Consider the following 56,365-nt stretch of genomic DNA (forward strand, 5'->3'; position numbering starts at 1 on the left):
CAGCCTCGCCCCATGAGCGCACCCGCCGTCGAGACCGCCGTCCCGGGCGTGACCAGCGAGGTGGGGCCGCTGCGCACGGTGCTCCTGCACCGGCCCGGTGCCGAGCTGCGGCGGCTGACCCCGCGCAACAACGACGAGCTGCTCTTCGACGGCGTGCCCTGGGTGCCGCGCGCGCAGGAGGAGCACGACCGCTTCGCCGCCGAGCTCACCACCCGCGGCGTCGAGGTGCTCCACCTCGACCGGCTGCTGACCGAGGTGCTCGAGGTCCCCGCCGCGCGGGACGAGCTGGTCGCCGCCGCCGTCGACGACCCGCGGCTGGGCGCCACCCTCACCCGCACGGCGGCCGCCCACCTCGCCGGCCTGGCACCCGACGACCTCGCCGCCACGCTGATCGCCGGGCTGGCCCACGACGAGCTGCCCGGCGCGCGCGGCCTGTCCTACGAGCTCATGGACCGGCACGAGTTCGTCGTCCGGCCGCTGCCCAACCTGCTGTTCACCCGCGACTCGTCGGTGTGGGTCGGCGACCAGGTGGCGGTCACGTCGCTGGCGATGCCGGCCCGGCACCGGGAGAGCACGATCACCGCCGCCGTCTACGCCCACCACCCGCGGTTCGCCGGCACCGAGCAGCTCTACGACGCCTCGCTGGAGCACCTGGAGGGCGGCGACGTCCTGCTGCTGGCGCCGGGGGTGGTGGCGGTGGGCGTCGGCGAGCGGACGACGCCGGGAGGAGCCGAGCGCCTGGCGCGGCGGGTGTTCGCCCGCGGACTCGCGCACACGGTGCTGGTCGTCCCGATCGCCCAGCAGCGGGCGACCATGCACCTGGACACCATCGCCACGATGGTCGACGTCGACGCGCTGGTCATGTACCCCGCGGTCGCCGACTCCCTGGTGGCCTGGACGGTGACGGCCGGGGAGGGCGGGGCCGGCCCGATGGCCGACGACGACACGACCGACCTCGTGGTGCGCGGCCCGGCGCCGTTCCTCGAGGCCGCGGCCACCGCCATGGCCATCGACCGGCTGCGGGTGATCGACACCGGCCTGGACCCGGTCACCGCCGAGCGCGAGCAGTGGGACGACGGCAACAACACCCTCGCGCTGGCCCCGCGGCTGACCGTCGCCTACGAGCGCAACACGGTCACCAACGCCGCGCTGGAGGCCGCCGGGATCGAGGTGGTCCGGATCGCCGGCTCCGAGCTCGGCAGCGGCCGCGGCGGACCGCGGTGCATGAGCTGCCCGGTCCGCCGCGACCCGCTCTGAGCCGACGCCGCCCGTCCGGGGGCACCCCTCTCCCCGCGGAGCTCGTGCTCTGCATGCACGTGGCAGGCAGAGCACGAGCTCCCCGAGGGGTGGGGTCGGGCCGTCCCGGGGGACGGGGGTGCCGAGCGGTTACAGCCCCTGGGCCAGCCGGTGGTAGGCCGCCGACCAGCGCAGCTCCTTGGCCAGCGACCGGCGGGTGGTGTCGGCGTCGATGAGCACCAGCTCGGTGGAGAACACCTCCGCCAGGTCGGTGAGCTCCTCGGCGCCCAGCGCCGTCGAGAGCACCGTGTGGTGCGGCCCGCCGGCGGTCAGCCAGCCCTCGGTCGCCGTCTCGAAGTCCGGGCGCGGCTCCCAGACCGCGCGCGCCACGGGCAGGTTCGGCAGCGGCTCGGCGGGCTCGACGACGTCGATCTCGTTGGCCACCCAGCGGAACCGGTCGCCCAGGTCGCACCAGCCCACGACGACGCCCTCGCCCGGGGCCGCGGTGAACACCAGCCGGGCGGGGTCCTCGCGGCCGCCGATCGACAGCGGGTGCACCTCCACCCGCGGCCTGTCCCCGGCGATGGTCGGGCAGACCTCGAGCATGTGCGCGCCGAGGATCGTCGGGGTGTCGGTGGCCAGGTCGTAGGTGTAGTCCTCCATGAAGGACGTGCCCCCGGGCAGCCCGGCGGCGGCGACCTTGAGGGTGTGCAGCAGCACCGCCGTCTTCCAGTCGCCCTCTCCGCCGAACCCGTAGCCGTCGGCCATCAGCCGCTGGACGGCGAGGCCGGGGAGCTGCCGCAGCCCGCCGAGGTCCTCGAAGTTCGTGGTGAAGGCCCCGAACCCGCCGTCCTCGAGGAAGGTGCGCAGCGCCGCCTCGATGCGGGCCTGGTACCGCACCGCCTCGTGCTGCGGACCGCCCGGCCCGGCGTCCTCGGCGAACTCGTAGAGGTCGCCGTACTCCTGGACCAGCGCGTCGACCGTCTTGTCCTCCACCGCGTCCACCACGGCGACCAGGTCGTTGACGCCCCAGGTGTTCACCGAGACGCCGAAGCGGATCTCCGCCTCGACCTTGTCCCCCTCGGTGACCGCGACGTTGCGCATGTTGTCGCCGAACCGGGCCACCCTGAGCGACCGCACCGCGTGCGCGGCGGCCGCGGCCCGGGCCCACGACCCGACCCGGGCCCGCACCCGCGGGTTGGCGACGTGCCCGGCGACCGTCGTCCGTGGCATGCGCAGCCGGGTGAGGACGTACCCGTACTCCCGGTCGCCGTGGGCGGCCTGGTTGAGGTTCATGAAGTCCATGTCGATCGTCGCCCACGGCAGGGCGGCGTCGGCCTGGGTGTGCAGGTGCAGCAGCGGCTTGCGAAGCGCGTCGAGCCCGCTGATCCACATCTTCGCCGGGGAGAAGGTGTGCATCCAGGTGATGACGCCGACGCAGGTCGGGTCCTCGTTGGCCTCACCCATCGCCCGCCGGATGGCGGCGGCGTCGGTGAGCACGGGCTTCCAGACCACCCGGATCGGGACCTCACCGGCCTCGTCGAGCGCGGCGGCAACCCGCTGGGACTGCTCGGCGACCTGCTGGAGGGTCTCCTCGCCGTACAGCCCCTGGCTGCCCGTCAGGAACCACAGCTCGTGCCCGGTGAACGGGTCTGCGACCACGGGGGCGTCCTTCCTCACTGTCCGTAGACGTTCTGGTAGCGGTTGTAGAGCGAGTCGATGTCGGACTGCGCGATCGGCAGCGGCTCGCCGAGCTGCCGCGAGAAGTGCACCGTGCGGGCGACGTCCTCGGTCATGACGGCCGCCTTGACCGCGGCCTTCGCGGAAGGACCGATGGTGAAGACGCCGTGGTTCTGCATGAGGACGGCGGGCGAGCGGGAGCCGCGCAGCGTGGCCACGATCCCCTGGCCGATCGAGTCGTCGCCGATCAGCGCGAACGGCCCGATCGGGATGGGCCCCCCGAACTCGTCGCCCATCGCGGTGAGCACGCAGGGGATCGCCTCGCCGCGCGCGGCCCACGCGGTGGCGTACGGGCTGTGCGTGTGCACCTGCCCGTTGACCTCGGGCATGTGCCGGTAGACGTAGGCGTGCGCGTCGGTGTCGCTGGAGGGCTTCTTCACCCCGTCGACGGCGTTGCCGTCGAGGTCGCAGACGGTGATGCCCTCCCAGGTCAGCTCGTCGTACTCGACCCCGCTGCCCTTGATGACGAAGAGGTCCTCGCCGGGCACCCGCTCCGAGACGTTCCCCGAGGTCCAGGTGACCAGCTCGTAGCGGGTCAGGTGGCCGTGCAGTCGGGCCACGTGCTCACGCTGCTCGCGGAACGTTCCCCGCTCGGTACGGACGGTCGTCGCCGTCGGTGGGTTCATGCCTGCTCCTCGATCAGGGCCGACGCCGTCGTCTCGACGTCGGGGGATTGCGGGTCGGCCGGCCGGTGGCCGATGCCCACGTGGTCCACGGCGGCCCGCTCGACCGGCAGTGCGGCGACGTAGCGCTGCATGAACGCGTCGAAACCGGCGACGTCGGCCGGCTCGGGCTCGACGGTCTCCAGCGCGGTGCCGGTGAAGACCACGGTGTCCAGGTAGTCGGCCAGGCTCTGCTCCGGCGCGCGCTCGGCGGCGAAGGCGGCGAGGACGGCCATCCCCCAGGCGCCGCCCTCGGCCGCGACGTCACCGACGGAGACCGGCGTGTCGATCGCCGCGGCCAGGAAGCGCTGGGCCACGCCCCTGGTCTTGAACAGGCCGCCGTGGGCGAACATCCCGTCGAGCCGCACGCCCTCGGTCTCCAGCAGCACGTCCATGCCGATGCGCAGGGTGGCCAGGGAGGCGAACAGGTGCGTGCGCATGAAGGTCGCGAGGTCGAACCTGCTGTCCGGGGACCGCAGGAACAGCGGCCGCCCCTCCTCGAAGTCGGTGATCGGCTCGCCGGAGAGGTAGTTGTACGCCAGCAGGCCACCGCAGTCGCTGGCACCACCGAGCGCGGCGGTGAACAGGGTCTCGAAGACGACCGACGGGTCGGCCGAGACACCCAGCGCCCGGGCGAACTCGGCGAACAGCCCGGCCCACGCGTCCAGTTCGCTGGCCCCGTTGTTGCAGTGGACCATGGCCACCGGGTCCCCGGCCGGCGTGGTGACCAGGTCGAGCTCGCGGTGCACCCGGCTCAGCTCGTGCTCCAGCACGACCATGGCGAAGATGCTCGTCCCGGCGGAGACGTTGCCGGTGCGCGGGGCGACCGAGTTGGTGGCGACCATCCCCGTCCCCGCATCCCCCTCGGGCGGGCAGAGCGGGATGCCGGGGCGCAGCCGCCCGGTGGGGTCGAGCAGCCGCGCGCCCGCCTCGGTCAGCGTCCCGGCCGGCTCGCCGGCGCGCGCGACCGTCGGCAGCAGGTCCGCCAGGGTCAGCTCCACCCCCGCCTCGGCCGCGAGCTGGTCGAACCGGGCCAGCATCGCGGCGTCGTAGCCGCCGGTGTCGCTGTCGATCGGGAACATGCCGCTGGCGTCGCCGACACCGAGCACCTTGTCGCCGGTGAGCCGCCAGTGCACGTACCCGGACAGGGTCGTCAGGTGGTCCAGCCGACCGACGTGTTCCTCGCCGTCCAGGATCGCCTGGTAGAGGTGGGCGACGCTCCAGCGGTGCGGGATGTTGTGGCCGAACTCCGCGCTCAGCCGCTCGGCCGACTCCCCCGTGTTCGTGTTGCGCCAGGTGCGGAACGGCGTCAGCAGCTCACCGTCGGCGTCGAACGCCAGGTAGCCGTGCATCATCGCCGACACGCCGAGCGCGCCCACCGTGGACAGCTCGACCCCGTGGCGTCGCTGCACGTCCGCCGCCAGGGCCGCGACGCTCTCCTGCACACCGGCCCAGACGGCGTCCAGCGAGTACGTCCACAGCCGGTCCACGAACTGGTTCTCCCAGTCGGAGGTGCCGACGGCGAGCGGAGCGGAGTCCGGACCGATCAGCACCGCCTTGATCCGGGTCGATCCGAGCTCGATCCCCAGGGCCGTGCGCCCTCCGGCGATCGCGGCGCCGACGTCCATCGTCATGTCCTGGATCCCTCTCTCCCACCGGTGACCGGCCCGGTCCCAGCGGTCCCGTGGACCGCGGGACGGGTCCCGCGGTCAGATGTCAACGCCACCACGACCAGCCGCCTCATGCCCGGTGCGGCGCCGGCCCGGTGCTCGACCGGACGAGCAGGGCCGGCGGGACGGGGTCGGGGTGCAGCTCCTCGCCCCGGAGACGGGCCAGCACCAGCTCGACCCCGCGCCGGCCCAGCTCGGCGAAGTCCTGCCGGACGGTGGTCAGGGGCGGGGTGAAGTAAGGCGCCTCCGGCAGGTCGTCGAAGCCCACGACGCTGACGTCGCGCGGCGCCTCCAGCCCCTCCTCGTGGAGTGCGGCCAGCAGGCCGAGCGCCATCTGGTCGTTGGCCAGGAAGACCGCGGTGATCTCCTCGCCGTCCCGGATGCGGGTGGCCAGCGCGCGGCCGGCCGCGTACCCCGACGACGGCGTCCAGTTGCCGCGCAGGTACGCGGGCACCGGCGCGCCGGCGGCGCGCAGCTCGGTCCGCCAGCCGGCGATGCGGTCCCGGGCCTCCTTCGAGTCGGCCGGGCCGGTGACGTGGTGGACGGTCCGGTGGCCGAGGTCGAGCAGGTGGCGGGTGGCCAGGCGCGCCCCCGCGACCTGGTCCACGCCGACCGCGGGCTCCTCCACGGCACCACCGCTCTGCACGGTGACCAGCGGCAACGGCACGTCCACCTGGTGCAGGGCCTCGGCCGCGTCGTCGTAGGTGGCCAGCGCGACCACCGCGTCGACCGACGCCCCGACGAACCGGTCCACCGCCTCGCGCATCGCCTCCGCGGTCGCCTCGTCCAGGACGGTCACCGACAGGGAGTACCCCGCGGTGCGCGCGGCCTGCTCCAGCCCGACCAGCGTCTGCGCCGGCCCGTACTGGTTGATGTTGACGACGACGAAGCCGATGGTGCGGGTGGACCCGGTCACCAGGGCCCGCGCCGCGGTGTTGGGCCGGTAGCCCAGCTCGCGGATCGCGCGCTCCACCCGCTCGCGGGTCTGCGGCGCGACGTTGCGGTGCCCGTTGATCACGCGGGAGACGGTCTGGTGCGAGACACCGGCGCGGGCGGCGACGTCCGACATGACCAACGCCCGGGTCGCCCCCTCGGGCTCCACGCTCACCCCTCTCGTCGACGGGGCGCCCCGCCCCGGGATGACGCCCCGTTCCGGCGCGGGCGGCCCCGCGGGTTCGCGCGGGGCCGCCCGGGAGGTCAGCGCGAGGCGCCGGCCCGCCGCTTGTTGTAGACGTCGAAGGCCACGGCCAGGAGCAGGACCAGGCCCTTGACCACCGACTGGATGGACTGGTCGACGCCCATGAGCTGCATGCCGTTGCTCATGACGGCCATGATCAGACCACCGACCATGGCGCCGACGACGGTGCCGACACCGCCGGTGACGGCGGCGCCACCGATGAACGCGGCGGCGATCGCGTCGAGCTCGAACATGTTGCCCGCGCTGGGCTGGGCGCCGTTGGACCGCGACGAGAAGACGACACCGGCGATCGCGGCCAGGAAGCCCATGTTGACGAAGATCCAGAAGTTGACCACCCGGACCTTGACGCCCGACAGCGTCGCGGCCGCGAGGTTCCCGCCGATGGCGTACACCTGGCGCCCGAAGACGGTGCGCTGGGTGATGATCCCGTAGACGATGACCAGGACGGCCAGGATGATCAGCACGATCGGCAGGCCGCGGGCGTGGGCCAGCTGCCAGGCGAACCACATCACGACGGCGCCGACCAGGACGATCCTCGCCACGAACAGCGGGAAGGACTCGACCGGCTGCTGGTACCGGATCCGGGCGACACGGGTGCGGAAGCTGCTGAAGGCGTAGCCCGCGACCGCGATCGCACCGATGAGCAGGGTGAACGCGTCGTAGCCGTTGCCGCCGATGAGCCCGTTGAGGAAGCCGCTCGCGATCCGGCCGTACTCACCCGGGAACGGCGACAGCGAGATGTTGTCGAGCACCTGCAGGGTGAGCCCGCGGAACAGGAGCATGCCGGCGAGGGTCACGATGAACGCCGGGATGCCGACGTAGGCCACCCAGAAGCCCTGCCACGCGCCGATGGCCAGACCCACCGCGATCGCGGCGAGCACGCCGACCCACCAGGGCATCCCCTGCCGGATCACCAGGACCGCGGAGACCGCTCCGGTCAGCGCCACCACCGACCCGACCGACAGGTCGATGTGGCCGGCGATGATCACGATGACCATGCCGATGGCCAGGATCAGGATGTAGCTGTACTGCAGGACGATGTTGGTGACGTTGCCCGGGGACAGCGACGTCCCGTCGGTGAGGATGGCGAACAGCGCCACGATCACCACGAAGGCGACGTAGATGCCGCTCTGCCGCAGGTTGCGGGTCACCAGCTCCTTGAGGTTGCTGGTGCCGGTGTGCAGGGCGGCGGACTGCGCCGGCTCCTGCGGGGCCTCGGGGCGCGGGGGCGCGGTCCTGGTCATGCCGCGAGCTCCTTCTCCTTGGTCATGAGCTCCATGAGGTTCTCCTGGGTGGCCTGCGCGACGGGCACCTCGCCGGTGATCCGGCCCGCGGACAGCGTGTAGATCCGGTCGCAGATCCCGAGCAGCTCGGGCAGCTCGGAGGAGATGACGAGCACCGCCTTACCGTCGGCGACCAGCCGGTTGATGATCGTGTAGATCTCGTACTTCGCACCCACGTCGATGCCGCGGGTGGGCTCGTCGAGGATGAGCACCTCGGGGTCGGTGTAGAGCCACTTGGACAGCACGACCTTCTGCTGGTTGCCGCCCGAGAGCTTGCCGACGACCGAGGTGACGCTGGGGGCCTTGACGTTCATGCTCTTGCGGTAGCCCTCGGCGACCTTGATCTCCTCGTTCGCGTTGACGAAGCCCCTGCTGGCGAGCTTGTCCAGGGCGGCGGCGGAGATGTTGCGCCGGATGTCCTCGATGAGGTTGAGGCCGTAGTGCTTGCGGTCCTCGGTCGCGTAGGCGATCCCGGCGTCGATCGCCTCGGCGACGTTGCGCGGCCGGATCTCCTTGCCGTGCACGAAGAGACGGCCGGAGATGTTCCGCCCGTAGGCGCGGCCGAAGATGCTCATGGCCAGCTCGGTGCGCCCGGCGCCCATGAGGCCGGCGATGCCGACGACCTCGCCGGCGCGGACGGTGAAGCTGGCCCCGTCGACGATCTTGCGGTCCTGCGTCGGGTGCCAGACGGTCCAGTCCTCGACGCGGAGGACCTCCTCGCCGGGGTGCGACTCGCGCTCGGGGTAGTAGCTCTCCAGGTCGCGGCCGACCATCCCGCGGATGATCCGCTCCTGGGTGACCTCGCCCGCGTGCAGGCTCAGCGTCTCGACGGTCCTGCCGTCGCGGATGACGGTGACGTTGTCGGCGATCGCGGTGATCTCGTTGAGCTTGTGCGAGATCATGATGCAGGTGATCCCGCGCTCCCGGAGCCGCCGGAGCAGGTCGAGCAGGTGCGCCGAGTCGTTGTCGTTCAGCGCGGCGGTCGGCTCGTCGAGGATCAGCAGCCGCACGTCCTTGGACAGCGCCTTGGCGATCTCCACCAGCTGCTGCTTGCCGACGCCGAGCTGGCCGACCGGGGTGACCGGGTTCTCCTTGAGGCCGACCTCGTCGAGCAGCCGCGCGGCCTGGGCGTTGGCCTTGTTCCAGTCGATGAGCCCGCTGCGGCCGCGGATCTCGTTGCCCAGGAAGATGTTCTCGGCGATGGACAGGTAGGGCACCAGGGCGAGCTCCTGGTGGATGATCACGATGCCGACGTGCTCGCTGTCGCGGATGCCGTTGAACGTGCTGACGGTCCCGTCGTAGACGATCTCGCCGTCGTAGCTGCCGGCCGGGTAGACCCCCGACAGCACCTTCATCAGCGTCGACTTCCCGGCGCCGTTCTCGCCGCAGATCGCGTGGATCTCGCCGCGGCGGACCTTCAGGTTCACGTCCGACAGCGCCTTCACGCCGGGAAACGTCTTGGTGATGGAGCGCATCTCCAGGATGTAGTCGTCCATGGGACCTCGTCGTCCTGTCGTCGGTGCCCCTGCCGTGCAACAGGGCGCGCCCGCGGGATGGTGGAGAGAGTGTGCCCCCGCCCGGTCGGGGTGGGCAGCTCAGATGGGACGTCGTCCCGGGGTGGTACCGGCCGGGCCCGGCAGCAGTGGCTGCCGAGCCCGGCCGGGACTCGGGGGGCGGAGGTCAGTCCGCCTGGCCGCTGGCGACCTCTTCCTGGGTCCAGTAGCCGGAGTCGATCAGCACGGACTGGATGTTGTCCGCGTAGACCGTCTCGACCGGGAGCAGGTACGACGGGACGACCTTGACGCCGTTGTCGTAGGTCTCCGTGTCGTTGGCCTCGGGCTCGTTGCCCTCGGCGAACGCGGAGGCGGCGGCGACGGCCTGCTCGGCCAGCAGGCGGGTGTCCTTGAAGATCGTGGAGCTCTGGACACCGTCGGCGATGAGCTTGACCGAGGCGATCTCCGCGTCCTGACCGGTGACGACCGGCATCGGGTTCGGGGAGTCGAGGTTCGGGCCGTAGCCGGCGTTCTGCAGCGCGGTGAGGATGCCGCGGGACAGACCGTCGTACGGCGACAGGACGCCGTCGACGCGCGAGCCGTCGTTGTAGGTGGAGGTCAGCAGGTCCTCCATCCGCCGCTGGGCGGTCTCCTGCTGCCAGCGCAGGATCGCGGCCTGCTCGATGTCGGTCTGACCCGACTTCACGACCAGCGTGCCGTCGTCGATCTTGGGCTGCAGGACCGACATGGCGCCGTTGAAGAAGAAGAAGGCGTTGTTGTCGTCCAGCGAGCCGGCGAACAGCTCGATGTTGAACGGGCCGGTCGCGCTGCCCGCCGAGCCGTCGGCGTTGAGCACGCCCAGGCCGGTCAGCAGGGCGTTGGCCTGGGCCACGCCCACCTGGAAGTTGTCGAACGTGACGTAGAAGTCGACGTTCTCGCTGTCACGGATGAGCCGGTCGTACGAGATGACCGGGATGTTGTTGGACGCCGCGTTCTCCAGCTGGCCCGCGAGCGCCGTGCCGTCGATCGCCGCGATGACGAGGATGTCGGCACCCTCGGTGATCATCTGGTCGATCTGCTGCGACTGCGTCGGGATGTCGTCGTTGGCGTACTGCAGGTCGACGGTGTAGCCCTCGCCCTCCAGCTGCTCCTTGACGTTGTTGCCGTCGGCGATCCAGCGCTCGGAGGTCTGGGTCGGCATCGAGACGCCGATCGTCAGCTCCTCCGCCTCGGCGCCACCACCGGCACCTCCGCTGCCACCGGCACCCTCGCCGCCACACGCCGCCAGCGTGAGCGCCAGGGTGGCGCTGACGGCGGCGAAGCCGAGCCTTCTGCTCACGTGATCTCCTCCTCGAGACTTCTGCGCGCTCGACCCGGCGCAGGCCCGCCCCTGGCGAGCGGGATCAGTGTGAGCGTTAACAACGGGGGGCCGTCAACCCCTCGCGGCCAATCCGGCGTCACGGTCTCGTAACGCCCCAGCCGTTTGGGTGCAATGCGTCCGTTCCGGGTCGCCGTGCGTCGCGAACGGCAGCACTGCCCGGTGACATCCGCCGTCCCACGGCCTCCGGGACAGCGCCGGACGGGCTGCGCCGGCGACGTCCCGCGAGCGGCGTCCGGGGACGCGGCCGAGCCCTCCCGCACCCCGGCGTCGGCCCCGGCGTGCGCCTGCCCCGCCCACCGGGGTGGACGGGGCAGGGGCGTCGGCAGCCGGGGTCCCGCCGGGGCGGGCGCGGCTCAGCGCAGGGTGATCTGCCGGGAGAGCAGGCCGGCGCGGGCCCGGCGCTCGTCGGCCGTCAGGGGGTCGGTCACGGCCAGCGCCTCCTCCAGCCGGGCCTGGAACTCGGTGGCCGGGCCGGTCCAGTCGGCGGCCGGGGTGCCGGCGGGCAGGTCCCACACGGGGACGACGAGACCGTGGGCACGGAAGGCCCCGGCGTAGCGGGTCTGCTCCCCGAGGGTGACCCGCTCGGCCGCCCGCAGCCGGGCCAGCGCGTCGAGCAGCCGCTCCTCGGGCTCCGGCCGCACCCAGCGCAGGTGCGCCCGCTCGCCCCCGGGGCGCACCCAGTAGGCGGCACCCAGGCCGGGCAGCAGCTCGGTGGGCAGCACCGCGGCGTTCGCCTGCTCGAGCCCGGCCTTCGCCGCCGCCGAGGGCTCGGTGCCCTCCAGCCAGAAGCCGAAGTCGGGGTGCACGGTGACCTCGAAGGGGGCGTCGAGGTCGAGCAGCTCCTGCAGCCGCGGCCCGGCCGAGCCCGCGCCGCCGATCGGTCCGGGGTCGACCGGCGCACCGGTGGGCGCCTCGAGGGCCGCGGCGAGCGCCGTCCCGAGGTCGCGGCTGACGTCGTCGGAGGAGGTCTGCAGCTGGACGCCGAGCAGGATCTCCCCGTTGGCCCGCACCAGCGCAGGGGCGCCGCCGGGCAGGACGCTGGCCAGGGTCACGTCCCGGCCGTCGGTCGTCCGCAGCGGCACCGTGGCCGCGGGCACCAGCTCCCGCAGGGCCACCCAGTGCGGCTCGCCGGGCAGCCCCTCGAAGGGACGGGTCACCGGCGGCGCGTAACCCGAGCCGTGGCAGTGCTTGTACCGGCGGCCCGAGCCGCACGGGCACGGCGCCTTGGGGTTGACGCCGCCATCGGCGGCAGGGGCAGCGGAGCGCTTGCGGGTCGCGGAACGAGCCATGGGGACGAGCCTACGGAGCTGCCTGCCGGGCCCTCCTAGGCTCCGGGGGTGACCAGCGCCGCCGCCCTGCTCGACCTCACCGACCCGGCCGTCGTGGCCGACCCCTACCCCGCGTTCGCGCGGGCGCGGGCCGCGGCCCCGGTGCAGTGGCACGAGGGGCTGGGCCTGTGGCTGGCGTTCACCCACGCCGAGGCCAACGCCGTCCTGCGGGACCGGCGGCTGGGCCGGCTCTGGCGGGACAGGGAGCCCGCGGCGCGGTTCGAGAGCTTCAACCTGATCCACCGCAACGCCATCCTGGAGATGGAGCCGCCCTCCCACACGCGGCTGCGCCGGCTGATCAGCACCGCGTTCGCGCGCGGGCACGTGGAGCGGCTGCGGCCCTGGGTCGAGGACCTCGCCGCCCGCCTGGTCGACGAGCTCGTCGAGCGCTCCGGCGGCACCGAGCCCGTCGACGTCCTCTCCGGCATGGCCGAGCAGCTGCCCGTCGACGTGATCGCCGAGCTGCTCGCCGTGCCCGAGGCCGACCGGCCGCTGCTGCGCCCGTGGTCGAACGCGATCGTCAAGATGTACGAGTACGGGCGGACGCCGGCCGTCGAGGAGGCCGCGGAGCGGGCGGCCGCCGAGTTCGTCGCCTACCTCCGGGAGCTGGCCGCCGACCGCCGGGCGCACCTCGGCGAGGACCTGGTCAGCCACCTCGTGAGCGTGCGGGACGCCGACGGCGACGCGTTGACCGAGGACGAGCTGGTCACCACCTGCATCCTGCTGCTCAACGCCGGCCACGAGGCGACGGTCAACGTGACCGGCAACGGGCTGCTGGCCCTGCTGCGCTCCCCCGACCAGCTCGCCCGGCTGCGGGCCGACCGGAGCCTGCTGCCGACCGCGATCGAGGAGCTCATGCGCTTCGACTCGCCGCTGCAGCTGTTCGAGCGCACCGCGACCGCGGACGTCGGGATCGGCGGGGTCACCGTCCCGGAGGGGCAGAAGATCGCCGCGCTGCTCGGGTCGGCCAACCGCGACCCGGCCGTGTTCCCCGACCCGGACACCCTGGACGTCGGTCGCACCGACAACCCGCAGATCTCCTTCGGCGCCGGCGTCCACTTCTGCATCGGCGCGCCCCTGGCCCGCGTCGAGCTGCAGGCCTCCTTCGGCGCCCTGCTGGCCCGCACGTCGCGACTGGAGCTGGGCGGGGAGCCGGTGCGCCGTCCGGAGTTCGTCATCCGCGGTCTGTCGGACCTGCCGGTCGTGCTGGGCTGACGGTCGGCCTCCGACCGCGGCCACGTGCCGTCCCCCGCCGCGCCGAGCCCGCCCGGTCCTCGTCACGGGAGCCTCCGGCCCCCACTCCCCGGACCGCCTCGCGGGGCGCCGCACCGGTACGAGGTGCGGTGGATCGTGAGCCAGCTCACTGGCACGATGCGGCCATGCGTGGGCTGATGCAGGACTTCCCTCTGACGATCGATGCGATCTTCCGGCACGTCGAGCAGCACTACGGCGACGGCACCATCGCCACCGCCGGGCCCGACGGGATCACGCGGACGACGTACGCGGAGTGGGCGCAGCGCACCCGGAAGCTCGGCGGGGTGCTCGACACCCTCGGCATCTCCGACGACGGGCGCGTGGCGACCTTCGGGTGGAACAGCCAGCGCCACCTGGAGCTCTACTTCGCCGCGCCGTCCACCGGCCGGGTGCTGCACACGCTCAACATCCGGCTGTTCCCCGAGCAGCTGACCTACATCGCCAACCACGCCGAGGACGAGGTCGTCTTCGTCGACCGGACCGTGCTGCCGCTGCTGTGGCCGCTGATCGACACCATGAAGACGGTCCGGCACGTCGTCGTCATGGACGACGGCGGGGACAACGAGATCCCCGACGACGCGCGGGTGCTCGACTACGAGACCCTGCTGGCCGAGGCATCCCCGGTGGACTTCGCCGTCACCGACGAGTACCGGGCCGCGTCGATGTGCTACACGAGCGGCACCACCGGCAACCCCAAGGGCGTCGTCTACACCCACCGCTCGACCTGGCTGCACACCATGGGCGTGATGGCGCCCAACGCCTTCGGCCTGGGCATCCAGGACGTCGCCATGCCGGTCGTGCCGATGTTCCACGCCAACGCCTGGGGCATCGCCCAGGCCGCCCCCGCCGCCGGGTCCTCCCTGGTCATGCCCGGCTCGATGATGCAGCCGCAGGCCCTGGCCGACCTGATCGTGGAGGAGGGCGTGACCTTCACCGCCGGCGTCCCCACCATCTGGCAGGGCGTGCTGCCGCACCTGGTCGGCCGCCCGCACAAGCTGCGCGAGATCGGCTGCGGCGGCTCGGCGGTGCCCAAGGCGCTCTCCGAGGCCTACCGCGAGCAGGTGGGCCTGGCGATCCTGCAGGCCTGGGGGATGACCGAGACCCACCCGGTGGCGTCGTCGGGGATCCTGCCCCGGCGCTACCTGGACGCCGACGAGGAGACCAAGGCCGCCCAGCGGGCGCGGGCCGGCATCCCGTTCCTCGGCGTGGAGGCCCGCATCGTCGACGCCGAGACGATGGAGCCCCAGCCCTGGGACGACAAGGCCACCGGCGAGCTGCAGGTGCGCGGCCCGTGGTGCGCGCAGGACTACTACAACCCCGACGCCGGCGTCGTGCTGTCCACGGACGACGGCTGGATGCGCACCGGGGACGTCGCGGCCATGGACGAGTACGGCTCGATCCGCATCGCCGACCGCACCAAGGACCTCATCAAGTCCGGCGGCGAGTGGATCAGCTCGGTCGACCTCGAGAACGTGATCATGAGCCACCCGAAGGTGAAGGAGGCCGCGGTCGTCGGCATCCCGCACCCGAAGTGGGACGAGCGCCCGCTGGCGTGCGTCGTGGTCAAGGAGGGCCAGACGATGACCGAGGAGGAGGTGCTCGAGCACCTGCGGCCGCAGGTCGCCAAGTGGTGGCTGCCCGACGCCGTCGCGTTCATCGACGAGGTGCCCAAGACCAGCGTCGGCAAGTTCTCGAAGAAGGACCTGCGCGCCCGGTTCCCCGAGTTCCCCGCCAAGAGCTGAGGCCAGTGGGGTGCCAGGGGCGAGGGATCCTCACCCCTGGCACCCCGCTCAGCGTCCCGCGGCTGTCAGCGCACGAACGGGGGCTGGCCGGTCTCGCTCACCATGGGCCGGCCGGCCGCCTCCCACTCCCCCATGCCGCCACCGACGTTCACCGCGTCGTAGCCGTTGTGGTTCAGCCAGGCGGCGACCCGCGCCGAGCGCCCCCCGCTGCGGCACACCACGTAGACCGGGTCGCCCTCCGGCACGTCGTCGAGCCGGGCCGGGACCTCACCCATCGCGATGTGCGTCGCGCCCTCGATGTGCCCGTGCACCCACTCGTCGTCCTCCCGGACGTCGAGCACGACGGCGTCCTCGGGGAGCTCACCGGCGGGAACGGTCGGGACCTGCTGCGGCATCACGGAGTCCATCGTGGCACGCAACCGCGCACCGCCCGGCTGCGAGGATGGACGGCGATGACTGCCGAGACCGCCGCGCCCGTCCGCGACCCCGCCTGGGCGCTGTCGCGCTCCGCGATCGGGCTGTGGGTCACCGAGGGGGTCCTCGGCACGCTGTTCTACGGGGCCGTGGTCGCCGCGTTCGTCCTCTTCGTCCCCCCGGGCGGCCCCGTGCCGGTGCTGCGCTGGGTCCTCCCTGCCCTGGTGGTCGTGTACGCGGTGGTGGCGATCGGCATCCGGCCCCGGTTCCGCTACCGGGTGCACCACTGGGAGGTCACCGACGAGGCGGTCTACACCCTCACCGGCTGGCTGACCCGCACCTGGACACTCGTGCCGATCTCGCGCATCCAGACCGTCGACGTGACCCGGGGCGTGCTCCAGCAGCTGTTCGGCCTGGCCACGGTCGCGGTGCTGACCGCCTCCAGCCAGGGCACGGTGCGGGTGCTGCACCTGGAGGCCGACGTCGCCGCGCGGGTGGCCGACGACCTCGCCCGCCGGGCCGAGCAGGTCCGCGACGAGGCGACGTGAGCGGACCCGAGGACACCGGGAGCGGACCCGACGGCACCGTGAGCGGGCCGGAGCGTTCGGAGGAGCCGCGGAGCCCGGCCGACGCCGCTCCGGGTGCCGAGGTCGTGCCACGGCGGACCTCCCCGCGCATCGTGCTCGTGCACACCGCCACGTTCCGGCAGGCCCGCCAGCTGGTCCCGCTGCTGATCCCGCTCGCCGCGGTGGTCGGCCTCGACGACGGGCTGACGACCATCGTGGTCCTGGCCGTCGCGATCACCGCGCTGTCGCTCGCCGCCGCCGCGCTCAGCTGGTGGCGGTTCGACTACGCCGACGGCCCGACGGCGGTGGTGGTCACCCGCGGCCTGCTGGCCCGCTCGGTGCGCACGGTGCCCAACGACCGCATCCGCGGCGTCGAGGTCGAGACGCCGCTGCTGCACCGGCTGTTCGGGCTGGTGCGGGTGCGCGTCGACGCCGCGGCCGGCTCCGTGGGCACCACGCAGGAGGAGCTGGTCATCGACGGCGTCCCGGCGGCCGAGGGCGACCGGCTGCGGACGCGGCTGCTGGCGCGCCGGGGGACCCCCGGCCCGGTGGCCGCACCGGACACCGCGCCGGCCGACGAGCCGGCCGAGGAGGTGTTCGCGCGCTTCGACGACCGCTGGCTGCTGTACGCGCCGCTCGTCGGCAGCTACCTCGTCGTGCCACTGGCCGCCGTCGGCGCGCTGTTCCGCTTCGTCGACGAGCTGCCCGACGGCCTGGTGCCCGAGGTGGCCGGTCCCGACCTGTCCGACCCCCGGGTGCTGCTGCCCGCTCTCGCGGCCGCGGTACCCCTGCTGGCGCTGGCCGCGGTCGTCGGCGCGGCGCTGGTGAACTGGCGCTTCCGGCTGGTGCGGCGAGGCGGGTCGCTGGTCGCCGTCCGCGGGCTGCTCACCCGGCGGCACACCGAGCTGGAGGTCGACCGGATCCGCGGCGGCACGCTCAGCGAGGGGCTCGGCATGCGCTGGGTGCGCGCGGCCCGGGTCAACGCGCTGGTCACCGGCCTGGGCCAGGCCAACCGGCGGGGCCAGCTGTTGCCCCTGGGCCCGCGGTCGGAGGCCGAGACGCTGCTGCGCCGGTTGGTCGAGGACCCCGGGCCGCTGACCGCGCACCCGCCGGCCGCCCGGCGACGCCGGCTGGTCCGGGCGCTGGCGTCCGGCCTGCTGGTCACGGCCGTCGGCGTCCTCGCCACGGCCACGCTCGGCTGGTGGTGGGTCCTCGGGGCCGGCATCGCGCTGACCGTGCTCGGGGTGCCGATGGGGATCGGGCGGTACCACTCGCTCGGGCACCGGGCCGGCCCGCGCTCGTTCAGCGTCCGCAGCGGCTGGCTGGTCCGGGAGCAGGCGGTCCTGCAGCGCCGCGCCGTCGTGGGCTGGCAGGTCCGACAGAGCCTGTTCCAGCGCCGCGCCGGGCTCGCCACGGTCGTGGCCTGCGTCGGCGCGGGCAGCGGCGGCTACGCCGCGGTGGACCTGGCCGCCGCGGACGTCGGCGGGTTCACCGCGGCGGCGTCCTCGGGGTCGTGGGCCGGAACGCTCGACCCCCGCTGAGCAGGCCCGCTGCCGCGGCCGGGGCGTCGACGGCGAGCAGGCCGGCCGCGGCCAGCACGTACCGCTCGTCGACGGCGACCTCCGCGCCGGCCAGCACCGCGCCCGCTCCTGCGCGGTCGGCGGCGATCCGCCCGACCGCGTCCTCCACGGCTCCCGGCTCACCGTGCCGGAACACCCCGCCCGACAGCACGACCAGCCCCACGGTGCGCGCCCCGGCGCCACCGGTCCCGTAGGCGGCCTCTGCCCGCAGGTGCCGGCGCAGCGCGATCGTCGCCGCCGCCGTCCCGAGGTCGAGCGGGTCCTCCCCGACCAGCGGGAGCCCCTCGTCGGCGGCGGCCGACCGGAGCGCGTCCGCGCTGGCCACGACCCCGAGGTCACCCTCCACCGTCCGCCGCGCGGCGGGCACGCCGACCGCCTCGCGGCCCAGCGAGGACTGCTCGGCGTCGGGGTCGGGCACGCAGTAGACGTCGGTGGTCGCACCGCCGACGTCCACCACGACGACCCCCGGGACGTCGGCGTCCGCGCGGCCCGCGGCCAGCACCGACACCCCGGCCAGGACGGCGTCCGGCGTGACCGTGCGCACCCACTGCCGCAGCCGCGGGTCCGCCGACAGCCGGTCGCCGCCGATCACGTGCCGCAGGAACACCTCGCGGATCGCCGCCCGCGCCGGCTCCGGGTCGAGCCGCCCGATGTCGGGCAGCACGTTGGCCGTCTCGGTGACCGGCACCCCACCCGCGCGGAGCACCGCGGCCACCTCGTCCCGGACGGCGGTGTTGCCGGCGAGCACCACCGGGACGGACCGACGAGGGACACCGCTGCCCCCCTGCAGCGGGGCCGGAGAGGCCAGCGCCGCCGCGTTGTGCCGCAGCACCGAGGCCTCCCCGCCGTCGGTGCCACCCACGAGCAGGACGACGTCGGGCTCGTCGGCCCACAGCCGCGCCAGCGACTCGTCCGACAGCCGGCCCGCGGCGACGGAGACGACGCGGGCGCCGGCCGAGAGCGCCGCCCGGTGTCCGGCCTCGGCGCTGATCAGCTCCTCGTAGCCGACCACCGCCAGCCGCAGCCCCCCGCCGGCGCTCGAGCAGGCGACGACCGGCACGCCGGGAGGGAAGGAGGCGGTGGCGGCGAGCACCCCGCGGACGACGTCGCCGTGGTCGGTGGGGGCCTGCGCCCGGTCCAGCAGCGTCCCGGCGGGCAGCCCGACGAGGGCGGCCTTGGTCCAGGTGGACCCGATGTCGACGCAGGCGACCGCGCTCATGCGCGCAGGAGCCCTGCCTCGGCGGCGCCGGCGGTGAGCGCGTCGAGCCCGAACGCCTGCACCGGGCCGAGCGCGCCGGTGCCCCGGACCCCGTGCTCGGCGGCGGACGTGGCGCCCCAGGCCAGCAGCGCCGCGGTGAGCCCGTAGGCCTCCGGGCCGGCCAGCTCGACCCGGCTGACCAGCGCGCCGGTGCGGTCGCGCACCTCGGCCACGGTGCGGGTGCGGGCGCCGGCCAGCGTGCGGTCCGACGGCGCCTGGCCCACCCGGGTGCCCACCACCGTCGCCAGCCGCTGCACGGCCTGCCGGGCCAGGGGCAGCCGGCCGGCGAGCGCCGTGAGCGGGGCCAGCCGGGAGGCGACCGGTGTCAGGGGACCGAACCAGTCCAGGACGACGCCGACGTCGTGCAGCGTCGGGGCGAGCGCCGGCAGGGTCAGGTGCTCCGAGCCGCCCACCGACAGGCCCCGCCGTCCCCGCCCTCCGGCCTCGAACCGCCACGTCCTCGTGCCCGCGGCCTCCTCCCGCAGGCGGCCGCCGGTGAACGCGTACCCCGGCTCCAGCAGCACCCCGACCGCCGAGACCAGCGTGCCGCGGGAGAAGGCCTGACCCGAGGTGCCGTCGATCGCGTATCCCACGTCGACCCGGGATGCGCGGTCCCCCGCCTCGGCCAGGGCCAGCGCGCCGGCGAGGGTCCCGGGCACGTAGTCCAGGCCGAACGCGGGCACCAGCGTGGCACCGGTGGCCGCCGCCCGCGGGCCGGCCTCCTCGAACACCCGGCGGATGAACGGCGGCTCGCCGGTGGAGTCCAGGTACACCGCCCCCGCGTCGACGGCGGCGTCCACGGCCGGACCGCCCAGCCGCAGGAACGGCCCGACGGTGCTGACCAGCACGTCACCGCGGCCGAGCAGGGCGCGCACCGACGCCGGGTCGGTGACGTCGGCTCGCGCGGTCTCCAGCCCGCCCAGCCGCCCGGCCAGCTCCGCGAGTCGTGCGGGGTCCCGGCCGGCGAGCACCGGGCGGGCTCCGCGGCCGGCGAGGGCCTCCGCAGTGCGGGCCCCGGTGTAGCCGGTGGCGCCGAAGAGGACGATCCGCGCGCTCATCCGGGCGACCCTAGCCGCGACTGTCGGTTCGCGATCGTGGGTAGCGGGGCCGCGATGTCCTGCGAGCCGGCGCCGTTCCGGAGCTCACTCCTGCCGGCCCGCGGACTTCCCCAGGTGGACCCGGCCGGCCAGCGCAGCCGCCTCGACCCGGGTGGCCACCCCCAGGCTGCGCAGCAGGGAGGCGACCAACCGCTTGGCGGTCCGCTCCGACACGTGCAGCGTGGTCGCGATCTCCATGGTGGGGGCGCCGTCGGCCACCAGCCGCCACAGCCGGCGCTCGTCGGCGGTCAGCCGTTCGGCGATGCCCTGCTCGCCGGTGGGGGCGGCGTCGTCCAGCAGCCGCCGCAGCAGGTCCTCCGGGAGCACCGACCACCCGTCGAGGACGGCGAGCAGCGGGCGGACCAGGGCCTCGGGGTCGGCGGTCTTGGGCAGGTAGCCCGCCGCACCCGCGCGCAGGGCCTCGATGGCGTCGTCCGCGTCGGCCATGCCCGAGAGGGCCACCACCCGGACCATCGGGTCGGCGCGGCGGATGGCGCCGATCGCGCGCGTCCCGCCGGGCGGCGGCATGTGCAGGTCAACGACGGCGACGTCGGCGTGGTGGCGGCGCACGAGAGCAGCCGCCGCCGAGGCGTCATCCGTCGTCCCGACGACCCTCACCCGCCCGTCACTCACCCCGGGCAGGAGCAGGGCGAGACCACGGCTGAACAGCGGGTGGTCGTCGACGAGCACGACGTCGACTGGACGGCGCTCAGCCCCGGCGTCGGTCAACTCCATCTCTCCCCTGACGGTCGCCGCGCCCGGCGCTGGCTGACCGGTTGCGCACGACGGAGGTGCCCATGACCCTGGCCGCCAACCCCCCCACCGCACCGACCCCACCCCGGCTGCTCTCCGGCCTGGTCGAGCGGTTCCGGACACACCTGCCCCGGGCCACCCGCCAGCAGCCGGCCGAGCCGCCGGCCACACCGGAGGACGCCGTCGTCCGGGCCCTGTGCCACGACATGCGCACCCCGCTGGCCTCGCTGGAGGCGCTGCTCGGCTCGCTCGGCGAGACCCCTGCCGATCGCGGCGAGGTCCTGGAGCTGGCACGCGCCCAGACCGCCCACCTGTCCTCCATGCTGCGGACGGCGGCGGCCGCCGGCGGGGCGGTGTCCCGGGCGCCGACCTCGCGCCGGCTGGGGGACGTCGTCCGCGCGTCGGTGGCCGCCTCCGGGCTGCCGGCCCGGCAGCTCACCGTGGAGCTCGGCGAGGGCGCGGAGGAGGTCGCCGTCGGCGACGCCCGGGTCGGGCGGATCCTCACCAACCTGCTGGAGAACGCGCACCGGCACGGGGAGGGCGCGCCGGTGCGGCTGCTGGTCGCCTGCGGGCCGGGCTGGGTGGACCTCGCCCTCACCCAGGCCATCGCCCACCCGGACCGGTTGGTCGAGCACCTGGGCACCGAGTTGCCCCCGCCCGACCTCACCGGCCTCGGGCTGTGGTCGGTGCGGCGGCAGACGCTCGAGCTCGGCGGCCAGGTGGTGTGGCACGCCGACGGCGCGTCCCTGACGCTCACCGTGCAACTCCCCGACCGCTGAGGCGGAGGGATCCGTGCGCGTCACCCGCACGGACCCCCTCCGGTCCGAGGTTGGCACCCGGGGGCCAGGGACCGGCACGGGCGGGCCACCGGGCGCGGGCAGATCCCTGGTGTCACCGCATCGGCGGTGGTCGCGACGACGCCAGGGAGAGCCGCATGTTCACGCACACCCACGCCCTGCAGTACGAGGCCAAGCCCGATGGTCCCGACCCGGACTTCGCCCGCAAGATGCAGGAGGTCCTCGGCGGTCAGTGGGGCGAGATGACCGTCGCCACCCAGTACCTGCTGCAGGGCTGGAACTGCCGGCTGCCCGGCAAGTACAAGGACCTGCTCCTCTCCATCGGCACCGAGGAGCTGGCCCACGTCGAGATGATCGTGACGATGATCGACCGGCTGCTCGACCACATCCCGCTCAAGCCCGACTCGGCCGACCGCACCAAGGAGGCGGCTGCCGGCTACGGCCAGCACAACCCGCAGCACCCGATCGTGAACGGGGCCGGCGCCTCGTACATGGACAGCATGGGCAACCCCTGGACCGGCGCGTACGTCACCGCCAGCGGCAACCTGATGGCCGACTTCATGTACAACGCCACGGCCGAGATGCAGGGCCGGCTGCAGGTCGCCCGGCTCTACAACATGACCGACGACCCCGGGGTCAAGGACATGCTGCGGTTCCTCATCACCCGCGACCACTACCACCAGCAGCAGTGGCTGGCCGCGATCGAGGAGCTCAAGGACGACGGGATCGAGGGCATCCCGGTGCCCGAGGCGTTCCCGCTGGAGGAGGAGGTCGGCGACCTCGGCTACACCTTCATCGACGCCTCCGACGGCCCCGAGGCCTCGGCCGGCCGCTGGGCGTCGGGCCCGTCGGTCGACGGCCGCGGCCAGTTCTCCGCCCGCCCGATCGAGGCGACCGCGGACGCCCCGATCCTGCCGCCCGGCGACCCGCGGCTGTTCCCGACCCCGCAGCAGCCGGGGCAGTCGCTGCTCCAGAAGGCCAAGGACATGCTCAAGTGAGCGAGCTCACCCACGAGCACAGCGGCTCCGCGAACGCGGCCGACGCGCGCCGGCGAGTCGCGCCCGTGAGCTGACCTCAACCGTCCTGCGCCGTCGCCGCGCCGGCGGCCGGGTCCTTCCCGGACCCGGCTGCCGGCCGGCGGGACGCCTCCACCTCCCGGAGGAAGCACCGTGCACCTGTCCCTCCCCGCCGTCCTGCTGACGGTGGTCTACGCCGCGGCCCTCGCCGTCGCGGTCACCGCACCCGGCCAGCACGGCCTCGCCGGAGCGGTCGTCCTCACCGGCCTGGTCACCCGCTGGGCGGTGCGGCACCGCCGGGCGCACCGCGTCGTCGCGGTCCCCGTGGACGCCGTCCTGGCACCGGACGCCGCCCGCGCCGCCTGAACCCACCCACCCCCACGACGCACGAGGCGCGCGCCCCCGGCAGGGGACGCGCGCCTCGGCGCTGGCAACTCGCTGGACCGGCCCCCTCCCGGGACCCGCCCCGAGCGGAGCGAGGGGTGGGGAGGAGGCCGGCCCCCTCCCGGGACCAGCCCCGAGCGGAGCGAGGGGTGGGGAGGAGGGCGGCCCCCGTGCAGGGTCCCGCCGCGAGCCTGCGAGCGGTGGGGGCACGGGGGTCCTCCTAGTGCTGGACGGCCTTCTCCGCCCCGATGCCGGTGAGGGCCCGCACCTCGAGCTCGGCCCACTTGGCCTCGTTCGGCTTCTCCTTGGACAGGACGGTGCCCAGCCAGCCGAGGAAGAACGACAGCGGGATGGAGACCAGACCCGGGTTGGACAGCGGGAACCAGGAGAAGTCGACGTCCTGGAACAGCGAGGTGCTCTTGCCGGTCGCCGCGTTGATCGGGCCGCCCGAGACCACCGGGGAGAAGATGATCAGCACGATGCAGGCGATGAGCCCCCCGTACATCGACCACAGCGCGCCCTGGGTGGTGAAGCGCTTCCAGAACAGCGTGTAGAGGATGGTCGGCAGGTTCGCCGACGCGGCGACGGCGAAGGCCAGCGCCACCAGGAAGGCGATGTTCAGCCCGGCCTGCAGCGCCAGGATGCCCAGCCCGATCGAGATCGCGCCGATGACGACGGCGGTGATGCGGGCGACCCGCACCTCGCCGTTGGGCGGCACGTTGCCCTTCTTGATCACCGACGCGTAGACGTCGTGCGCGAACGACGCCGACGCGGTGATCGTCAGGCCCGCGACGACCGCGAGGATCGTGGCGAACGCGACGCCGGCGATGATGCCCAGCAGCACCGTGCCGCCGAGCTCGAAGGCCAGCAGCGGAGCCGCCGCGTTCACCGCGCCCGGCGCGCCGAGGATCGTCTCGGGACCGACGAGCGCCCCCGCGCCGTAGCCGATGACCAGGCTGAACAGGTAGAAGATGCCGATCAGCCAGATCGCCCACACCACGGACCGGCGGGCGTCCTTCGCCGTCGGCACGGTGTAGAAGCGCATGAGCACGTGCGGCAGGCCCGCCGTCCCCAGGACCAGCGCCAGGCCGAGGGAGACGAAGTCGAGCTTGGACGTGCCCGTCGCCCCGTACTGCGCGCCGGGCGCCAGCACGTCCCGGCCCTCGACGGCGGTGTCCACCGCGCCGCCGAGCAGCGCCGACAGGTTGAAGCCGTAGAGGCCCAGGACCCACACGGTCATGACGAGCGCCCCGGCGATGAGCAGCGAGGCCTTGATGATCTGCACGTAGGTCGTGCCGCGCATGCCGCCGACGAGCACGTAGATGATCATCAGCGCGCCGACCAGGATGACCACCAGCGCCTGGGCCGCCTCGCCGGTGACGCCGAGCAGCAGCGTCACCAGGCCGCCGGCGCCGGACATCTGGGCCAGCAGGTAGAACAGCGACACCGCCAGCGTGGAGATCGCCGCGGCGGTGCGGACCGGCCCCTGCCGCATCCGGAAGGCCAGGACGTCGGCCATCGTGAACCGCGCGGTGTTGCGCATGAGCTCGGCGACCAGGAGCAGCGCCACCAGCCAGGCGACGAGGAAGCCGATCGAGTAGAGGAACCCGTCGTAGCCGAAGACGGCGATGGCACCCGCGATGCCGAGGAACGAGGCGGCCGAGAGGTAGTCGCCGGCGATCGCCAGGCCGTTCTGGGTGCCGCTGATGTTGCGACCGGCCGCGTAGTAGTCGGCCGCGCTCTTGTTGGTGCGGCTGGCCCGGAACGTGATGACCAGCGTGATCGCGACGAAGACCCCGAAGATCGTGATGTTGATCGCCGGGTTGCCGATGGTCCCGCTCTCGGCGGCGAGCACGACCTCAGCCACGGTGGACCCCCTCGGTCACCGACGAGGAGCCGTCGTGGCGCGCGTAGTCGTGGTGCTCCAGCCGCTCGCGCATCTCGTCCGCGATCGGGTCCGTGCGCCGGTTGGCGTGCGCGACGTACAGGTGGGTGATGACGAACGTGGTCACGAACTGCGCGAGGCCGAGCACGATGCCCAGGTTCACGTTGCCGAAGACGCGGGTGGACATGAGGTCGGGCGCGTAGGTGGAGAGCAGGACGTAGAGCAGGTACCAGGCCAGGAAGGCCACGGTCATCGGGAACGCGAACCGGCGGAACCGCCGCTTGAGCTCGGCGAACTCGGGCGAGGCCTGGGCCTGCTCGTACTCCTCCGGTGTGAGCAACCGGCGTTCGGCGGGTGGTGTCACGGTGCGCCCTCCCCTGTCGGACCAGCATGGACGTGATCGCCGTCACTGTAGATAGGTGTCTACCCGCCGTCTGCCCTTCGAGACGGAACCGTGTCGCGCGACCGTTTCGTGGCCGGAACCCCGCGGGAACCCGCCGGCGCTGCAATGGGTCATGGACACGACCGGGATGACGTCGACGGGGTGGTTCCCGGTGGCACGCGCCGCCGAGGTCGGGACGACGCCGGTGCCCGTGGGCGCCGGCGGCCGGCCCTACGTGGTGGTCCGGTTGCGGCCCGGCGGCGAGGTGAGCGCCTTCCCCGCGCGCTGCCCGCACCGGCTGGTGCCGCTCGCGGCGGCGACGGTGGTCGAGGGCCGGCTGCAGTGCGGCCACCACGGCTGGCGGTTCGACGGCGAGGGACGCTGCGTGTCCATCCCGTCCCTCGGCGCGGACGGGTCACCCCCACCGCGGGCGGACCTCGCGATGCCCTGGGCGGTGGAGGAACGGTACGGCTGGGTCTGGCTGGCCCCCGACCGGACCACGAGCGCGCTCCCACCGCGCCCGTCGGGGGACACCGCCGCCGAGCCGGCGCCGCCGGAGGAGGAGCTCCGCGGCCCGGTGTTCGGCAACCTCGACCGGTCCCTGGACTCGGCGTGGCACCCGGTCGCGCTGTCGCGGGAACTGCTGCCCGGGGGATGGCTGCAGGTCCGGCTGCTGGGCCGCACCTGGCTGCTGCGGCGCACCGCCGACGGGCTGGCGGCCGACCCGCCCGCCCACGCCGTCACCGAGCGGCTCGGCGTCGTCTGGCTCGCACCGGCCGAACCGCACGACGTGCCCCTGGACCTGCCCGAGGCCGGCGACCCCCACTTCGTGAGCACCTGGCTGCCGCCGGTCCGCTCCCCCGGGCCGGCCGGGCCGCTGGCCGACACCTTCTTCGACGTGGCGCACGCGCCGTTCGTGCACAGCCGGATCGGCGGCTCGCCGGACGCTGCGGAGGTGCCCGCGTTCGACGTCGTCCCCGAGGACGGTGGTTTCCGCGCCGAGCTGGAGCGGCCGTACGAGACGCCGCACCACCCCGGCGGCGTCGTCGGCCCGCCGGTGCGGCGCCGGGCCACCTACACCTACCGGGCGCCGTTCCAGCTGCGGCTGCGGCTGGACTCCCCCGACTCGGGAGCCGTCACCACGATCCTGTGCCTGCTGCAGCCGGAGGACGCCGACTCGACCCGCGTCTACACCCGGATGCTGGTGTCCGCGGGCCCCGGGGCGCGCCTGCCCTGGCCGGACGACGTGGCCCGCGAGGTGGCCATCCAGCGCCAGGTGCTCGCCGAGGACCTCGCGCTCCAGGCGCGGCTGCCCGGCAGCGGGCTGCCCCTGGACCTGCGCGACGAGCTGCACGTGCGCACCGACCGGCCCGGCGTGGCCCTGCGGCGGGCGCTGGCCGACTTCGCGGCCTCGACCCGGCGGCTGCGCGGCGCCGCCTGAGCGTCGCGGTCACCCGGCCGGCAGGAGCTCGCCGCAGTCCGCGCACCGCGTGGGCGGGTCCGCGTCGGCCAGCCGCCCGCAGGCGGGGCACACCCGGTGCAGCCAGCAGGCCGGGTCACCACCCTCGGGCCCGCCCGGCGCCGGGGTCGGGTCGGGCTCCGACGTCACCTCGGACTCCGGCTCCGGCTCCGGCTCCGGCTCCGGCTCCGGCGGGGAGTCCAGTGCGGCCCCGAACTCGCCCAGGGCGGCGAGCACCTCGCCCCGTCGGCCGGGAGGGACGGCGTCGAGCGCGGCCCGGAGCTCGGTCAGCCGCAGCGCGTCGTAGCGGTCGAGCAGCGCGGCACCGGCGACGCTGAGCTCGAGGGTGACCTCCCGGCGCGAGCGCGGGGAAGGCCGCCGCTCGGCCAGGCCGGCGGCCACGAGCCGGTCGACCAGACGGCTCGCCGTGGACACGGTGACCCCCAGGGCCTCGGCCAGCCCGCCCAGCCTGGCCCCCTCGCGCCCCCGCAGCACGGTGAGCGCGCGCAGCTGCGTCACCGAGACGCCCCCGAGTCGGCCCGCCGCCCGGGTGGTGACCCCCACGACCCCGCGGGCCAGGGCGATGAGCACGTCATCGGGGGCCGTCACGACGGTCATCGTGACGCTTTCATTGCAGTACGGCAACAGTTGGCATCGAGCACAACCGCGCGGGTAGGCGCCGTACCGACGCCGTCCACCAGAGAGGAGGACCCATGTCCCGCACCGGATGGGCCCGCCGGCTGTCCCCGGCCGTGCTGGCCGCCACCCTGGCGTCGGCCGGGTGCGCCGGCGACGAGCTCCCCGACGTCGACGACAGCGGCGCGGTGGGCCCCGACACCGCCGTCGACGAGACGATCCGGCTGCTGCAGGTACAGCTCGAGTTCCCCCTCGACGGGGTCCACGAGGAGGGCGAGGACGCCCGGCTGTTCCTCGCCATCGCCAACGACGGATCCGAGGCCGACACCCTCCTCGACGTGCGCGGGCCCGACTTCGCCGACGCCGAGCTGGCGGCGGGGAGCGCGCCCGGGACCATCGCCGTCCCGCCCGACGACAACGTGTACGTCGGTGCCGAGGGCGCCCCCTCGGTCGTCCTGGAGGACCTGCGGACGCCGCTGCGGTCGTCGCAGTCGATCCCGGTGACGTTCGTGTTCGAGGACGCCGGGGAGGTCACGGTGGAGGCGGTGGTCGCGGCCGAGGGCGACGACCCGGCCGCACCCTTCGACTTCCCCGACCCGGCGGAGGACGTCGACCCCTGACGCGGCGCGCAGGCGCACCCCGCTGGGATGCTGGCAGGCGTGCCGTCCCCTGCCGCCCGCCGCACCGCGTTCGCCCTCACCGCCACCCTCGCCGGGCCCGCCCTCTGGGTCGCCCGCGCCGCCTGGGGCCTGCCCACGGCGCTGGGCGCGAGCCGCCGGGAGGTGCGCCGGTACGCCGCGGGGTCGCCGCAGTTCACCGGGGGCCGCTTCCACAACCGGATGAGCACGCCCGCCCTGCCCCCGGCCAGCGCGCGGCGCGGGCTGCTGCGGCAGATGCACGAGGAGCGGCACACCGGCCTCCCGGCCCGCCCGGTGCCGCTGGCCCGGCCGGAACTGCCGGCCGAGGCCGGGGAGCTGGCCGTCACGTGGTTCGGGCACTCCAGCGCGCTGGTGGAGGTCGACGGGCGGCGGGTGCTGGTCGACCCCGTGTGGGGCGAGCGCGTGTCGCCGTCCCCGCTGCTCGGCCCCACCCGGCTGCACCCGGCGCCCGCGCCCCTGGACGCGCTGCCGCCGGTCGACGCGATCCTGGTCTCCCACGACCACTACGACCACCTCGACCTGCCCACCGTCCGGGAACTGCTGCGCACCCAGACCGCGCCGTTCCTCGTGCCGCTCGGCATCGGGGCGCACCTGCGCGGCTGGGGCGTCCCGGAGGAGCGCATCGTCGAGCTCGACTGGGACGGCGTCGCGGTCGTCGCGGGGTTGACGGTCACCTGCACCGAGGCCCGGCACTTCTCCGGCCGGTTCCTCGCCCGGGACACCACCCTGTGGGCGTCCTGGGCCATCGCCGGGCCGCGCCACCGGGTCTTCTTCGGCGGCGACACCGGGTACACGCCGGCCTTCGCCGGGATCGGGGCGCAGCTGGGCCCCTTCGACCTGACCCTGCTGCCGATCGGGGCCTACAACGACGCGTGGCAGTACATCCACATGACCCCCGAGGAGGCCGTGCGCGCCCACGGCGACCTCGGCGGCGGGCTGCTCGTGCCGGTCCACTGGGCCACGTTCAACCTGGCGTTCCACCGCTGGGCCGAGCCGGTGGAGCGGCTGCGCGCCGCGGCGGGGCGGTCCGGCGCGCAGATCGCCGTACCGCGACCGGGTCAGCGGGTCGACGTCCTGGCCCCACCCCCGCTCTCCGACTGGTGGAGCCCGGTCGGGTCGGCCGTCGACGAGCCGGCCGACCAGGGGGACGGCGGGGTCGGCAGCTCGGTGGTGGCGCGGGCGGCGTCCTGGCTGACTGCCCGGCGGCAGGCCGACTGAGCCCATCCGGTTGCGCCCCATCGGATGGGGCGTAAGGGAACCGATTCGGACTCAAGGGTCCCCGGGCCAGGGTCGAAGGTCCTCCCACACCGACAGTGGAGGGACTCCAACGATGTCGCCGTTCACCCGCCGGGCCTCGTCCACCGCTGAGGACGCGCAGGCCACCGAGGCGCGCGCCAACGTCGAGGCGGTGACCGCCGTGGTCACCGCGCTGAGCCGGACCCCCACCGCCGACGAGGCCATCGGCACCGCCCTGGACCTGGTGCGGGAGCGCTTCGGCTGGGTCTACGCGTCGTACTGGCGGGTCGACCCGGCCGCGGGCGCCCTCCGTTTCGGTCAGGAGTCCGGCGACGCCGGCCCCGGGTTCCGGCAGGTGACCCAGCGAGCCTCCTTCCGCGAGGGCGTGGGACTGGCCGGCCGCGCGTGGCGGACCCGTGACCTGGTCTTCGTGCCCGACCTCGGCCAGCTGCACGACTGCGTCCGGGCACCCGCCGCCCAGCGCGCGGGCGTCCGCAGCGGGATCTGCTTCCCGCTGCTCGAGGACGGCGTCGTGACCGGCACCATGGACTTCTCCACGACCGAGACCCTCACCCCCACCCCGGAACGGCTGGCCACGCTGCGCGCCATCGGCCTGCTCGTCTCCCAGGCGATCGAACGGGTGTCCGCGGCGGCCCGCCAGGCTGCGGCGGCCGAGGACACCCGGGCGGTGAGCGACCTGCTCCGGGAGGTCACCACGGCGACCAGCCGCGACGAGGCGACGCGGCGGGCGCTGGAGGCGATCCGCACCGGCTTCGGCTGGGCCTACGGCTCGTACTGGGCGGTCGACCCGGCCGACCGGGTGCTGCGCTTCGTCACCGAGTCCGGTGACGCCGGGCAGGAGTTCCGCGAGGTGACCCTCGCGGCGTCCTTCCCGGAGGGGGTGGGCCTGGCCGGGCGAGCCTGGCGCACCCGCGACCTGGTGTTCGTCGAGGACCTCGCCGAGGTCACCGACTGCGTGCGCGCCCCCGCCGCCCGGCGCGCCGGCGTCAAGTCCGGCGTCTGCCTGCCGATCGTGGTCTCCGGGCAGGTCGTGGGCACCCTCGACTTCTTCGCGACCCGGACGCTCGCGCTGGCGCCCGGCCGGACCGAGGCCCTGCGCAGTGCCGCCTTCCTGCTGGGCCAGGCGCTGGAGCGCTTCACGGCTGCAGAACGGCTGGAGACGGCCGGCCGGGAACTGCTGGAGTCGATCACCGAGGTCGAGCGCAACGTCCTGTCGGCCACCTCGGTCGCGGGCGAGGGCCGCCGGCTGGCCGTCGAGGCGAACCAGGAGGTCGCCGGCCTGGGCGCGTCGAGCACGGACATCGGCAAGGTCGTGAAGGTCATCCGTGGCATCGCCGACCAGACCAACCTGCTGGCGCTCAACGCGACCATCGAGGCGGCGCGGGCCGGCGAGGCCGGTCGCGGGTTCGCGGTGGTCGCGAACGAGGTCAAGGAGCTGGCGCTGGAGACGGCCCGGGCCACCACGGACGTCGACGCGAAGGTGACCGCGATCCAGGGCCAGGTCGACCGCGTGGTCGGCGCGCTGCAGGCGATCGCGACGGTGGTGGAGCGGATCAACGAGACCCAGCAGGTGATCGGCGGGGTGCTGACCGAGCAGTCCGCGGTGACCCGGGAGATCCTCGCCTGAGCGGAGGGGTCCGTGCACGTGACGCGCACCGACCCCCTCCGCTCACCCGAGCAACCGCGCCGCCTCGGGCAGGTCGCCGGCCTCCCGCCGCGGCGTCCCGCCCTGCGGGTCGAGGGTGTGGCCCGGGCGGCGCAGCCGGACGACGTCGATGCCGGCGGCCAGGGCACCGCGCACGTCCCGCGCCGAGGTGGCCACGTGGACCAGCCGGCCCCCGGCCCGGTCGAGGGCCCGCCGGTAGATCGCGGCCCCCGGCTTGTAGGCCCGCAGCCGCTCGGAGGTGAGGACGGCGGCGTCGTCCACCAGGCCGGCGACGCGGGTGCGGGCGAAGACGGCGTCGTCGACGTTGGACAGCACCCCCACCCGGGCGAGCTCCGCGAGCGCGGCCAGTCCGGTCTCGACGTCGGGCCACAGCGGCCAGTCGCCCACCGAGGCCAGCAGCGCGGTCGTGTCCGCGTCGGCGTCCCGGTCGACGCCGAGCTGCGCGTAGGCCGTGGTGAGCGCCCGGCGGCTGTGCTCGGCGAAGGGCACCCAGGTGGGCTCGTCGCGCTGGGAGGCCTTGTTCGCGGCGTCCCAGGCGTCGTAGAGGGCACCGCCGTCGGCCCCGGTGATCAGCGCCAGCGCGGCCGACCCGCCGGTGCGCGAGTCGATGAGGGCGCTGAACAGGTCGACGGTCACGAGTCGGAGTGCCACGGCGCGGATTGTGCGCCCGTGGCACTCCGCTCAGCGCAGCAGCTTGGACAGCCGCCGGTCGGCCAGCGGCTTCCCGCCGGTCTGGCAGGTCGCGCAGTACTGCAGCGAGGTGTCGGCGAAGCTGACCTCGCGGACGGTGTCCCCGCACACCGGGCACGGCAGGCCGGTGCGGGCGTGGACCTTCAGGCCGGAGCGCTTCTCGCCCTTCATCGTCGCGGCCTGCTGGCCGACCTGGCGCTCCAGGGCGTCGGTGAGCGTGGTCCGCACCGCGTCGTAGAGCCGGACGACCTCGTCGTCGGTCAGCTTGTCGGCCATCTTGAACGGCGAGAGCCGGGCGGCGTGCAGGATCTCGTCGGAGTAGGCGTTGCCGATCCCGGCGACCAGCGTCTGGTCGGTGAGCGCGCCCTTCAGCTGCCCGGAGCGGCCGGCCAGCAGCGCGGCGAAGGCCTCCCGGTCGACCTCGAGCGCGTCCGGGCCGAGCCGGGCGATCCCGGGGACGTCGGCCGGCGTGCGGACGACGTACACCGCCAGCCCCTTGCGGGTGCCCTGCTCGGTGAGGTCGAAGCCGTTGCCGTCGTCCAGGTGGACCCGCAGCGCCAGCGGGCCCTTGCCGGGCTTGGGCGGGGAGGGCGGCAGGCCGGTGCGCCAGTGCAGCCAGCCGGCCCGCGCCAGGTGCACCACCAGGTGCAGGCCGGAGACGTCGAGGTCGAGGAACTTCCCGTGCCGGGTGACGCCGGAGAGCTCCAGGCCGGCCAGCGAGGACAGCGGCGGGTCGAAGGTCTTGATCGCCTGGACGGCGGCCAGGTCGACCCGCGTCACCACCCTCCCCACGGCGTTCTCACGCAGGAACGCCGTCAGGGCCTCCACCTCGGGCAACTCGGGCACCGGGCCATGATGCCCTGCTCAGCCCGCCGGGCGCCGTCCCCCGATCCGGGCGGTTCCGCGGGGGACCGCCCGGACCAGGGGTCCTCCGTCAGGCGTCGTCGCCGTCGTCCTCGTTCAGCTGGACCGTGGCACCGGGCTCGGTGCGGGCCTGGTCGGCGACCGCGGCCGCGACCGCCTTGGCGACGGCGGGGTCGAAGACGCTCGGGATGATGTAGTTGGCGTTGAGCTGGTCGTCCTTGACGACGGCCGCGATCGCCTCGGCCGCGGCCAGCAGCATGCCGTCGCTGATCTCCCGGGCGCGGGCGTCGAGCAGGCCGCGGAAGACGCCGGGGAAGGCCAGCACGTTGTTGATCTGGTTGGGCAGGTCCGAGCGGCCCGACGCGACGACCGCCGCGTACTGGCGGGCCCGGACCGGGTCCACCTCGGGGGTCGGGTTGGCCATCGGGAAGACGACCGCGTTCTCCGCCATGCGGGCGAGGTCCTCGACGGCGAGCACGTTGCCCGCGCTGACGCCGATGAAGACGTCGGCGCCCTCGAGCGCGTCGGGCAGCTCCCCGCGCACGCACTCGGGGTTGGTGCGCTCGGCCAGGTCCCGCTTGGCCGGGGACAGCCGCTCGTCGTCGGGCGAGAGGATGCCCTCGCGGTCCCACACCAGCACGTGGCGGGCGCCGGCCTCGAGCACCAGGTGCACGATCGCCGTCCCGGCGGCACCGCCGCCGGCGACCACGATCCTCACGTCCTCGAGCTGCTTGTCGACCACGCGCAGGGCGTTGCGCAGCGCCGCCAGCGCGACGATCGCCGTCCCGTGCTGGTCGTCGTGGAAGACGGGGATGTCGAGCTTCTCGCGCAGCCGGGCCTCGATCTCGAAGCAGCGCGGCGCGGCGATGTCCTCGAGGTTGATCCCGCCGAAGCCCGGGGCCAGCAGCTCCACGGTGCGCACGATCTCGTCGACGTCCTGGGTGTCCAGGCAGATCGGCCAGGCGTCGATGTCGGCGAACCGCTTGAACAGGACCGCCTTGCCCTCCATGACCGGCATCGCCGCGCCCGGGCCGATGTCGCCGAGGCCGAGGACGGCGGAGCCGTCGGTGACCACGGCGACGGTGTTGCCCTTGATCGTCAGCCGGCGGACGTCGTCGGGGTTGGCGGCCAGCGCCAGGCAGACCCGCGCGACACCCGGCGTGTAGGCCATCGACAGGTCGTCACGGGTCTTCAGCGGCACCTTGGAGGCGACCTCCAGCTTGCCGCCCAGGTGCAGCAGGAAGGTCCGGTCGCTGACCTTGCGGACCTTGACCCCGGGGACCGACCGGAGCGCCTCCACCATCTCCTCGGAGTGCGCGGCGTCGGCGGCCGAGCAGGTGACGTCGACGGTGAGCCCGTCCGAGCGGCTGTCCACCACGTCGATGGCGGTGACCGCGCCGCCGGCGGACCCGACGGCGGTGGCGATGCGGCCGATCGAGGCCGGGTCGCCGTCGGCGGTGAGCCGGACGGTGAGGGAGTACGACGCCGAGGTGACCGGCCCGCGCGGCGGCGTGGCCGGCTCGCCCAGGTCGGTGTCGTCGGTGCGGGGTGCGGCGGCTGTGGTCTCGGTGCTCATGGCGGTGCCCATCGTCCCACCTCGGCCGTCGGCGGTCGCGCTTGCGGTCACATCGGTCGTGTGGGTTCCAGCACGAGCTCGAGCCCGCCGTCGGCCGCGAGCGCGACGCGCGCGGCGTCGTCCAGGGCCGGCCGCTGCGCGAGGTCGGCCACCGCTCGCTCGGGCCCGGCGGGGAAGGCCACGACGACCAGCCGCGCCGGCTCCGCCCCGGCCCGCAGGGACCACGCCGTCCCGCGCCGGCAGACCGCCGTGCCGCCCGGGGTCAGGGGGCGGGGTCCGGTGTCCCCGGCCGCCAGGACGGGGCAGCCGGTCAGGACGACGAGCACCAGGTCGGCGCTGCGGGCCCGGCAGCGGCTCAGCGCGCCCCCGGCCGGCAGCGCGACGACGGCGGCGGCGGGGACGGGTCGGGGCGCTGCATGCCGCCGACGCTCGCGCGGTCCGCTGGTGAGCCGCTGGTCGGGCCCGACCAGCGGCGGACCAGGAGCCGACCAGCGGCGATCCCGAGGCTCTCCGGCGATGGCACACCCCAGGACCCAGGAGCACCGAACCGCGATGACCACCACCCCGCAGCTGTCCCCCGCGCCGGCCGCACCGCCGCGCACCCCCTCACCCCGGGAGGAGGTCGGCGTCTTCCTCGGGACGACGGCGGCCCTCCTCGCCGGCACCACCGCGTTCGCCGCGTCGCAGGACGCCGACGTGAGCGCGATCGACCAGTCCCCGCCGCTGGTCCAGGCCGTCCTCTACGGCCAGGCGCTGATCCCGCTGCTGGCCGCCGTCCTGACCCGGCTGGTCACCGCCAGGAGCCTGCGGCGGCCCGGCTGGGGCTTCCGCCGCGTGCCGCTGCGCGTCCTGGGGCGGGCCTGGCTGTGGGCGCTCGCCACCACCCTGGCCGGCGGCGCCCTGCTGTGGGTCACCGGCCTGGGCGGCGTCGACACCGGCGGCCTCGGCCCGACGACCGCCCTGGGCCTGACGCTGCTGGTCGCGCCCTACGTGGTCCTGGCGCTCGCCGAGGACGTCGGCTGGCGCGGCCTGCTGGTCACCCGGCTGGCCGAGGTGGCCCGGCCACGCACCGTGGTGCTGGTCAGCGGCGTGGCCTGGGGGGCGTTCCACTGGCCGCTGGTGCTGTTCCTCGGTGGCGCGCCCGACGGCCTGCCGGTGGCCTTCGCCCTGCTGTGCACCACGCTCGGGACCACCGCGCTGGGTGCGGTGCTGGCCAGCATGCAGCTGCGGTGGGGCATCTGGCCGGGCGTGCTCGCGCACGCCGTCGCCAACGCCACCCTGTACCACGTGATCGCGCCGCTGACGGCCGAGCGCGAGCTGACCGCCTGGTTCTCCGCGGAGACCGGCCTGTTCGGCTGGCTGGTCCTCGTGGTGGGTGCGGCGGTCTGGCTGCGCACCTCCCCGCTGGTCCGGTCGGCCACGGGCGGCACGATCGCGACGTCGCGCCGCTGACCCCTGCGCAGCGCTGATCTCGCCTACCCTCCGCAGCCGTGGAGCTGCGGGTGGGCGTGCTGGGCCCGACACGCGTCACCCGGGACGGGAGCGAGCTGGACCTCGGCGGGCGCCGGCCCGCCGAGGTCCTCGCGTTGCTGGCCGCGGCCGAGGGGCGGCCCGTCCCCGCCGACGTCCTGGCCGACCGGCTGTGGCGCGGGGACCCGCCGGCGACCGCGGCCACGACCCTGCAGGGCCACGTCGCCCGGCTGCGCCGGCTGCTCGACCCGGGCCGCGGCGCCCGCGAGGCGACCGTGCTGGTCACCCGCGGGGCCGGCTACGCCCTCGTGCTGCCCCGGACGGCGGTGGACGCGCACGCGTTCGCCGACCTGGTCGGGGCCGCCGCGACCGCCGACGACGCCGGCGCCGCGCGGCTGCTCACCCAGGCGCTGACGATGTGGCGGGACCGGCCCTACGCCGACGTCGCGGACGTGCCCGACGTCGGACCGGTCACCGCCCGGCTGGAGGAGCTGCACCGGGGTGCGGTGGAGCGACTGGCGGAGGTGCGGCTGGCGCTGGGTGCCGGCGCGGACCTGGTGGCCGACCTGGCCGCGGCCGCCGCCGCGGAGCCGCTGCGCGAGCGCACCGCCGCCCTGCTGGCCCGGGCGCTCTCCCGGGCGGGCCGGCAGGGCGAGGCGCTCGACGTCCTGCGCGCCACCCGCGCCCGGATCGCCGACGAGCTCGGCCTCGACCCCTCACCCGAGCTGCGGGAGCTGGAGTCGGCGCTGCTGCGGCAGGACCGGGGACTGGCCCCCGCGCCGCCGCGGGCGGCCCCGGCCGCGGCGCCGGTGCCCGACGGCTTCGTCGGCCGCTCTCCCGAGCTCGCCACGCTCGGGGCGGCGTGGGCGTCGGCCGGCGCCGGTCGCGGCACGGCCGTGGTGGTCACCGGGGAGCCGGGCATCGGCAAGACCCGGCTGGTCGAGGCGTTCGCCGCGCGGTCGGGGGCCGCGGTCCGCTGGGGCCGCTGCGCCGAGATCGGCGGCGCTCCCCCCTACTGGCCCTGGCAGCAGGTGCTCGGCGGCCTGCCCGAGGCGCTGCCGGGCACGGACACCGGCGCCCGCTTCGCCCTCGGTCTCGACACCGCCCGCCGGCTGCGCGCCCTGGCCTCCACCGCGCCGCTGCTCGTGGTCCTCGACGACCTGCAGTGGGCCGACGGCGACTCGCTGCACGTGCTCGAGGTCGTCCTCTCCCAGCTGTCCGACAGCCGGGTGCTGGTCGCGCTGACCTGCCGCGAGGAGGCCACCGGGGACCCCGCCCTGGCCCGCGTGCTGGGGCTGGCGGCCCGGGTGCCGGGAGCGCGGCGGCTGGAGCTGTCCGGGCTGGCCGCCGGGGAGGTCGCCGCGCTCGTGGCGGAGCTGCGCGGCGGCCCGCAGGACGAGCGCACCGCGTCGGCCGTGGCCGAGCGGTCGGCCGGCAACCCCTTCTTCGTCACCGAGCTCGCCGCGCTGCCCGAGGGCGGCGGACCCGTCCCGGCCGGGGTGCGCGACGTCGTCCGGCTGCGCCTGGCTCCGCTGGCGGCCACGACCCGGGCCGCCCTGGAGGCCGCCGCCGTCGCCGGGCGCGACACCTCGGTCGGGTTGCTGGCCGCCGTCCTGGAGGGGGCGGCCGACGACGCCGTCCCCGCCGCCCTGCGCGCCGGGCTGCTGGTCGAGCCCGTGCCGGGGCGGGTCCGCGTCGCCCACGACCTGGTCCGGGAGGTGCTGCTGGCCGACCTCGGGCCGGTCCGCCGCGCCCGGCTGCACGGCCTGCTGGCCGACGCGCTGGCGGCCAGCCCGGCCGCGGCGACCTCCGCCGCCGCCATCGCCGTCCACCGCAGCGAGGCCGCCGCCGGAGCCCCCGACCCGGCCGCCGCGCGCGCCTGCCTCACGGCTGCCGCCGAGGCCCTCGACCGGGCCGGCGACGACGAGGCCGCCGCGCTGGCCGCCCGCGGGCTGGCCCACACCGGCCCCGGGGACGGCGACACGGGAGCCGACCTGCAGCTCGTGCGAGGGGCCGCGCTGCGCCGGCTGGGCCTGATCGAGGCCAGCGGAACCGCCCTGACCGCCGCCGCGGATCTGGCCCGGCGGGCGGACGACGCGGCGCGGCTGGCCCGGGCCGCGGTCACCTCGGCCGGCGGCGGGCTCGGGGGCTACTGGGCCACCTCCGGCGCCCTCGCCGCGACCGACGTGTCCCTGCTCGAGGAGGCCGCCGAACGGGCCGACGAGCTCGACCCCGACCTGCGGTCGGCCGTGCTGGCCGCGCTCGCCGTGCAGCGGGCGTCGGTGGGGTCGCCGGGCGGTCCCGAGCTGGCCGCGCGGGCGCTCGCGGCCGCGGGCGAGCGGCCCACCGCCCGGCCGCGGGCGACGGTCGCCCGCTTCGTGGCGCACTGGACGCCGGCGTGGGCGGGCGAGCGCCTGGAGTGGGCACGGGCGATGCTCCGGCAGCGGTCCGGTGACCCCGCGGCCGAGGCCACCGCCCTCCACCTGCTGCGCTGCGCGCTGCTGGAGACGACGCAGGCGGAGGAGTCCGCCGCGGTCTCGCAGCGCTTCACCGACCTCGCCGTCCGTCGCGGGGACGGCGACCTGCTGCAGCTCGACGCCTGGTGGCGGGCCGGCCTGGCGCTGGCCCGCGGGGAGGCGGCCCGGGCCCGCGAGCTGGCCGACGCGGCGGTCGCCGACGCGCCGACCACCTCGCCCGCGGCCGCCGACGTCACCCGGATGTCCCGGCAGACCATCGAGGGGATCGCCGCCTGGCACGAGCACCGGCTGCCCGACGTCGTCCCGGAGGTGGTGGACCTCGCCGCGACGGTCGACCCCGGCTGGCTGGGGGTGCTGGCCCAGGCGCACGCCCAGGCCGGGCGCCGCGAGGCCGCCCTGGCCGCGGTCGACCGGCTGCTGACCTCGCCCGGCGGCGGCACGCGGGAGCCGGTGCAGACCATCCTGCTCAGCGACGTCTTCCTCGAGCTCGCCGACGCCGAGCGGGCGGCCACCGTGCTGCCGGCCCTGCGGTCCTACGGCGACACCGTCGTCGTCCTGTGGCCGGGGACGACGGTGCTCGGCCCGACCGCGCTCTACCGCGGCGGGGTGATGGCCCTGCTCGGGCTGCCGGGCGCAGCGGCCGAGCTGCACCGCGCCCTGGAGCTGTGCGAGCGGTTCGGGTTCGCGCCGTTCGCCGCCCGGGCGGAGCGGCTGCTCGACCGCACCGGCCGCTAGTACGGGTTCCCGACCGGCCGGTGCACCGTCGGGTCCTGCCGGCCGGCTCAGCCCCCGTGCCGCGAGGTCCGGCCCTCGGCGCGCGCCTTGAGGCCCGCGCAGAACTGCCGGAACGAGGGGTTGAGGTCCGGGGTGGTGCGGCCGAGCAGGAACGCCAGCGGCCCGCTGTGGTCCTCGCGGACGGTGAGCACCGTGCCGCCGTCCTCCTGCTCGTCGAGGTGGTAGGTGCGTTCGATGACCGCCAGGCCGAACGGCAGGCCCCCACGCCAGCGCATGACCTCGCCGGGACGGATCTCGGTGACCGTCACCCCGAACGGGCGGCTGCGGATCATCGTGGCGTAGAGCGTGAGCCGCTCCCCCAGGGCGACCCGGCCCTCCACGCGGTCGACGCCGGAGTCCCAGTCCCGCCAGCCGCCGACGTCGACCAGGAGGTCCCACACCGCGGTGGGGCTCGCGTCGATCCGGGTGGCGGCCTCGAAGCTCCTCATCGCTCTCCCCTTCAGCCGGCCCGCACGCCGGTGGACTGCAGGTAGGTGTTGGGCACCACGATGCCGGGTCCGCCGCCGCGCGTGAAGCTGCCCCACATGTCGCTGAACTCGGCCTCCAGCGTCGCGCGCCCCGCCTCGTCCAGCCGCCGCCAGGCCACGTGCACCGGCGCGTACCAGTCGCGGTAGCGCTCCCACTGTGCCGCCACCGACGGTGCGGTGAACTCCACGGTGCGCTCCGAGTGCCGCAGCGAGCACTCCCCGAGGCCCAGCAGCGCCTGCACGCCCTCCGGCGTCCCCCACCGCACCGGGTCCCCGGTGGCGTCCTCCGGGTCGTGCCGGGCGATCAGCGAGAGCAGCCGGCCACCGGGTGCCTCGGGGCGCCAGGCGGTCAGTCCGAGCCGGCCACCCGGCCGCAGCACCCGCAGCAGCTCCCGCGCGGCCTGCTCGGGGTCGGCGGCGAAGACGACGCCGAAGGTGGAGACCACGACGTCGAAGGAGCCGTCCGGGAACGGGAGCGCGCAGGCGTCGGCGACCTCGGTGGCGAAGGCCAGTCCCTCCGTCTGCGCGCGGCGGGCCGCGTGGTCGAGCAGCTCGGGCACGAGGTCGCTGCAGACGACGTCGGCGTCGCGGCGGGCGGCGGCCAGGGCGGTGTTGCCGGTGCCGCCGGCCACGTCGAGCACCCGGTCGCCGGGCCGCACGCCCAGGTCGGTGACCAGCTGCTCGCTGGCCGGCACCAGGCGGACGCCCACGCGCTGGTAGTCCCCGGCCGCCCAGACCTCCCGGGTGCGCGCGGCGGTGGAGGCGGCCATGCCCGGCAGTGTGCTCCGCGTCACACGGTGGGGGGTAGGGGTGCGCTCAGCCGACCAGCAGCGCCCCGCGGTCGGGCCGCCGCAGCACACGGACCGCCAGGGCCGCGGCCACGACGGCGGCGGCCACCACCGCCGCGACGGTCACCGCCACCGGCCCGCCGTCGACCGCGACGGCGGCCAGTCCCCAGACCACCGCCGCCGCGAACGGCCCCGCCGAGACCCGGGCGACCAGGACGACCACGGCCCCCAGCGCGGCCACCGCCGCGAGGGCCGACACCGACCACGCCTGCGCTCCCGGCCCCTGGGCGGGCGCGCCGAGCGCGACACCCGCCGAGGCCACCTGCACCGCGGAGGCCAGCGTCACCCAGCCCAGCAGCAGGCCGGTGACCGCCGCCGGGAGCAGCCGGGCGAGCCCGGACAGGGGCAGGTCCTGCAGCCGGGCCCAGGCCGTGGCCGCCGCCGCGACGATGGCGAAGAGGAGGACCGCCGGGACCAGCGGCGCGCTGTCCCCCAGCAGCGGGAACAGCACCTCCCAGACGGCGTTGCCGGCGAACGCCGCGGCCAGTGGCCAGCCCGTCCGCCGGTGCACCGGGCGGTCCCGCTGGCCGGGCAGCGCCTGGTACACCGCCCACGCCAGCGCGCCGGCGAAGACCAGGCTCCAGATGGTGAAGGCATAGCCGGCCGGGGTGATCAGCGAGCGGGTCGCGTCGCTGACCTCGCCCACGCTCCGCCCGGCGACGACCGTCCCGAGCGGGCTGCCTCCGATCTGGGCGACCGCCGCGGCCAGCACCGCGGCCGCGCGCACACCGTCGCGACGTCGTCCTCGGGTCACGTCCCGGGGCTCCTCAGCCGGATCGAGGCGGCACGCACCTCCCGCCCGGCGGCCGCCTCGGCGGCCAGCGTCCGCGCCCGGTCGGCCAGGCCCGCGACGTCGAGACCGTGCGGCGGGTCGGCGGCGTAGCCGGCGATGTTCCCGGCCCCGCGGTCGAGGAGGGTGGCCGCGCCCCGCGCGTTGCCCCGAGCGGCGTGGGTCAGGCCCACCGCGAGCTGCGCCAGCCCCCGCCACAGCTGCCGCTCGAGCTCCGGCGCCGACTTCCAGGCGTCCTCGAGGACCTCGTGGGCGTGGAAGGGCCGGCCCGCGTCGAGCAGCCGCTGGGCCTCCGCCAGCGCCTCGGCCGGGGGGCGGACCACCCCCTCGGGGGCCCGCTCCTCGCCCACCGCCCCGCGGGGCAGCGGGCGGCCCAGCGCGTCGCGCGGGCGGGCGTTCCGGGCCCGGCCCGCGGCGTCCCGGTCACGGGAGGCATCCACCCGCCCATCTTCGTCCGAACACCGGGGGACGTCGTCGCGCGGGGCTTGTCCTGTCAGTGGGGGTGTGCAGGATGTTCGCCGAGGACGGCCGCGACGACGGGCCGCCCCCGCACCGACCCGCGGTCGACGTCGACCGGTCCGGACCTGGAGGGGGTGGGGCCCGTGGCCCCGGTCACCGAGCAGCGGCACACGGCGATCCTCGACCTCGACGGCGCGCTGGCGCACGTGGCCGACGCCGCGCTGCGCCCCGGACCGGTCGGCGCCGTCGGCCTGGAGCTCGAGGCGCACCTGGTCGACCGCGCCGATCCCGCCTCCCGGGTGCCGTGGGCGCGCGTCCGCGGCGTCGTCGACGCGCTGCCGGCCCTGCCCGGGGGCAGCCGGGTGACCCTCGAGCCGGGCGGCCAGGTGGAGCTGTCCGGGCCGCCGCTGCCCGACGTCGCCGGCGCGGTCGCCGCGCTGCGCGCCGACCGGGCCGTGCTCGCCGCGGCACTGGCCGCCGACGGGCTCGGGTCGGCCCCCGTGGGCGCCGATCCGCTGCGCCCACCACGCCGGGTCAGCCCCGTCCCCCGCTACGCGGCGATGGAGGAGCACTTCGCCGCCGTCGGCTGCGCGGCCGCGGGGACGGCGATGATGTCCGGGACGGCGTCCCTGCAGGTCAACCTCGAGGCCGGCCCCCGCGGGAGGTGGAGCCGGCGGGTGGCCCTGGCCCACCAGATCGGGCCGGTGCTGGTCGCCGTGTCCGCCTGCTCCCCCCTGGCGGCCGGCCGGTCCACCGGCTGGGTCTCACACCGGCAGCGGGTGTGGGGCGAGATCGACCAGGCCCGTTGCGGCCCCCTGCTGGGGGGTGCCGACCCGGCCGGCGAGTGGGCGCGGTACGCCCTCGCCGCCCCGGTCATGCTGGTGCGCGACCCGGGGTCCGGTGGCGCCGTCCCGGTCCGGGGGCGGGTGCCCTTCGCCGACTGGGTCACCGGCGCGGCTCCACTGGGCGGGCGGTCCCCCACGACCGCCGACCTCGACTACCACCTGACCACGCTCTTCCCCCCGGTCCGGCCGCGCGGCTGGCTGGAGATCCGCTACCTCGACGCCGCTCCGGAGCCCTGGTGGCCGGCGCTGGCCGCGGTCACGACCACCCTGCTCGACGACCCGGTCGCGGCCGGGCGCGCCGCGGCGGCCACCGAACCGGTCGCCGGCGCGTGGGACCGCGCCGCCCGGCTCGGGCTCACCGACCGGGCCCTGCACGCCGCGGCCCGGACCTGTCTCGCCGCCGCGTGCGACGCCGCCCCCGCACCCCTGCGGGGGGAGGTGACCGCCCTCGCCGACCTCGTCGACCGCGGCGGCAGCCCCGGCGACTCCCTGCTCCGCAGCGCCCGCACCGGCGGCCCCGCCGCCGCACTCCTCTCAGCCACGGAGGCCCCTCGATGAGCGCCCTGCCCGAGATCCTCGCCCGCGAGCTGACCGCCGCCCGGGCGCGCACGCTGCTGCTCACCGACCACGACGAACCCGAGCTGCTGCGCCAGCACACGCCGCTGCTCAGCCCGCTGGTCTGGGACCTCGCGCACATCGGCCAGCAGGAGGACCTCTGGCTGCTGCGCCGAGGGGACGCCACCCGCCCGGGCCTGCTCCCGGCCGACGTCGAGGCGCTCTACGACGCGTTCACCCACCCTCGCGCCGTCCGCTCCCGGCTGCCGTTGCTGCCACCGGTCGAGGCGCGGGCGTTCTGCGGCGAGGTGCGCGGCCGCGTCCTGGACCGGCTGGACCGGCTCGGTGCCGATGACGACCCGTTCGACTTCGCCATGGTCGTCAGCCACGAGCAGCAGCACGACGAGACGATGCTGCAGGCGCTGAACCTGCGTCCCGGCCCACCGCTGCTCGGCGCCGGCACGCCACTGCCGGCGGGCCGCCCCGGGGTGGCCGGCACGTCGGTGCTCGTCCCGGGCGGGGAGTTCGTCCTCGGCGTGGACGCCGCCGAGGAGCCGTTCTCCCTGGACAACGAGCGGCCCGCGCACGTGGTCGACGTCCCGGCCTTCCGGATCGGGCGGGTGCCGGTGACCAACGCCGAGTACGCCGCCTTCGTCGCCGACGGCGGCTACGCCCAGCCCCGGTGGTGGTCGGAGCGGGGCTGGGCGCACCGGGTCGAGGCCGGGCTGGAACGGCCGCAGTTCTGGGGGCCCGACGGCACCCGCACCCGGTTCGGCGTCGCCGAGGAGCTGCCCCCGGACGAACCGGTCCAGCACGTCACGTTCTTCGAGGCCGAGGCGTACGCCGCCTGGGCCGGGGGCACCGGCGCCGTGGCCCCGGGGGCGCGGCTGCCCACCGAGGTGGAGTGGGAGAAGGCCGCGGTCTGGGACGCCGCCACAGGCCGGCGCCGCCGCTTCCCGTGGGGCTCGGCCGAGCCGACGCCGGCGCTGGCCAACCTGGGCGGGACCGCCCTGCGCCCGGCGCCGGTCGGCGCCTACCCGGCCGGCGCCTCGGCCTACGGCGCCGAGCAGCTCCTGGGTGACGTCTGGGAGTGGACCTCCTCGGACTTCCTCCCCTGGCCCGGCTTCCGGCCGATGCTCTACGCCGACTACTCGGCGCCGTTCTTCGGTGGGGACCACAAGGTGCTGCGCGGGGGCTCCTGGGCGGTCGCGCCCTCGATCCTGCGGCCGAGCTTCCGCAACTGGGACCACCCGGTCCGCCGGCAGGTCTTCAGCGGCGTCCGGCTGGCCTGGTCGGTCGACGGGGCGTCCACCTGATGTGCCGGCACCTCGCCTGGCTGGGCCGGCCGCGGACCCTGGCAGCACTCGTGCTCGAGCCGCCGTCCTCCCTGCTGGTGCAGTCCTGGGCGCCGCGCCGGCAGCGGTACGGCACGGTGAACGCCGACGGCTGGGGAGTGGGCTTCTTCGTGCCCGGTCGCGCGGAGCCGGCGCGCTGGCGCTCCCCGCGGCCGATGTGGGCCGACCCGTCGTTCGCCTCGGTCGCGCCGGTGCTGTCGTCGGGGTGCGTGGTGGCGGCCGTCCGGTCCGCCACGGTGGGCATGCCCCTGGAGGAGAGCGCCGTCGCGCCGTTCACGGACGGCCGGTGGCTGCTGTCGCACAACGGCCGGGTGGACCGGTCGGTGCTGCCGCCGGTGCGGGACGCCGAGTCCACCGTCGACAGCGCGCTGCTGGCGGCCCTGGTCTTCGCCCGGGGCCCGGATGCGCTGGGAGCCACCGTGCTCGAGGTCGGTGCCGCAGACCCGGGCGCCCGGCTCAACCTGCTGGCCGCCGACGGCACCCGGCTGCTGGCCACCACCTGGGGCGACACGCTGTCGGCGCTGGTCACTCCTGACGGGACGGCGCTGGCCAGCGAGCCCTGGGACGACGACCCGGCGTGGACCGACGTGCCCGACCGCTCCCTCGTCGAGGTCACCCCCGACGGCCTGACCCTGACCCCGCTCGCCTGAGGAGACCCGTGTCGATCTCGCTGACCACCCACCTCGCCCCGGAGACCGCCGCGGAGGCGCTGCGCGCCGACGCGCTGGCGGGGCTCACCGCGACGCCGAAGTCGCTGCCGCCGCGGTGGTTCTACGACGCGCGCGGCAGCGAGTTGTTCGACGAGATCACCCGGCTGCCGGAGTACTACCCGACCCGCGCCGAGCGGGCGATCCTCACCGCCCGTTCCGGGGAGGTCGCCACCGCCTCGGGTGCAGAGGTCCTGGTGGAGCTGGGCAGCGGGACGTCGGAGAAGACCCGCCTGCTGCTCACCGCGCTGCGCCAGGCCGGCACGCTGCGCCGGTTCGTGCCCTGCGACGTCGACCCGTCGGTGCTGCGCGCGGCGGGGGCCGCCATCGAGACGGAGTTCCCGGGCGTGGAGGTCGAGGCGGTGGTCGGCGACTTCACCCGGCACCTGACCGAGCTGCCCCGCTCCGGCCGCCGCCTCGTGGCGTTCCTCGGCTCGACGATCGGCAACCTCGAGCCCGGGCCGCGGGCGGAGTTCCTCGCCGAGCTCGCCGGCACCCTCACGCCGGGCGACTCCTTCCTGCTCGGCACGGATCTAGTCAAGGACCCCGCCCGCCTGGTCCGCGCGTACGACGACGCGGCCGGCGTGACCGCGGAGTTCAACCGCAACGTGCTCGCGGTGCTCGACCGCGAGCTCGGCGCCGACTTCGACCTCGACGCCTTCGAGCACGTGGCGGTGTGGGACGCCGACCAGGAGTGGATCGAGATGCGGCTGCGGTCGCGCGCCGCCCAGGTGGTGCGGGTACCCGCGCTCGACCTCGACGTCCCGTTCGCCGCGGGCGAGGAGATGCGCACCGAGGTGTCGGCGAAGTTCCGCCGCGACGGGGTGGCGCGCGAACTGGCCGCCGCGGGCCTGTCGATGACGCACTGGTGGACCGACCCGGACGGCGACTTCGCGCTCTCCCTGTCCGTCCCGGCCTGAGCCCGTCGACCGGCGCCGCCCCACCACGTCGGTCCCGGGAGGCTCGTGCTCTGCATGCCCCTCGCAGGCAGAGCACGAGCTCCTCGGGAACACCTCGACCGACGCTGCATCCGCCGGACGGGAGCGTCCGGAAGGAGGGGTGACAAGGCACCCTCGACCCGGGAGGAACCGTCCCGTGTTCCGCAGCCACACCTCCCCCGCCATCGCCGTCGGCGGAGCTCCCGGCGCCGCGTCCGGCCTCGGCGTCGCTCCGGCGACGGCCGCAGACGGTGTCGCCGTCCACCGGCCCCCACCGATGCGGTCCTGACCCGCCCCCGGGGAGGGAGGTCGGCCATGTGCTCCGGGGCCCGGGGCCGGGCGCCCGAGGTCGGCACACCGGCCGCCCGGGCGCTGAGCCCGGCCCCGACCGGGACAGCGGTCGCGCAGGCCCTTCCCGCACCGACCCCGTCGGTGCCGCCGCCGGCCTCCTCGACGGCGGCACCGACGGTTCCTCCGCCGACCGGTCCGGAGACGCCCGGCACCCCAGCCGGGGTGCGGGACGACGCGTACGTGCGCCTCACGGACGACGTCGACCGGGAGAGGTCGTCCGTCCCCGGGGCCCTCCCGTGACCGGGCTGCTGAACCGGCGCCGCGCAGGGCCTAGGGTCGGGCGTGTGACCACGGACGCCGGGCCACTGCCGGGGGCCACCCCGGAGCCGGACGACGCCGAGATCGCCCGCCGGTTCGCCGCCGGCGACGAGCAGGGGCTGGCCTGGGCCTACGAGCGTTTCGCCGGCCAGGTCCACGGCATGGCGGTGCGCGCCTTCGGCCCCGGGCCCGACGCCGAGGACGTCACCCAGCAGACCTTCATCTCCGCCTGGACCGGCCGCGCCGGCTACCGCCCCGAGCAGGGGCCGCTGCCGGCGTGGCTGGTGGGCGTCTGTCGGCACAAGATCGCCGACACCTGGGCCCGCCGGGACCGGCAGCGGCGCACCACCGAGGCGGCCATGGCCCAGGCGCAGTCCGCGCCGGACCCCGGTGGCCCCCTGGTGGACACCACCGTCGCCGATCGGGTGCTGCTCCTCGACGAGTTGGACCAGATCGGCCAGCCCCAGCGCGGGATCATCGAGCTGGCCTTCTTCGAAGACCTCACCCACGCCCAGATCGCCGCCCGCACCGGGCTGCCCTTGGGCACGGTCAAGAGTCACATCCGGCGCACCCTCGAGCGCCTGCGCACCCGGCTGGAGGTGGACGGTGCCGCACTGCACGCCTGAGCAACTCGCCCTGGCCGCGCTCCGCGAGCCACTGCCCGCGTCCGACGCCGCGCACCTCGAGTCCTGCGCCCAGTGCCGCGCCGAGGTCGCCTCGCTGCGGCGCGGGGTGGACGCGCTCGCCGTTCCGCAGCTGGCCGCCCCCGGCGCTCCGGTCCCGCCGCCGCCGGCGGTCTGGGCGGGGATCGCCGCGGCGACCGGGGTGTCCGTCGCGCCGCGTCCCGAGGCCCTTGCCGGGGCGTCCCCACCGGTCAGCGCGGTTCCGCCGCTCGACGCTGCTCCGGCGGCCGCGGGAGGCGAGCCCGCCCCGGGAGCCGAGCCGGCCGACTCCGGGCCGCCGGCTCCGGTTCCCCGCCTGCGCCCGCGCCGCTCCCGGCTGGTGCTGGCCGCCGCGGCCGCCCTCGTCGTCGGCGCGGGCATCGGCGCGGGCACCGTGGCCCTCGGCACCCGCAGCGGTGAGGGGCTCACGGTCGCCGCCGCCGCCCTCGACCCGCTCGACGCCAGCGGCGCGTCGGGTGAGGCGCGTGTGATCGAGCGCAGCGACGGCAGCCTGGTGCTGTCGGTCGACCTCAGCGCCGCCGAACTGCGCGGCGAGTACTACGAGGTGTGGCTGCTGGACCGGTCGGTCTCCCGCCTGATGGCGATGGGCGTCGTCCGCGGCGGCGACACCGCGGTGTTCGAGCTGCCTCCGGGCCTGGACCTCGGCGAGTACCCGGTGGTCGACGTCTCGGTCGAACCCCTCGACGGCAACCCGGCCCACTCCGGCGTCTCGGTGGCCCGCGGGGACCTCGACACCTGACCGGTCCGGTCGCCGGGCTCGCCTAGCGTGGTGCCGTGACCGTGCTCGACCCCACCCTCGTCCACAAGGACCTCGGTGCCTCGTGGCGCTCCGCCCGCCCCCGCCCGGCCGGGCGCCACCTGGACACCGCCGCCTGCAGCCGGCAGAGCCACCGCGTGCTGGAGGCCGTCGCCCACCACGCCCGGCACGAGGCCGAGCTCGGCGGGTACGTCGCCGAGGCGACCGCCGAGGACCTGCTGCAGCAGGGCCGCTCGGTGATCGGCGGCCTGGTCGGGATGGCCGCGGCCGACGTCGTCTTCGTGGAGTCCGCGCAGGCCGCCCTGGTCGCCCTGCTCGGCGGCTGGCGCCTGCCCGCGGGGTCGCGGGTGGCCTGCCTGCCCGGCGAGTACGCGCCCAACGCCGCCCAGCTGCGCGCCGCCGGTCTGGTCCCCGAGCCGCTGCCGGTCGACGACCTCGGCCGGGCCGACCTTGACGGGCTGGCCCGCCTGCTGGCCACCGATCCCCCGCGGGTGGTCCACCTGACCCACATCGGCAGCCACCGCGGCATCGTCCAGCCCGCCGCCGAGGTGGCCGCGCTGTGCCGCTCGGCCGGCGTGCCGCTGGTGCTGGACGCCGCACAGTCGCTGGGCCACGTCGACACCGACGTGGGTGCCGACGTCGTCTACGCCACCTCCCGCAAGTGGCTGGCCGGCCCGCGCGGCGTGGGGGTGCTGTGCGTCCGGCCGGCGATCACCGCGGAGCTCAGCCCCGCACTGCCCGCGCCGGCCGACCTGCCGCCGCTGCGGGCGCTCGAGTCCGGGGAGGCGCACGTGGCCGGGCGGGTGGGGCTGGTGCTGGCGGTGGGCGAGCACGTGGCGGCCGGGCCGGTGCGGGTGCGGGAACGACTGGCCGCGCTCGGGCGGGCCGCCCGGGAGGTGCTGGAGGGCGCGGCCGGCTGGCGGGTGGTCGAGCCCCTGGACGAGCCGACCGCGACCACGACGCTGCGCCCACCCGACGGCGTCGACGTCGTCACCACCCGGGCGCGGCTGCTGACCGAGCACGGCATCGTGACCACGGCGATCGGGCGCGAGCGGGCGCCGGGGGAGATGACCGGGCCGGTGCTGCGCGTCTCCCCGCACCTGGACGCCACCCTCGACGACCTCGACGCCCTCGCCTCCGCCCTCTGACGACGAGCGGTATCGGAAGCGACACCCACGTCACGAGCGCCGCGACGCGGGTGTCGCTTCCGACACCGACGTCAGTCGGCGGCCTGCACCCGGGCCGCCACCCGGGCGTGGACGGCGAGCTGCTCGTCGAGCGCGGGGTGCGCAGGGACGCCGTCCTCCACGACGAGCCGCCCGGCGACGACGGTGTGCCGCGCCGCCACCGGCCCGCAGCGCAGCCAGGCCTCCAGCGGGTCCGACAGCGCGCCGGCGAACGCGACGCCCGACAGCGGCCACACCACCAGGTCCCCGCACGCGCCGACCGACAGCTGGCCGATCTCCCCCACCCGGCCGAGGCACGCCGCCCCGCCGCGGGTCGCCAGCTCGAGCGCGTCCCGGGCGGAGAAGGCGCCCGCGCCGTGCCGCAGCTTGCCCTGCAGCATCGCCGTCCGGGCCTCCAGCCACAGGGACGCGGAGTCCGCGGACGCCGAGCCGTCCACACCCAGGCCCACCGGTGCGCCGGCCGCGCGCAGCTCGGCCACGGGCGCCAGCCCGCTGCCCAGGATCATGTTGGACGACGGGCAGTGCGCCGCCCCGACCCGCGCCGCGCCGAGCCGGGTGACCTCCTCGGAGGACGGCCACACCACGTGTGCCAGCCACACCCGGTCGCTCATCCAGCCGACGTCGGCCAGGTGGTCGACGGGCCGCCGGCCGAAGGTGGCCAGGCAGAAGGCCTCCTCGTCCTGCGTCTCGCACAGGTGGGTGTGCAGCCGCACGTCCAGCGCCTCGGCCAGCTCCGCGGTGCGGGTCATGAGCGAGGGCGAGACGCTGAACGGGGAGCAGGGAGCCAGTGCGATGCGGGTCATCGCGGACGGCGAGCGGTCGTGGTGCAGCCGCACGAGGCGCTCGGAGTCGGCCAGGATCTCGTCCTCGTCCTGGACGACGGAGTCCGGGGGCAGCCCGCCGTCCTTGACCGACAGGGACATCGAGCCCCGCGTGGGTGAGAACCGCACGCCCAGGTCGCGGGCCGCCGCGACCTCCGCCGAGATGAGGTCCCCGCCGCCGCGCGGGTGCACGTACAGGTGGTCGGTGGAGGCGGTGCAGCCCGACAGCGCCAGCTCGGTCAGCCCCACGTAGGCGCTGACGTAGGCCGCCTCCTCGTCCAGCCGCGCCCATAGGGGGTAGAGGGTGACCAGCCAGTCGAACAGCCCGCCGGCCAGCGCGGGGGCGTAGGCCCGGGTGAGGTTCTGGTACAGGTGGTGGTGGGTGTTGACCAGGCCCGGGGTGACCAGGCAACCGCGGGCGTCGATCCGGCGGGTGGCGGCCGGCCGGGGGTCCGTGGGCCCGCCGATCCCGCTGACCACCCCGTCGGTGACCGCCACCCAGCCCCCGGCGATCTCGCGGCGGGCGTCGTCGACGGTGGCCAGCAACTCGGCGTCGTGCACGAGGAGGTCTGCGGTTCGCACCTCGGCATCCTGCACAGGTGGGGTGCCGGCCGGGTCAGCTGACGCCCGGCGCGGCGTCAGTCGACCGACTGGATGTCGAACGCGGCGCGGCCGTCCTCCACCGAGGTGACCGTGATCCGGTAGGTGAACTCGCGGCCGGTGTCGGGCTCGGTGGCGGTGCACTCGGTCGTGGCGTCGACCTCGGCGTCGAGGTCCCCGGGGCAGCTGACCTCCGGGCTGACCCCGGTCTCGGCCTCCAGCGCCGCGGCCACCTGCGACTCCAGTTCGCCCTGCTCGATCGCGGAACTGCACCCGGCGAGGGCGAGCGCCGCGGCGGGGACGAGCAGAGCCAGAGGACCGGGACGGGACACGGCTGCTCCTCGGGGAGGGGTCGCGGCGGGGAGCCGAAACCCTATCGGCAGCCCGCGGCGCCGGGGTCCCCGAGCCCGCTCCCGTCTACCGCCGCGGGCCCTCCAGGAGACCCCGCACGGCCGGCGGCAGGTCCGCCGGCAGGGCCCGCCCCCCGACCAGCCGGCCCGCGTCGGCCGGGGGCACGCCGACCGACCCCAGCACCTCCAGCGCCTGGACGTCGGGCAGCGCCTCGAACCAGCGGCGGCCGAGCGCGGCCCGCCCCGCCGCGGTGGGCCGGCCCCACAGCCGCAACCGGGCCATGCCGCCGTCCGGGAACACGTCCAGCCGGACCCGCTCGACCGCGGGGCCGCCGTCGAGGACGAACCGGTGCCGGGTGTCGGGCTGCAACCGGGTCCGCGGCAGGACGACGACCTCGCCGTCCGGACCGGTGCCGGTCAGCGACGCCGAGCCGGGGGCGTTGCCCAGGAACCAGGTGGTGTCCAGCTCGGCCAGGGTCACCACGCCCTCGCAGGCCAGGGCGACCTCCACCCAGTCGTTGCCCTCGCCGCGACGCCGGCGGGTCTCCCAGCCCTCGCCCATGGTGCGGGCCTGGCCGGGCGCGATCAGCTGGGCCGGCCGGCCGTAGAAGTCGTCACTGACCGCCGTCACGCGGCCGCCCCACTCCTGCGCGGCCAGGTCGAAGGGGCCGGCGTCGACCAGCCGCGGGTCGGGGACCACCGTGCCGTGCACCCGCAGCCGCGCCACCCCGCCGTCGGGCTGGATGGTCAGCCGCACGTGCGTGACGCGCCGCGCCGAGCTCACCGGGAAGACGTTGGCCGTGTCGCCGGTGACGTCGGAGAGCGGCAGCAGCGGCTGCCAGTCGGCGCGCTCCAGCTCGGCGACCGTCGGGTGCCCCTCCACCGCGGCACCGTCGAGGGAGACCCGGGACGGCGAGTTGCCGGTGAAGTACGCGGTGTCGACGACCACCGCGGCCACGGTCCCGGGCGCGCCCAGCCGGACGATGGCCCAGTCGGCGCCGGGCGAGCGGCGCCGGCGGGTCTCCCAGCCGTCGTACTCCTTGCCCCGGTGCCCGAACTCGGTGCGGGCCACCGGCGGGTGCGGGAGCACCAGGTTCTCCTTGGCCGCGAAGAACTCGTCGTTGGCCGCCACGACCGCGCCGCCGAGGGCACGACTGGCGAGGTCGGTCAGGCGCGTGGGGTCGCTCATCGGGCTCCTCGGTGCGTGGACGGCGCGCGGGTCACTCTGGCACGGCATGGGTAGGGCAGTCCCCGTACGCCCACCACGGAGGAGGCCTCGTGTCCGAACCCACCGACGACATGCGGGAGCGCGCCCGCGAGCACGTGCGGCAGATGCCGGCCGAGACGGCGCTCGGCAACGCCGATCCCGCCGGCGGCTCGACCGACGACCCGCAGGTGATGGACCAGGCCGCCCGCGAGGAGGGCGAGCAGCAGTAGGAGGACCCCGTCCTCCTCACCGTGGGAGGGCCCGTCCTCCCCGCCCTTCGCCAGCTCAGGGCGGGCCCCGGGACGGGGCCTGCGGCGACCCCCTGGGCGGGGCCGAGGGCCGGGGCGCTGCAGGAGGGCGCCACCGACGTCAGCGGCTCCCGCGGTCGAGCAGCCGGCCGCGGGGGCTGCCGTCGGCGTCGTGGCCGCGCAGCCAGGTCCGCCGCACCCGCCCGGTCAGCTGGCGGCCCGCGTAGGGCGTGACCGGGTTGCGGTGCGCCAGCTGCCCCACCGTCCACCGCTCGTCGGGGGCGAAGGCCACCAGGTCGGCGTCCTTCCCGGCCGCGATCGCGCCCTTGCCCGGCAGCCCGGCCAGCCGCGCCGGCTCCGCCGACATCCACCGCACCACCTGCGCCAGCGACAGGCCGCGCGCCCGCGCACCGGTCCACACCGCCGGCAGTGCCACCTGCAGCGAGGCGATCCCGCCCCAGGCCAGGCCGAAGTCGCCGACGTCGAGCCGCTTGAGGTCCGGCGTGCACGGCGAGTGGTCGCTCACCACCAGGTCGACCTCGCCGTCGGCCAGCGCGGCCCACAGCGCCTCGCGGTGCCAGGTCTGGCGGATCGGCGGGCAGCACTTGTAGGCGGTGTCCCCGTCGGGGACCTCCTCGGCGGCGAAGGTCAGGTAGTGCGGGCAGGTCTCCACGGTGATCCGGACACCGTCCGCCCGGGCCCGCCGCAGCACCGGCAGCGCGTCGGCGTCGGCCAGGTGGACGACGTGCACGCGCGCGCCCGTGTCGCGGGCCGCCGCCGCCAGCCCGGCGATCGCCGACTCCTCCGCCGCCGGCGGCCGGGAGGCGAGGAACGCCGCGTAGCTGGGCCCGTGCGGCTCCGGCGCCGCCCCGACGACCCCGGCGTCCTCGGCGTGCGCGATCAGCAGCCCGTCGACGGCGGCCAGCTCGGCGAGCGCGGCACGTAGGCCGGCGTCGTCCAGCGGTGGGAACTCCGGGACGCCGGAGTCGAGCAGGAAGCACTTGAACCCGACCACCCCCGCCTCGTGCAGCGGCCGCAGCCGGTCGAGGTTCCCGGGGACCGCGCCGCCCCAGAAGGCGACGTCGACGGCGACCTGCCCGGCGGCGGCCTGCCGCTTGACCCGCAGCGCCTCGACGGTGGTCGTGGGCGGGATCGAGTTCAGCGGCATGTCGACGATCGTGGTGACCCCGCCGGCCGCCGCGGCGCGGGTCGCGGTGGCGAAGCCCTCCCACTCGGTGCGGCCGGGCTCGTTGACGTGCACGTGGCTGTCCACCAGGCCGGGGAGCAGCACCTCGTCGTCGGCCAGGGTGACCGCCCCGGGTGGGGCGTCGGCGAAGCCGGTCACCGCGGTGATCCGCCCGTCCTCGGTGTGGACGGCGGCGGCGCGCTCGCCCTCCGGCGTGACCACCCGGCGGGCGCGGACGACCAGGCTCATGCCGGGACCCGCGCCGGGTGGCCGAGCTCCTCCAGCGCCCGGGTGACCCGGTGCAGCTCGGCACCCCAGGCGGTGGCGACCCAGCCGCCGGGCAGCGGGAGCCGGACGGCATCGTCCCCGGTCGCGGTGTCCCCCGCGCGGGGCGGGAGGGGCACAGGGACGACGTGCACCGTGGAGGCATACGCCCGCGGGGCGACCGGGGGCAACCAGGCGGGCTCGCCCGGCCCCAGCCCGACCGTGGTGTGCAGCAGCGGCCGGCCGTCGCGCACCACGCGGGTGGTGCCGGTCCAGCGGCCGGGCGCCTCCGCGGTGCGGCCGAGCAGGACCTGCTCGGCGGCGGTGAGGGCGCCGTCCGGGCCCACGTCGGCGGTGAGCTCCGCGACGTGCCGGGCCCGTGCGGTCACCACCGTCGGCTCGGGCCGCAGGTCGAGCAGCCCGCCGACGGTCGCCGCCACCCGCTGCACCGACGGCGCCTCCTCCCGCGCGGGGAGCGCGACGGCCGCCGCGACCGAGCGCACCGCCAGCGCGGCGCCCTCCTCGACGACCAGCCGGATCGTCGCGTCGTCCCCGCCGAGCGGGCCGAAGGCCGTGGCGACCAGGTGCACCGTCGCCGGCCCGGTGCGCCGGACGGCGAGCTGCCCGCTCGCCCGCACCACCGGCAGCTCGGTCCGCCCGTCGCGTCCCCGCCGTGCCACGACCTCGACGACCGTCCTCACCCGGTGGTCTGCAGCGCCCGCAGCCGCACCTGCTCGCGCACCCAGTCGGCCACGGGCCCGGCGGTCGGGTCCTCCCGCAGCGAGATCAGAAGGGTCGGCCGGTCCCCGCGCACCCGCGCCGAGTCGCGGCGCATGACGTCGAGGTCGGCGCCCACCAGCGGCGCCAGGTCGGTCTTGTTGACCACCAGCAGGTCGGCCGCGGTGACCCCGGGACCGCCCTTGCGCGGCACCTTGTCCCCGCCGGCGACGTCGATGACGAAGACCTGCACGTCGACCAGGCCGTAGCTGAACGACGCGGTCAGGTTGTCCCCGCCGGACTCGACCAGGACCAGCTCCAGCCCCGGGTGGCGGGACTCGAGCAGCTCGACGGCGTCGAGGTTGGCCGTGATGTCGTCGCGGATCGCGGTGTGCGGGCAGCAGCCGGTCTGCACCGCCTCGATCCGGTCGTCGGGCAGGACCGCGTGCCGGCGGAGGAAGTCGGCGTCCTCGGTCGTGTAGATGTCGTTGGTGACGACGGCGAGGTCGTACTCGCCGCCCAGCGTGCGGCACAGCGCCGCGGCCAGCGCGGTCTTGCCGGAGCCGACCGGACCGCCGAGCCCGACCCGCAGCGGCCCGCCGTGCCGGTGCGGCACCTCCGTGTCCACGTAGTCGTCCAGGTCGTGGTCAGGCGGCATGGTCACTCCCGGTTGCGTTCACGAGGCGAAGAACCTGTCCTCCCGTGCGGCGTGCACCTCGGCGAGGAGGTCCAGCAGGGGGTCGGAGGCGGCGGGCAGCCCGGTCCCGACGGCCCGGGCGGCGACGGCGTCGATCTCGGGCGCCAGCCGGGCGGTGACCGCGGCGACGGTGAGCGGGTCGAGCGCCAGCAACCGCTGCGCCGCCGTCGCCGGCCCGCTGACCGACAGGTAGGCCGCGGCCGCGGCGGCGTCCCGCGGGGCGAGCCCGCCGGCCGCCGCCGCGACGCCCAGCGCCAGCGGGTGGTGCGGCCGCTCGGGCAGCACGTCCCAGGCCGGCGAGGGCCAGGCGCGGCGGCCCACCCGCACCAGCCCGCGCCCCTGCTGCCGGGACGCCGCCCGCAGCGCGGGGGACGGCGTCCGCGCGTCGGCCTCCGCGTCCAGCTCCAGGAGCGCAGCGACGAGCGACGAGGCGGGGGCCGGAGTGGTCCTCCCGTCACGCTGCGGACGACGTCGCGGCCGAGTGCCGCCCCCAGGGGACCGGAGCCCGTCCGCCGCCTCCCCGAGGCGGCCTCCGGCCCCCGTCCCGTCGGCGGCAGTGCACGCTGCGGCCGCCAGCCCGGCCGCCACGGCGCCGGCGGTCGCGAGCCGGCGACGGAGGAAGGCCGCCAGCGACGCCGGGTCCGTCACGATCCCCGCGGCGATCGCCTGCTCCGCGGTCCCGGAGTGGACGTGCCCGCCGGCGGGCAGCCGCGAGTCGGCGAGCGTGAGGAGCGCCGCGGTCATCAGAAGAGGAAGTAGCGCTGGGCCATCGGCAGCTCGCGCACCGGCTCGGGCTCCCACACCTCGCCGTCCACCCGCACGGTGAAGGTGTCCGGGTCGACGCGGATCTCCGGCAGCGCGGTGTTCTCCGGCATGTCCGCCTTGGTCAGCCTCGTGGTGTCGGTGACGGCGACCAGCCGCCGGTCGACGGCGAGCCGACCCGCGAGCCCCGCGTCGACGGCGGCCGGTGCGACGAAGTGCAGCGAGGTCCGCGCGGGCACGCGGCCGTGGGCGCCGAACATCGGCCGGGGCAGCTGCGGCTGCGGCGTCGGGATCGAGGCGTTCGCGTCGCCCATCTGCGCCCAGGCGATCACCCCGCCCTTGAGGACCACGGAGGGCCGGACGCCGAAGAAGCGGGGGTCCCAGAGCACCAGGTCGACCAGCTTGCCCGGTTCGACCGAGCCCACCTCCCCGTCGATGCCGTGCGCGACGGCCGGGCAGATCGTGTACTTCGCGACGTACCGGCGGGCCCGCAGGTTGTCCGCGGCGCCGTCGCCGGCCAGCGACCCGCGCTTGCGCTTCATCACGTGCGCGGTCTGCCAGGTGCGCAGCACCACCTCGCCGACCCGGCCCATGGCCTGCGCGTCCGAGCCGATCATCGAGATCGCCCCGAGGTCGTGCAGCAGG

The 56,365-nt window shown here is 75.8% G+C and carries 53 protein-coding genes (1 of these 53 only partly in view); 22 read left to right on the top strand and 31 right to left on the bottom strand.

Features of this window, described 5'->3' with window-relative positions; genetic code table 11:
• The first annotated feature begins 12 nt into the window (after nt 1-12).
• The gene (locus ACI79I_RS02650) at nt 13-1,257 is read left to right on the top strand and encodes an arginine deiminase (RefSeq protein WP_456990721.1); all 1,245 of its coding nucleotides are present in this window, start codon (nt 13-15) and stop codon (nt 1,255-1,257) included.
• A gap of 129 nt (nt 1,258-1,386) precedes the next feature.
• Here the strand turns inward: ACI79I_RS02650 and araA are convergent, their stop codons facing one another.
• From araA to ACI79I_RS02690, 8 genes are all read right to left on the bottom strand, one after another.
• On the bottom strand, nt 1,387-2,898 hold the full coding sequence (gene araA, locus ACI79I_RS02655; RefSeq protein WP_456990722.1) for an L-arabinose isomerase: 1,512 nt from the start codon (nt 2,896-2,898) through the stop codon (nt 1,387-1,389).
• Nucleotides 2,899-2,912: 14 nt separating this feature from the next.
• On the bottom strand, nt 2,913-3,602 hold the full coding sequence (locus ACI79I_RS02660; RefSeq protein ID WP_456990723.1) for an L-ribulose-5-phosphate 4-epimerase: 690 nt from the start codon (nt 3,600-3,602) through the stop codon (nt 2,913-2,915).
• Nucleotides 3,599-5,272, bottom strand: coding sequence for a xylulokinase (locus ACI79I_RS02665; RefSeq protein WP_456990724.1), 1,674 nt, complete (start codon nt 5,270-5,272; stop codon nt 3,599-3,601). The genes ACI79I_RS02660 and ACI79I_RS02665 overlap by 4 nt, the downstream gene beginning before the upstream one ends.
• A 106-nt stretch (nt 5,273-5,378) precedes the next feature.
• Nucleotides 5,379-6,416, bottom strand: a complete 1,038-nt coding sequence (locus tag ACI79I_RS02670; protein WP_456990725.1) for a LacI family DNA-binding transcriptional regulator — start codon at nt 6,414-6,416, stop codon at nt 5,379-5,381.
• An 89-nt stretch (nt 6,417-6,505) separates the two neighbouring features.
• Entirely contained in the window at nt 6,506-7,750 is a 1,245-nt protein-coding gene (gene mmsB / locus ACI79I_RS02675; protein ID WP_456990726.1) for a multiple monosaccharide ABC transporter permease, read from the bottom strand.
• On the bottom strand, nt 7,747-9,285 hold the full coding sequence (gene mmsA / locus ACI79I_RS02680; protein ID WP_456990727.1) for a multiple monosaccharide ABC transporter ATP-binding protein: 1,539 nt from the start codon (nt 9,283-9,285) through the stop codon (nt 7,747-7,749). The genes mmsB and mmsA overlap by 4 nt, the downstream gene beginning before the upstream one ends.
• A gap of 184 nt (nt 9,286-9,469) precedes the next feature.
• Nucleotides 9,470-10,621: a multiple monosaccharide ABC transporter substrate-binding protein gene (gene chvE / locus ACI79I_RS02685; protein WP_456990728.1), complete on the bottom strand. Its 1,152-nt coding sequence runs from the start codon at nt 10,619-10,621 to the stop codon at nt 9,470-9,472.
• 395 nt (nt 10,622-11,016) lie between these two features.
• On the bottom strand, nt 11,017-11,952 hold the full coding sequence (locus tag ACI79I_RS02690; protein ID WP_456990729.1) for a DUF5926 family protein: 936 nt from the start codon (nt 11,950-11,952) through the stop codon (nt 11,017-11,019).
• A gap of 48 nt (nt 11,953-12,000) precedes the next feature.
• Here ACI79I_RS02690 and ACI79I_RS02695 point away from each other — a divergent pair, with 48 nt between their 5' ends.
• Both ACI79I_RS02695 and ACI79I_RS02700 read left to right on the top strand, forming a co-directional pair.
• Complete coding sequence (locus ACI79I_RS02695; RefSeq protein ID WP_456990730.1) at nt 12,001-13,206, top strand: cytochrome P450; 1,206 nt, start codon at nt 12,001-12,003, stop codon at nt 13,204-13,206.
• 164 nt (nt 13,207-13,370) lie between these two features.
• Nucleotides 13,371-14,987, top strand: coding sequence for a long-chain fatty acid--CoA ligase (locus ACI79I_RS02700; RefSeq protein ID WP_456990731.1), 1,617 nt, complete (start codon nt 13,371-13,373; stop codon nt 14,985-14,987).
• A 65-nt stretch (nt 14,988-15,052) separates the two neighbouring features.
• On the opposite strand, the gene ACI79I_RS02705 is transcribed toward ACI79I_RS02700, so the two are convergent.
• Entirely contained in the window at nt 15,053-15,394 is a 342-nt protein-coding gene (locus tag ACI79I_RS02705; protein ID WP_456990732.1) for a rhodanese-like domain-containing protein, read from the bottom strand.
• A gap of 45 nt (nt 15,395-15,439) precedes the next feature.
• Between ACI79I_RS02705 and ACI79I_RS02710 the strand changes: the two genes are divergently transcribed.
• Both ACI79I_RS02710 and ACI79I_RS02715 read left to right on the top strand, forming a co-directional pair.
• On the top strand, nt 15,440-15,949 hold the full coding sequence (locus ACI79I_RS02710; RefSeq protein ID WP_456944721.1) for a PH domain-containing protein: 510 nt from the start codon (nt 15,440-15,442) through the stop codon (nt 15,947-15,949).
• Nucleotides 15,946-17,508: a PH domain-containing protein gene (locus ACI79I_RS02715; RefSeq protein WP_456990733.1), complete on the top strand. Its 1,563-nt coding sequence runs from the start codon at nt 15,946-15,948 to the stop codon at nt 17,506-17,508. Before ACI79I_RS02710 ends, ACI79I_RS02715 begins: the two co-directional genes overlap by 4 nt.
• Here the strand turns inward: ACI79I_RS02715 and ACI79I_RS02720 are convergent.
• The 3 genes from ACI79I_RS02720 to ACI79I_RS02730 form a co-directional block, all read right to left on the bottom strand.
• Nucleotides 17,456-18,766, bottom strand: a complete 1,311-nt coding sequence (locus tag ACI79I_RS02720) for a glutamate mutase L (protein ID WP_456990734.1) — start codon at nt 18,764-18,766, stop codon at nt 17,456-17,458. The two genes, ACI79I_RS02715 and ACI79I_RS02720, sit on opposite strands and share 53 nt — an antisense overlap.
• A complete protein-coding gene (locus tag ACI79I_RS02725) occupies nt 18,763-19,863 on the bottom strand; it encodes a saccharopine dehydrogenase family protein (RefSeq protein ID WP_456990735.1) in 1,101 nt (366 codons plus the stop codon). The genes ACI79I_RS02720 and ACI79I_RS02725 overlap by 4 nt, the downstream gene beginning before the upstream one ends.
• Nucleotides 19,864-19,947: 84 nt before the next feature.
• Nucleotides 19,948-20,637 (bottom strand): response regulator, encoded by a 690-nt coding sequence (locus tag ACI79I_RS02730; RefSeq protein WP_456990736.1) that lies wholly within the window; start codon nt 20,635-20,637, stop codon nt 19,948-19,950.
• Between the two features lie 62 nt (nt 20,638-20,699).
• Here ACI79I_RS02730 and ACI79I_RS02735 point away from each other — a divergent pair, with 62 nt between their 5' ends.
• The 3 genes from ACI79I_RS02735 (at nt 20,700) to ACI79I_RS02745 (ending at nt 22,834) form a co-directional block, all read left to right on the top strand.
• Nucleotides 20,700-21,434, top strand: coding sequence for a sensor histidine kinase (locus ACI79I_RS02735; RefSeq protein ID WP_456990737.1), 735 nt, complete (start codon nt 20,700-20,702; stop codon nt 21,432-21,434).
• Nucleotides 21,435-21,589: 155 nt separating this feature from the next.
• Nucleotides 21,590-22,450, top strand: coding sequence for a manganese catalase family protein (locus tag ACI79I_RS02740; RefSeq protein ID WP_456944727.1), 861 nt, complete (start codon nt 21,590-21,592; stop codon nt 22,448-22,450).
• A 171-nt stretch (nt 22,451-22,621) separates the two neighbouring features.
• The gene (locus ACI79I_RS02745; RefSeq protein ID WP_456990738.1) at nt 22,622-22,834 is read left to right on the top strand and encodes a hypothetical protein; all 213 of its coding nucleotides are present in this window, start codon (nt 22,622-22,624) and stop codon (nt 22,832-22,834) included.
• Nucleotides 22,835-23,072: 238 nt separating this feature from the next.
• Here ACI79I_RS02745 and ACI79I_RS02750 read toward each other — a convergent pair whose 3' ends face one another.
• On the bottom strand, nt 23,073-24,719 hold the full coding sequence (locus tag ACI79I_RS02750) for a solute symporter family protein (RefSeq protein ID WP_456990739.1): 1,647 nt from the start codon (nt 24,717-24,719) through the stop codon (nt 23,073-23,075).
• Entirely contained in the window at nt 24,712-25,101 is a 390-nt protein-coding gene (locus ACI79I_RS02755) for a DUF485 domain-containing protein (protein WP_456990740.1), read from the bottom strand. Before ACI79I_RS02755 ends, ACI79I_RS02750 begins: the two co-directional genes overlap by 8 nt.
• Before the next feature lie 166 nt (nt 25,102-25,267).
• Between ACI79I_RS02755 and ACI79I_RS02760 the strand changes: the two genes are divergently transcribed.
• Nucleotides 25,268-26,560, top strand: coding sequence for a Rieske 2Fe-2S domain-containing protein (locus ACI79I_RS02760; protein WP_456990741.1), 1,293 nt, complete (start codon nt 25,268-25,270; stop codon nt 26,558-26,560).
• Between the two features lie 9 nt (nt 26,561-26,569).
• Here ACI79I_RS02760 and ACI79I_RS02765 read toward each other — a convergent pair whose 3' ends face one another.
• Nucleotides 26,570-27,187 carry a MarR family winged helix-turn-helix transcriptional regulator gene (locus ACI79I_RS02765; protein ID WP_456990742.1) on the bottom strand — a complete coding sequence of 206 codons (618 nt, stop codon included), beginning with the start codon at nt 27,185-27,187 and terminating at the stop codon, nt 26,570-26,572.
• A 104-nt stretch (nt 27,188-27,291) separates the two neighbouring features.
• Between ACI79I_RS02765 and ACI79I_RS02770 the strand changes: the two genes are divergently transcribed.
• From ACI79I_RS02770 to ACI79I_RS02780, 3 genes are all read left to right on the top strand, one after another.
• Nucleotides 27,292-27,834, top strand: coding sequence for a copper chaperone PCu(A)C (locus ACI79I_RS02770; protein ID WP_456990743.1), 543 nt, complete (start codon nt 27,292-27,294; stop codon nt 27,832-27,834).
• Nucleotides 27,835-27,873: 39 nt separating this feature from the next.
• Nucleotides 27,874-29,091 (top strand): MBL fold metallo-hydrolase, encoded by a 1,218-nt coding sequence (locus ACI79I_RS02775; RefSeq protein WP_456990744.1) that lies wholly within the window; start codon nt 27,874-27,876, stop codon nt 29,089-29,091.
• Between the two features lie 112 nt (nt 29,092-29,203).
• Nucleotides 29,204-30,757 (top strand): GAF domain-containing protein, encoded by a 1,554-nt coding sequence (locus ACI79I_RS02780; RefSeq protein ID WP_456990745.1) that lies wholly within the window; start codon nt 29,204-29,206, stop codon nt 30,755-30,757.
• A 42-nt stretch (nt 30,758-30,799) separates the two neighbouring features.
• Here ACI79I_RS02780 and ACI79I_RS02785 read toward each other — a convergent pair whose 3' ends face one another.
• From ACI79I_RS02785 to ACI79I_RS02800, 4 genes are all read right to left on the bottom strand, one after another.
• Entirely contained in the window at nt 30,800-31,447 is a 648-nt protein-coding gene (locus tag ACI79I_RS02785) for a haloacid dehalogenase (protein WP_456990746.1), read from the bottom strand.
• A gap of 30 nt (nt 31,448-31,477) precedes the next feature.
• On the bottom strand, nt 31,478-32,332 hold the full coding sequence (locus tag ACI79I_RS02790; protein WP_456990747.1) for an Fpg/Nei family DNA glycosylase: 855 nt from the start codon (nt 32,330-32,332) through the stop codon (nt 31,478-31,480).
• 88 nt (nt 32,333-32,420) lie between these two features.
• Nucleotides 32,421-33,938: a malic enzyme-like NAD(P)-binding protein gene (locus ACI79I_RS02795; protein ID WP_456990748.1), complete on the bottom strand. Its 1,518-nt coding sequence runs from the start codon at nt 33,936-33,938 to the stop codon at nt 32,421-32,423.
• A 35-nt stretch (nt 33,939-33,973) separates the two neighbouring features.
• Entirely contained in the window at nt 33,974-34,252 is a 279-nt protein-coding gene (locus ACI79I_RS02800) for a hypothetical protein (protein WP_456990749.1), read from the bottom strand.
• 226 nt (nt 34,253-34,478) lie between these two features.
• On the opposite strand from ACI79I_RS02800, the gene ACI79I_RS02805 reads away from it, so the two are divergent.
• Nucleotides 34,479-35,378 (top strand): CPBP family intramembrane glutamic endopeptidase, encoded by a 900-nt coding sequence (locus ACI79I_RS02805; protein WP_456990750.1) that lies wholly within the window; start codon nt 34,479-34,481, stop codon nt 35,376-35,378.
• Between the two features lie 38 nt (nt 35,379-35,416).
• Nucleotides 35,417-38,608, top strand: coding sequence for a BTAD domain-containing putative transcriptional regulator (locus tag ACI79I_RS02810; protein ID WP_456990751.1), 3,192 nt, complete (start codon nt 35,417-35,419; stop codon nt 38,606-38,608).
• Between the two features lie 47 nt (nt 38,609-38,655).
• Here ACI79I_RS02810 and ACI79I_RS02815 read toward each other — a convergent pair whose 3' ends face one another.
• Genes ACI79I_RS02815 through ACI79I_RS02830 form a run of 4 tightly spaced genes read right to left on the bottom strand, consistent with a single transcriptional unit; the run spans nt 38,656 to nt 41,213 of the window.
• Nucleotides 38,656-39,096: an SRPBCC domain-containing protein gene (locus tag ACI79I_RS02815; protein WP_456990752.1), complete on the bottom strand. Its 441-nt coding sequence runs from the start codon at nt 39,094-39,096 to the stop codon at nt 38,656-38,658.
• Nucleotides 39,097-39,107: 11 nt separating this feature from the next.
• A complete protein-coding gene (locus ACI79I_RS02820; protein WP_456990753.1) occupies nt 39,108-39,905 on the bottom strand; it encodes a class I SAM-dependent methyltransferase in 798 nt (265 codons plus the stop codon).
• A 46-nt stretch (nt 39,906-39,951) separates the two neighbouring features.
• The gene (locus ACI79I_RS02825; protein WP_456990754.1) at nt 39,952-40,737 is read right to left on the bottom strand and encodes a hypothetical protein; all 786 of its coding nucleotides are present in this window, start codon (nt 40,735-40,737) and stop codon (nt 39,952-39,954) included.
• Nucleotides 40,734-41,213: a DUF309 domain-containing protein gene (locus ACI79I_RS02830; protein WP_456990755.1), complete on the bottom strand. Its 480-nt coding sequence runs from the start codon at nt 41,211-41,213 to the stop codon at nt 40,734-40,736. Before ACI79I_RS02830 ends, ACI79I_RS02825 begins: the two co-directional genes overlap by 4 nt.
• Nucleotides 41,214-41,375: 162 nt before the next feature.
• Here ACI79I_RS02830 and egtA point away from each other — a divergent pair, with 162 nt between their 5' ends.
• From egtA to egtE, 7 genes are all read left to right on the top strand, one after another.
• The gene (gene egtA / locus ACI79I_RS02835) at nt 41,376-42,635 is read left to right on the top strand and encodes an ergothioneine biosynthesis glutamate--cysteine ligase EgtA (protein ID WP_456990756.1); all 1,260 of its coding nucleotides are present in this window, start codon (nt 41,376-41,378) and stop codon (nt 42,633-42,635) included.
• A complete protein-coding gene (egtB, locus tag ACI79I_RS02840; RefSeq protein WP_456990757.1) occupies nt 42,632-43,948 on the top strand; it encodes an ergothioneine biosynthesis protein EgtB in 1,317 nt (438 codons plus the stop codon). The genes egtA and egtB overlap by 4 nt, the downstream gene beginning before the upstream one ends.
• Nucleotides 43,948-44,637, top strand: a complete 690-nt coding sequence (egtC, locus tag ACI79I_RS02845; RefSeq protein ID WP_456944747.1) for an ergothioneine biosynthesis protein EgtC — start codon at nt 43,948-43,950, stop codon at nt 44,635-44,637. Before egtB ends, egtC begins: the two co-directional genes overlap by 1 nt.
• Nucleotides 44,638-44,645: 8 nt before the next feature.
• Nucleotides 44,646-45,614 (top strand): L-histidine N(alpha)-methyltransferase, encoded by a 969-nt coding sequence (egtD, locus tag ACI79I_RS02850; RefSeq protein ID WP_456990758.1) that lies wholly within the window; start codon nt 44,646-44,648, stop codon nt 45,612-45,614.
• 653 nt (nt 45,615-46,267) lie between these two features.
• On the top strand, nt 46,268-46,867 hold the full coding sequence (locus tag ACI79I_RS02855; RefSeq protein ID WP_456990759.1) for an RNA polymerase sigma factor: 600 nt from the start codon (nt 46,268-46,270) through the stop codon (nt 46,865-46,867).
• Complete coding sequence (locus tag ACI79I_RS02860; protein WP_456990760.1) at nt 46,848-47,663, top strand: anti-sigma factor; 816 nt, start codon at nt 46,848-46,850, stop codon at nt 47,661-47,663. The genes ACI79I_RS02855 and ACI79I_RS02860 overlap by 20 nt, the downstream gene beginning before the upstream one ends.
• 35 nt (nt 47,664-47,698) lie before the next feature.
• Nucleotides 47,699-48,829 carry an ergothioneine biosynthesis PLP-dependent enzyme EgtE gene (gene egtE / locus ACI79I_RS02865; RefSeq protein WP_456990761.1) on the top strand — a complete coding sequence of 377 codons (1,131 nt, stop codon included), beginning with the start codon at nt 47,699-47,701 and terminating at the stop codon, nt 48,827-48,829.
• A gap of 71 nt (nt 48,830-48,900) precedes the next feature.
• Here the strand turns inward: egtE and ACI79I_RS02870 are convergent, their stop codons facing one another.
• The 3 genes from ACI79I_RS02870 to alc form a co-directional block, all read right to left on the bottom strand.
• A complete protein-coding gene (locus ACI79I_RS02870; protein WP_456990762.1) occupies nt 48,901-50,271 on the bottom strand; it encodes an 8-oxoguanine deaminase in 1,371 nt (456 codons plus the stop codon).
• A gap of 56 nt (nt 50,272-50,327) precedes the next feature.
• Nucleotides 50,328-50,621 carry a DUF4333 domain-containing protein gene (locus tag ACI79I_RS02875; protein ID WP_456944755.1) on the bottom strand — a complete coding sequence of 98 codons (294 nt, stop codon included), beginning with the start codon at nt 50,619-50,621 and terminating at the stop codon, nt 50,328-50,330.
• Between the two features lie 85 nt (nt 50,622-50,706).
• Complete coding sequence (gene alc / locus ACI79I_RS02880) at nt 50,707-51,828, bottom strand: allantoicase (protein WP_456990763.1); 1,122 nt, start codon at nt 51,826-51,828, stop codon at nt 50,707-50,709.
• Nucleotides 51,829-51,917: 89 nt separating this feature from the next.
• Between alc and ACI79I_RS02885 the strand changes: the two genes are divergently transcribed.
• Entirely contained in the window at nt 51,918-52,076 is a 159-nt protein-coding gene (locus ACI79I_RS02885) for a hypothetical protein (RefSeq protein WP_456990764.1), read from the top strand.
• A 139-nt stretch (nt 52,077-52,215) separates the two neighbouring features.
• Here ACI79I_RS02885 and allB read toward each other — a convergent pair whose 3' ends face one another.
• The 5 genes in view from allB to ACI79I_RS02910 are tightly spaced (at most 18 nt apart) and all read right to left on the bottom strand, a layout consistent with a single transcriptional unit that may run on beyond the window.
• Nucleotides 52,216-53,529: an allantoinase AllB gene (gene allB, locus ACI79I_RS02890; RefSeq protein WP_456990765.1), complete on the bottom strand. Its 1,314-nt coding sequence runs from the start codon at nt 53,527-53,529 to the stop codon at nt 52,216-52,218.
• Nucleotides 53,526-54,224, bottom strand: coding sequence for an urease accessory protein UreD (locus ACI79I_RS02895; protein WP_456990766.1), 699 nt, complete (start codon nt 54,222-54,224; stop codon nt 53,526-53,528). Before ACI79I_RS02895 ends, allB begins: the two co-directional genes overlap by 4 nt.
• Before the next feature lie 17 nt (nt 54,225-54,241).
• The gene (ureG, locus tag ACI79I_RS02900; RefSeq protein ID WP_456990767.1) at nt 54,242-54,919 is read right to left on the bottom strand and encodes an urease accessory protein UreG; all 678 of its coding nucleotides are present in this window, start codon (nt 54,917-54,919) and stop codon (nt 54,242-54,244) included.
• A gap of 18 nt (nt 54,920-54,937) precedes the next feature.
• Entirely contained in the window at nt 54,938-55,702 is a 765-nt protein-coding gene (locus ACI79I_RS02905; RefSeq protein ID WP_456990768.1) for an urease accessory protein UreF, read from the bottom strand.
• Nucleotides 55,702-56,365, bottom strand: the 3' end of a protein-coding gene (locus tag ACI79I_RS02910) for an urease subunit alpha (RefSeq protein ID WP_456990769.1). It continues 1,058 nt past the right edge of the window; only the last 664 of its 1,722 coding nucleotides appear in the window; its start codon lies beyond the right edge, outside the window; it ends in the stop codon at nt 55,702-55,704. Before ACI79I_RS02910 ends, ACI79I_RS02905 begins: the two co-directional genes overlap by 1 nt.

Source organism: Geodermatophilus sp. SYSU D01105, from assembly GCF_054050095.1.

What these genes read in the sequence shown, in the direction of transcription:
- ACI79I_RS02660 (WP_456990723.1), bottom strand. Translation starts at nt 3,602, where the DNA reads ATGAACCCACCGACGGCGACGACCGTCCGTACCGAGCGGGGAACGTTC.
- ACI79I_RS02780 (WP_456990745.1), top strand. Translation starts at nt 29,204, where the DNA reads ATGTCGCCGTTCACCCGCCGGGCCTCGTCCACCGCTGAGGACGCGCAG.
- alc (WP_456990763.1), bottom strand. Translation starts at nt 51,828, where the DNA reads ATGAGCGACCCCACGCGCCTGACCGACCTCGCCAGTCGTGCCCTCGGC.
- ACI79I_RS02730 (WP_456990736.1), bottom strand. Translation starts at nt 20,637, where the DNA reads ATGGAGTTGACCGACGCCGGGGCTGAGCGCCGTCCAGTCGACGTCGTG.
- ACI79I_RS02720 (WP_456990734.1), bottom strand. Translation starts at nt 18,766, where the DNA reads ATGAGCGCGGTCGCCTGCGTCGACATCGGGTCCACCTGGACCAAGGCC.
- mmsA (WP_456990727.1), bottom strand. Translation starts at nt 9,285, where the DNA reads ATGGACGACTACATCCTGGAGATGCGCTCCATCACCAAGACGTTTCCC.
- ureG (WP_456990767.1), bottom strand. Translation starts at nt 54,919, where the DNA reads ATGCCGCCTGACCACGACCTGGACGACTACGTGGACACGGAGGTGCCG.
- ACI79I_RS02760 (WP_456990741.1), top strand. Translation starts at nt 25,268, where the DNA reads ATGACGTCGACGGGGTGGTTCCCGGTGGCACGCGCCGCCGAGGTCGGG.
- ACI79I_RS02905 (WP_456990768.1), bottom strand. Translation starts at nt 55,702, where the DNA reads ATGACCGCGGCGCTCCTCACGCTCGCCGACTCGCGGCTGCCCGCCGGC.
- ACI79I_RS02740 (WP_456944727.1), top strand. Translation starts at nt 21,590, where the DNA reads ATGTTCACGCACACCCACGCCCTGCAGTACGAGGCCAAGCCCGATGGT.
- egtB (WP_456990757.1), top strand. Translation starts at nt 42,632, where the DNA reads ATGAGCGCCCTGCCCGAGATCCTCGCCCGCGAGCTGACCGCCGCCCGG.
- ACI79I_RS02725 (WP_456990735.1), bottom strand. Translation starts at nt 19,863, where the DNA reads ATGAGCGCGCGGATCGTCCTCTTCGGCGCCACCGGCTACACCGGGGCC.
- ACI79I_RS02770 (WP_456990743.1), top strand. Translation starts at nt 27,292, where the DNA reads ATGTCCCGCACCGGATGGGCCCGCCGGCTGTCCCCGGCCGTGCTGGCC.
- ACI79I_RS02735 (WP_456990737.1), top strand. Translation starts at nt 20,700, where the DNA reads ATGACCCTGGCCGCCAACCCCCCCACCGCACCGACCCCACCCCGGCTG.
- ACI79I_RS02815 (WP_456990752.1), bottom strand. Translation starts at nt 39,096, where the DNA reads ATGAGGAGCTTCGAGGCCGCCACCCGGATCGACGCGAGCCCCACCGCG.
- ACI79I_RS02710 (WP_456944721.1), top strand. Translation starts at nt 15,440, where the DNA reads ATGACTGCCGAGACCGCCGCGCCCGTCCGCGACCCCGCCTGGGCGCTG.
- ACI79I_RS02705 (WP_456990732.1), bottom strand. Translation starts at nt 15,394, where the DNA reads ATGGACTCCGTGATGCCGCAGCAGGTCCCGACCGTTCCCGCCGGTGAG.
- ACI79I_RS02665 (WP_456990724.1), bottom strand. Translation starts at nt 5,272, where the DNA reads ATGACGATGGACGTCGGCGCCGCGATCGCCGGAGGGCGCACGGCCCTG.
- ACI79I_RS02820 (WP_456990753.1), bottom strand. Translation starts at nt 39,905, where the DNA reads ATGGCCGCCTCCACCGCCGCGCGCACCCGGGAGGTCTGGGCGGCCGGG.
- allB (WP_456990765.1), bottom strand. Translation starts at nt 53,529, where the DNA reads ATGAGCCTGGTCGTCCGCGCCCGCCGGGTGGTCACGCCGGAGGGCGAG.
- egtC (WP_456944747.1), top strand. Translation starts at nt 43,948, where the DNA reads ATGTGCCGGCACCTCGCCTGGCTGGGCCGGCCGCGGACCCTGGCAGCA.
- ACI79I_RS02795 (WP_456990748.1), bottom strand. Translation starts at nt 33,938, where the DNA reads ATGGGCACCGCCATGAGCACCGAGACCACAGCCGCCGCACCCCGCACC.
- mmsB (WP_456990726.1), bottom strand. Translation starts at nt 7,750, where the DNA reads ATGACCAGGACCGCGCCCCCGCGCCCCGAGGCCCCGCAGGAGCCGGCG.
- ACI79I_RS02805 (WP_456990750.1), top strand. Translation starts at nt 34,479, where the DNA reads ATGACCACCACCCCGCAGCTGTCCCCCGCGCCGGCCGCACCGCCGCGC.
- ACI79I_RS02650 (WP_456990721.1), top strand. Translation starts at nt 13, where the DNA reads ATGAGCGCACCCGCCGTCGAGACCGCCGTCCCGGGCGTGACCAGCGAG.
- ACI79I_RS02700 (WP_456990731.1), top strand. Translation starts at nt 13,371, where the DNA reads ATGCGTGGGCTGATGCAGGACTTCCCTCTGACGATCGATGCGATCTTC.
- ACI79I_RS02690 (WP_456990729.1), bottom strand. Translation starts at nt 11,952, where the DNA reads ATGGCTCGTTCCGCGACCCGCAAGCGCTCCGCTGCCCCTGCCGCCGAT.